The sequence below is a fragment of the Gammaproteobacteria bacterium genome (assembly GCA_013214945.1).
Lineage (GTDB): Bacteria > Pseudomonadota > Gammaproteobacteria > Enterobacterales > Psychrobiaceae > Psychrobium.
In genome coordinates this window covers 173,014-230,684 of record JABSRT010000004.1, presented here as the reverse complement: position 1 = coordinate 230,684, position 57,671 = coordinate 173,014, and the positions used below count along the sequence as shown (strand labels likewise).

The following is a 57,671-nucleotide window of genomic DNA, read 5'->3' as shown; positions in this document are numbered from 1 at the left end:
AGCTAAAGTGGTTAGCTCATTGTTGTTCAGCTTAACGCTTAAGCCACCATCAATTATCTGATAACTCACCGCATCTTTATGGCTCGCATTAATCAGCGGGGCTGATGTATCGAGCAATTGGCGCCCAAACGCTATTACTTTATTACCACGTACCGGATTATAAGCTGTGCCCTTTTCAGCACCATCGGCTTCGCTAATAGCATCGGTACCATATAGCGCATCATACAATGAGCCCCAACGAGCATTGGCGGCATTAAGTGCAAATCGTGAATTCATCACCGGCACCACTAATTGTGGTCCTGCCATTGTCGCCATTTCAGGGTCAACATTGCTGGTAGTAATTTTAAAATCATCTGCTTGAGGTAACAAATAGCCAATTTGCTCTAAAAAGGCTTTGTACGCAGTAAAATCATAGTCATTTTCTTGATGCCATTGATCTATTTGATGCTGTAATTGTTCACGCTTTGCTAATAACTGCGCATTTCGCGGCGCTAACTGCGTTACTAGTTTAGAAAAAGCCAACCAAAAATTTTTCTGGTCCAGTCCTAGTCCCGGTAATGCTTCGTGATTAACAAAATCAAATAAGCTCTGTGCGACATTGAGTTCGCCGACATTAATACGCTGCGTCATGTAAAACCTCAAAATTTATTGTGATGAATATTTAAAAATAATAGCCTGTCTTGGCTGAAAAAGCGATGAACGCCCATCGGGCAAACCATGCCAGACAAAACAAAATAAAAGCCTTAACTATCTGTTATTTAATACAAATAAAGCATTTTATATTTTCATACATTCGTTTGACCAATAATAGGCATTCACACAAAAAATGATAAAGACACTTAACATTCACCATATTTACCGACCGCGAACCTGCCGTCGCTATCACTAAAATTAAAATTTGCCGCTCAAGTAAGCTCACTGCTGAAAGATTCAGGCACAAAGTTGCCGCTTTCAGCGGGCTAAATCAGATAAAGGAATTGAAATTAGTGTAGTTAACCACGATAAGTAACGAATAAAACAATGCATAAAACAACCAGTTAAATAATGAATTAAGCATTTATTTATTACAAACTTAAAAATAGGAACAAATATTGCTTGTTATGAATAAGAATTTAATTACGTGACAATTTCTTGTCATTTGGGGTTTATTATGTGGAAAGATCAGTCTATCAAACAGCCGTCTCATTACCTATTCCACGGTATGCTGTGGCTGGCAATAGCTAGCGCCTTGATCCTGTTCGTACCAACAAATATCGGTGCGATATTAAAACTAAACTATATGGTCGACAACTATGCCCATTTTGTCGGAATATTTTTTATCGTTAGCTCAAGTTATCTGTTGATTGATATTGTTAGCTCGGGACTGAAACAACTAAGAGCCAGCAGTTTAGAGAGCCAACAAGTTGAGCAAATTGAAAATAGAATCAAAACCCTAGTCAGTGGCGAACGTGCGGTATTGCGCGAGTTCTTTTTACAGCGTAAAACCACCTTATGGTTGCCAAGTGATGAATCCGATGTCAAAAGTTTGGTCAGCTCAGGCATCTTAATGCCAATAGATTATTACAGCCAAACGCGCCAAGGCGAGCAAGGAAATAGCGAAATTGAGTTAATGATTTCCCATAACGCTCGCCCATATTTGAGTAAGCAGCGTTTAAAGTTACCTCAGGGCAAACCAAGTTATGATGATATCCATTATTTAAAATCAGCACGCCCAGCTTATTTAACCCCGGTACCACAGTTAAAACGCCATGCCTAAGCCAACGAAAAAGCCGCTAGCAGGATCCTGCTAGCGGCTTTTTCAATCGTATTCAGCTCAACTTCTCAAGCCGTATTGATTTATTATTTTGGTCTAATACTCTATGAATTGGTGCGAGTCACATCAATCTTTAGCTTTAGCTTCTGTCCCGGTTGTAAATACTTTTTATTCTGTAAAGAATTCCAACGGATCACGTCGGCTATCTTTAAGCTAAACTTTTGTGCAATCAGCCCAATTGAATCGCCACTGCGAACCTTGTAAGTGATGTTGCGCATAATGGCGCTACTGCTACTATTATTGCGCTTGCTCGCTTGCTTGGTCCAAATCACCAGTTTTTGGCCCAAACGTAATGGATCTCTAGGTGCCATGCCATTCCATTTAGCGATAGAACGATGATTTACTTTATATTTACGTCCCAAATCCCAAAAATTATCGCCAGCTTTCACCACATGGCTTAACTTGTTGCCGCTTCTGTTTTTAGCCTGTTTAGTGGCTAATCGTGCATTAGAAGTCAGTTTGTAGTCAGTTAGCTTATTGGCTGAAATCGGAATAAGTAAATACTTACCAGCGCGAATGTTACTTGATTTAATCTGGTTAACATCTTTTATCGCCGCCAACGTGGTTTGATGATTTTGTGCAATCAAACCAAGACTATCACCGGCTTTAATTTTATAACGAACCCAATTTACGCGTTGAGACTTGGCTGTTTTATTAAGTTGCTGCTTAAAATGGTGTGCTTTATCTTTAGGTATAAGCAAAACATGCGGGCCATTAGGAGCGGTTGCCCAACGATTAATACCCGGGTTTAATTTGTGTAGGTCGTTAAGCTCCATATCTAAGATTTTGGCAGCAAAGGCCAGGTCAATTTGTGACTTAGTGTCGACTAGACTGACGACAGCGTGATTGTCTATCGTTGGCCATTGCAGATTGTATTGCGCTGGATCTTTTAGAATTTGCGCTAATGCCAATAATCTTGGCACATAATCTTTAGTTTCCTTTGGTAGATCTAATGACCAAAAATCGGTTGGCTTGCCCGCTTTGCGATTCTTTTTGATTGCTCGATTAACCCGACCTTCGCCTGAGTTATATGCAGCAATCGCATGCAGCCAATTTCCTTTAAAGAATCGATTTAAATATTCCAAGTAATCTAAAGCCGCTTTGGTTGATGCTGGCACATCACGACGGCCGTCATACCACCAGTTTTGGGCCAAACCAAACCGCTTGCCGGTTCCTGGAATAATTTGCCACATGCCTGACGCACGACCATGTGAATATGCAAAGGGATCAAACGCACTTTCAACAATGGGTAACAACGCAAGCTCAAGCGGAATGCCGCGTTGTTCAAGTTGCTCAACAATCATATATAAAAAGGGTTCAGCTCGCTTAGATACTCGGTTAAAGTAACTTGGATGCTTTAAATACCACTTACGCTGAGCCGTAATTTGCTTATTACTTGGCTGGTCCATGTTCATCTGCATTGCAACGCGTAACCACAAATTATCAACTTGCTGTGGGCTTAATTTTTTACTCGTTACTCGCGTAATTTTTTGCGGCAATTCTGGTGCAACTACGATTTTCTGTTCGCTGTAATCACCGACCATTTTAGCATCATGGTGTGATTGATTAGCCATTGGCGTTGTTAACTTGGTTTGATCTTGCCCTATTGTTGAACATCCGGCAGTTATCAATATTGTACAAGCTATCAATATATTAGTTAAAAATTTTGGCAAAATAATGGCTCTATGACTAAATAATGCCGCTATTGTAGCCGAAGTTAAACGATTTTCATAAAATATGTGACTGACTAAGCGCTAAACAGCTCATTAACTACTCGTCAATAAATTCGACTTTAGACTCACGGGCTCAGACAATAGCTTGCTCGATTGTGGCAAAGAAACAGTGAAACAAGCGCCACGCTCAAGTCGATTACGTGCTTTTATTGTTCCTTTCATCGCCGCAATCAAGTTTTGAGAAATACTCAAACCAATGCCAATGCTTTGCTCTTTGGTGGTAAAAAATGGCTTAAACAGTTCACTGGCGGAATCGACATTAAAACCAGCGCCATTATCTTCAACTTTAAGATAAACAGTTTCCCCCTCATTCCAAGTGGTAATTTCAATCAATCGGATCCCTTGCGGCTGCTCGGTTAATGCATCTATCGCATTGCGAATTAAATTGATCAGCACTTGCTCTAACTGTAACTGGTCCGCCATGACCCATAATTCATTATGCTGATCGTGGTGAATCAACATTACTTGTGCGTCTTTGAGATTATAATCGACTAACTTTACGACCAAACTGAGCACTTGATTGATATCTATACTCTGCAGCGTTGGCTGGGTATTGATTAAAACATTTTGTGATCGTGCCAAAATATCTGTCGCCACGGTTGCTTGCTCGTTCAATTTTTCAATCACATTGACTAAGACACCGGGAACAACAACCGATTCTTGCAACATTTTTCCACACAATTGTGAGTAATCACGTATCTTGCGCAACGGTTGCTTTAGTTCATCAGCCAAGGTCCCTGCTATTTCCGCTAAGCCAACATTACGCTCCAGCGTTAATACCTGTTCTGATTGATCAATAATCTGTTGCTGCAATGATTCACGGCGCTGCGCCTCTCGTTGGGCTCGGTTACGCTCAAATTCAATATTTTTTTGCATGTTATTAAGTGCTTTAACCACCAGTTCTAATTCATCATTTTCAACAAAATTACGACGGTTTAAGACCAATGGCATCGCTTGATTACTATCTTTAAAATGATATAAGTGTCGACTTATTTTAAACAGATGGCGGCCAATTAAGCGATCTATCAAGAAAAACATAAAACCAATCACTAATCCGGTTTTTGTCAGGTTAAGAAAAAGCATCAGCGCGGAATATTTGAGTATATAAAGATAAGTATCGTCCATGCTGGAATAAACAGTTAAATTCCCTAATTTGATATTTTTATTTACTTTTTCAGCATAAGTCACCTTAAAGTACAATTCTTCAATTTGACTTGATTGAATTTGACCGACGTTATATTTGACGTTATCAGGCAGGCTAAGTGATACCCGTTCAATCATCGGAATATTCACCATGCCTTGCAGCAGTGAATATATTTGCGCGTCGTCAAATGTCCAGACACTTTGCGCTAAACTTTGCAACAAACTATTCTTAATAAGCTCTTGGTTTAACTTGTGTTTTTCTAGCTCGTGCTGATATCCAACTTGCACCTGAAGCAGAGTGAAAATAAGGGCGAGACACGAACTAAATAAAACAGTGTATGCAATAAAACGTCGGCCAATTAAACTATGATTACCGAAAATGCTCCCCATCAATTAAGCTCATATAAATTCTAAGTAATTCAATATACTGCATTAAGTAAATCAAACAATAGTTTTATTTATCATTAACTAAAAACTTGCGCTAAAAACAATCTCGTTATGGTGTTATTATATGGGCAGTTTTTAACATAACTTAATTTTTTAACATAACTTGGGATCTCCAGATGCAACGCTTTGTGCCCGTACTAAAAAAAGATAATGTTGATTTAGATTTAATTTCGCTACTTAATACCTTAATGGCTTCGTGCAAAGAAATTTCTTTTCGGCTTCATCAAGGTGAACTGGCCGGAATTTTAGGTTCAACCTTAGATGAAAACATTCAAGGTGAAACCCAAAAAATGTTAGATGTTATATCTAACCAGCTAATTAAAGACACCTTATTAGAGTCTGATTTAGTGCGCGCTATTGCCTCTGAAGAAGAAGACACGATTGTCGCAGGTAATGACGGCGGTCGTTATTTAGTGTGTTTCGATCCTCTGGATGGCTCGTCAAACATTGATATTAATAGTTTAGTTGGTACTATTTTTTCAATCATGGAAGTGCCAGCAGGCATGAGCGGTGCTAACGAAGAAATGTTTCTGCAACCTGGCCATCAGCAAGTAGCCGCCGGTTACGTTTTATACGGTCCGTCAACCCAGTTGGTTTTAACCACAGGTAAAGGCGTTCGCCAATACACGCTTGATAATACCATTGGTGAGTTTTTGCTGACTAACGAGCAAATGAGCATCAGTGAAGACACCCAAGAATTTGCCATTAATATGTCTAATCAGCGATTCTGGCAACCAGCGATGCAAAACTATATTGCAGACTTACTCGCTGGCGATACTGGCACGCGTGATAAAAACTTCAACATGCGTTGGATTGCCGCAATGGTTGGTGATGTCCATCGTGTGTTAACCCGTGGCGGCATATTTACTTACCCAACTGATACCAAAAACCCAGAAAAGCCATACAAATTACGTTTAATGTATGAAGCTAACCCAATGAGCTTTTTAGTGGAACAAGCTGGTGGCGTGTCATCTACTGGTTACGAGCGGATTATGGAAATAGAACCGACCCAAATTCATCAACGGGTCGCGGTTATTTTAGGTTCAAAGAATGAAGTTAATACCTGTCTTGATTATCATAAATAGTTATCACAAATAGCTGTCACACATAACAATCACGTCTAGTATCACAAAATAAGCAACACAGCAGCCATTACCAATAGCTAATTGCATTGGTAATAGCTCAATGTGTTATTCTAGTAAAACAATACACAATTCCGGCAAATTTAATGCACGGTACCAAACAAGAGGTTAAATATGCCAGTTTATGCTGTAGGCCACAAAGTTCCTGACTCAGATTCAATCGTAGGCGCTATTGCGCTTGCCTATTTAAAAACACAAATCGGTGAAGACGTAATCCCTGCACGCTTAGGTGAGTTATCGCCGGAAACTAAATTTATCTTAGATAAGTTTAATTACCCAGTGCCAGAGCTAAAGCTAAGCTATGCGGGTGAAAGCTTATATATTATCGATCATTCAGATATCGCCTTAGCGCCTGATGATATTGCTCAAGCGACCATTTTGGGGATTATCGACCATCATAAATTAGGTGATCTGACATCAGATACCCCGCTTGAGTGTTGGATCCGCCCGGTAGGTTGTAGTAATACCGTGATCAAGATGATGTATGATTTCCACAAAGTGGATATTCCAAAAGATATCGCGGGCATGATGTTATGCGCTATTTTGAGCGATACCGTTATCTTTAAATCACCAACTTGTACTACCGCAGATATTCGTTGTGTTGAAGTGTTAGCTGACATTGCTGGCATTGAAGATTTTAAAGAATTGGGCATGGATATGTTCAAAGTAAAATCGGCGGTATTAAATACTCCGATGCGTGATTTAGTGATGCGTGACTTTAAAAACTTTAATATGAACGGCACCAAAATTGGTATTGGCCAATTAGAAGTAATCGATCTGGCAATTTTCGACGAAATGAAAGCCGATCTAGAAGCCGAAATCGCTAAATTAAAACAAGAAGAAGGTCAACATAGCGTGTTGTTATTGTTAACCGACATCATGAAAGAAGGCTCAGAATTGTTAGTTGTTAGCGACAATGATTCCCTCGCTGAGCAAGCTTTTGGCCAAGCAACTGTCGCCGGTAAAGTTTGGCTTGACGGTGTGTTAAGTCGTAAAAAACAAATTGTGCCACCACTTGAAAAAGTATTCGCTTAACAGCGAATAACTGACATCATCAGCTTTTTGATGATGTCAGCCCTACTTTCATCTACTGCAACAAGCTCAATTAATATTAAAGCCCTAAGTACCCATCTGCGGCAACGACTATACTTCTGCTTTATAAACATACTTCAAGTTTCATAACCATATCTCAAGTCACCTAACCATAGCGCACGTTAATTTATCTAGCTCGTCTATACTAAATAAGATCCCAATATCAATGGAGCTTGCTAATGAAAGTGTTTCGAATTGTCATGTGGTTTACAGTATTAATTTTGTTTGCCGGCCTATTCCTGCCACAAGATTATCGGCTAATGCGCAGTCAAACTATTCTAGCAACCCCGCAAGCTGTCCATCAATTAGTCGGTGATTTAAACCAGTGGCCTCGCTGGAGTCCTTGGCTTGAACTTGAACCATCGGTTCAAGTTACCTTAGGTAGCCAACAAACAGGCGTGGGGGCTAGTCAGCATTGGACTGACGACAGTGGCGGCGGTCGCCTGAGCTTTATCGCCAGTTCGCCAAGCACTGGAATTATTTACAATCTATGGTTTGGTGAGAACAAAATGCCGGCGATATCTCATCTCAACTATATCGTGTTAAGCAGCCAGATGGTTAGGATCGAGTGGACCTTAGAAGGCGAGGTGCAATTACCAATTATTGGTTTTTATTTAGCACAAGCGATGGATTGGTTAATCGGCCCAGCATTTGAACTGGGCCTGGCTAACCTCAAGCGCGAAGTTGAAAATTAGTTAACGTTGCCCTGCCAAGATAGCGCGGGGTGACTAACGACAAAGTAAGTATTTTTAAGCGATTGCTTCGCATTATAAAGCAATGGTGCACCGTCTAATTGGGTTACTTTAGCGCCAGCACATTGTGCGATGCACTGCCCTGCAGCAGTATCCCACTCCATGGTTGGACCCAAGCGGGGATAAATATCAGCAAGTCCTTGAGCGACTAAACACAGCTTTAATGAACTGCCGGTCGGGATCACATCAACTTGCTCAAACTGACCACTAAACTGAGCCATTTCTTCACTGGGATGAGAGCGGCTGCCGACAACTCGAATTGGTAACTCAACCTGAGCATTAACATCTAAACTCAGTTTGATCTGTTCCTGTCCTGGTTCAAGTAAAAAACAACCCTGTTCGATATTGGCATAATATAGCTTTTTTAAGGCCGGTGCATAAACAACCGACATCACGGGTTTGTTAGCCTCGATCAATGCAATATTAACCGTGAACTCACCATTTTGTTTAATAAATTCTTTAGTGCCATCAAGCGGATCGACTAACCAATATTGCTGCCACGGTTGGCGTTCTTGCCATGAAATTTCAGTCGACTCTTCCGATAACACCGGAATATCAGGCGTTAACAACGCAAGGCCATCAACAATGACATTATGAGCAGCTAAGTCTGCTTGAGTTAATGGGCTATCATCGGCTTTAATCCACGTTTTAGTGCCATCATTTTGGTAATAAGCCATAATCGCGTCGCCCGCTTGGCGCGCTATTTCTAATAAAGGTTGTTGCCATGCAAGTTTCATTTTATATGCCCTTGTGCCCGTAGATAGTCCATTAATACATCGACTGATTGCGCGATGCTTAACTTATCTGTATCGATGAAGATTTCAGGATTAACCGGCGCTTGATATTCTGAACTAATACCTGTGAAGTTTTTTATTTCGCCAGAGCGAGCTTTTTGATACAAACCTTTCGGATCGCGAGACTCACAAGTCGCTAAAGATGTCGCCATATGAACTTCAATAAACTCATGCTGTTCAAGCAATTCTCGCACCACTTGGCGCTCACTTTTAAACGGTGAAATAAACGCACTTAGCACGATTAACCCGGCATCGACCATCAATTTACTTACTTCACCAACTCGGCGAATGTTTTCAACTCGGTCACTGTCGGTAAAACCAAGGTCACCACATAAACCATGGCGAACATTATCACCATCAAGCAAATAGGTATGTTGGCCCTGAGCAAATAATGCTGACTCTAATGCGCCTGCAATCGTTGACTTTCCCGAGCCACTTAAGCCGGTAAACCACAATAAACAAGGGCGCTGGCTTTTTTGTTCGCTGCGCTGTGATTTATTGACCTGATGCTGATGCCACACCACATTTGGATCATCAATGCCGTTGGTTGTTGGAGAGTTACTCATGCAATACTCACTAATAAGCTACTTTAATAAAAGGGAAAACTAACGGGATCATAATAATTACCACGGTAGAATATACAATTGATAATGGTACGCCCAGGCTTAAGTAATCACGGAACCGATAATTTCCGGCACTATAAACCATTAGGTTCGTTTGATAACCATAGGGCGAAATAAAGCTCGCGCTAGCACCAAATATTACCGCCATAATAAAAGGCCGCGGATCGACTTGATAACTCATCGCCAAACTATAGGCAATTGGAAAGGCCAAGGCTGCTGCCGCATTATTGGTGATAAGCTCAGTCAAGACTAAGGTAAACACGTAAACCGCGACAAATGCCCCGAATACGCCCCAACCATTAAACACCGTTAACAAGAAATCGCCCAGTATTTGTGCCACGCCGCTGTCGACCATGATATTAGCTAAACCAAGCGCAGCCCCAACAATCGCCACTAATTCAAAAGGGAAGCGACGTTTTAATTCTTCAAGGCTTATCACCCCAAACAACACAAAAGCCACGATCAGTACTAATAAACCCTTAGTTAACGGAACTAAATCAACCAGTGACAGGGCTAAGGTCGCTAAAAAGCCGAACACAACAGCACGCGATTGCTTGGTATCGAGTCTGGCACTAACATCAGACTCACTAACCATCACAAATTCGCGATAAATATCACTATTTTGATGAAATTTCTTGCCCGGCACCAAAATTAAGGTATCACCGGCGCGTAATTTAATTTGGCCAAAGCCGCCACTTAATTTGTCGTGGCCGCGACGTATTGCGACAACGGCGGCATCAAAACGCTCGCGAAAGCAGCTTTCCTTTAATGTTTTACCATTGATAACCGATGAGTGGCTAATGATGACTTCAACTAATGCCTGCCCTTTAAGGTGCGACTTAGCAAACCATTCTAGTCCGTCCATCTCTTGCAAAATATGCAAACTTTGAGTATCGCCAGCAAACATTAAACGGTCACCAACTTGTAACATTTCTTGTGGTGACACCGGCTTTATTAGTTGGCCATCACGTTCGATTTCAACCAAATACAGCCGCTGTAATGCCCGTAAACGATTGTCTTCAACACTTTTACCTGCCATCACCGAATCAATACTAATAACCGCTTCGAGTAAGTAAGGTAATTCAGTATCAACTTCGGCGCAGCGATCGGGCAATCTGGCACTCAATAGCACAATCACCACTAAACCACAGCCAACCACCGCCAAACCTATCAGGCTAAAGTCAAAAAAACCAATCGGCTCTAGCCCTGCATCTACCACAAAGCTGTTTACGATCAAATTAGTCGAGGTACCAATTAACGTCAGTGTACCGCCTAAAATTGCGGTATATGACAAAGGCAATAACAACTTAGAGGGGGAATGGTATTGGTTACGTTTTAACACGCCAATAAGAGAAGCGACCACGGCTGAGTTATTGGTCACCGAAGACAAAAATGCCGTTGACAAGCCCAGTTTTGTGATCACCACAGCAAAATTTTTCTGATTAAGGTGTCGCCCAATAGCTTGCAATAAATCAGTTTTTTCCATCGCCACTGCAGCCAACAATAACAAAATTAACGTTAACAACGACGGATTAGTAAAGTTTGCCATCACTTGCTTAAGACTTATCCAGTCAAGCAAGTAACTGGTGCCGATGGCAGTGGTAAATAAGATTGCTGGGCGGATCTTGTTAGAAATTAACAAGATCACCAGCACTGCCAGCATCAATATAACTCCTGCTGACATTGACAACATCTTACTGCCCCTTTCCCGCACTAATATCTAGTGCTTGCCAATGAGGAAAATGCTTACGAACCAAGCGATTAAAATCAAGTTCAAACTCACTAAATTCAGTGGTTTCGATTGCTGTCGTTGTTACAGCTTGATAAATCATGCCTGCAGCAACCGTGACGTTGGTTAAACGGTCAATCAAGATAAAACCACCCGTATCACGAACATCATCATAATGGTCAAAGCTTAACTTTTCAGCGAAATTTAGTTCAACGTTAGCAACTTCGTTTAAGTTGAGTTCAGTACATGACTCTTCGACCAAGGTATTGACATTAATTCGATGCTCGATCGCTGCAATAGTTACCTGGGTTTTCTTGCTCGCAATTTTTAAATCATATTGGCGATTTTCAACCAATGGTGTTTCGCCCATCCAAACCAGTTTGGCCTTGGCACCTTCGCTCAAATACGGCAAAGTACCAGTCACCAACAAATCGCCACGGCTAACATCAATTTCATCTTCAAGTGTCACGGTAATTGCTTGGCCAGTAATAGCCTGTGCAAGTTCACCTTCAAAAGTAACAATCGACTTTATTTTACTGCTTTTTCCTGACGGTAAAGCGGTTATCACATCGCCTGGCGCCAATGTACCAGCAGCGAGCGTGCCACAAAAACCTCTGAAATCTAAGTTAGGTCGATTAACATATTGAACGGGTAAACGTGCGCCGCCGTTAAAGACAGTATTATCTAACTTAACGTGCTCTAAGATAGACAGTAGCGGCTCACCTTCGTACCAAGGCATCTTAGTACTCGCATTAACCACATTGTCGCCCTTTAGCGCAGACAAAGGGACAAAGCTAATATTACGTGGACCAAGTTTTTCAGAAAAGCTTAAGTAATCTTCACGAATTTCGTGATATTTTTGCTCACTAAAATCGATCAAGTCCATTTTATTAACCGCTACAACAAAGTTTTTAATTCCTAATAACGAGGCAATAAAGCTATGACGACGTGTTTGAACCTGCACACCGTAGCGCGCATCAATCAGGATAACGGCCAAATCACAGTTTGAAGCACCGGTTGCCATATTACGGGTGTATTGTTCATGGCCCGGAGTATCAGCGATAATAAATTTGCGTTTGTCGGTCGAAAAATAGCGATAAGCAACATCAATGGTAATGCCTTGCTCACGTTCAGCTTGCAAGCCATCGACCAATAAGGCCAAATCAATGTCGTCACCAGTAGTGCCTACTTTTTTGCTGTCTTTTTTAATTGCCGCTAACTGATCTTCATAAATTTGGGCGCTGTCATGTAACAAACGGCCGATTAAGGTGCTTTTGCCATCATCAACACTGCCACAAGTTAACAGACGCAACATGCTTTTATGTTGCTGCTTGTTTAAATAAGCTTCGACGCCTACTTCTTTAATTTCTTGTTCTATTACTGAATTCATTATCAATTCCTAAAATATTGTTCTACGCAAACGCATTCGCTGTTCGATTTCATCGCGGGGGGATTAAAAATACCCCTGACGCTTTTTAAGCTCCATCGAACCCGATGAATCGGAATCAATTACGCGCCCTTCTCGTTCAGATGAGCGAGCCAATAACATTTCTTCAATAATTTCAGGCAAGGTACTGGCCGTTGATGTAACCGCACCGGTTAATGGATAACAGCCCAAGGTTCTAAAGCGGACCATTTCAAATTTAACTTCTTCACCTTCTTCGATTGGCATCCGGTCATCATCAACCATAATTTTAACGCCGTTACGTTCCACAACCGGGCGCTCAGCAGCTAAATACAATGGCACAATATCGATATTTTCCTGATAAATGTACTGCCAGATATCAAGCTCGGTCCAGTTTGATAACGGGAATACACGAATACTTTCGCCTTTATTAACCTGGCCATTATAGGTATGCCATAACTCGGGACGTTGATTTTTTGGATCCCAGCGGTGTAATTTATCGCGGAATGAATAAATGCGCTCTTTAGCACGAGATTTTTCTTCGTCGCGACGGGCGCCACCAAACGCAGCATCGAAACCGTATTTATTTAATGCTTGTTTTAGACCGTCGGTTTTCATGATATCGGTATGCTTGGCGCTACCATGGGTAAATGGACCGCCTCCCATATCAATACCATCTTGATTAATGTGCACTAATAAATCAAAGCCGTGCTTTTTTGCTTGCTGGTCACGAAACTCGATCATTTCACGAAACTTCCATGTTGTATCAACATGGAGTAATGGAAAAGGAATTTTGCCAGGAGCAAAGGCTTTGCGTGCTAGATGCAGCATTACTGCGCTGTCTTTACCAACGGAGTAAAGCATGACTGGGTTATCAAATTCAGCAGCGACTTCACGGATAATATGAATACTTTCCGCTTCAAGTTGCTGCAGGTGGGTAAGGGTTGCTTGACTCATTGTACTCTCTCGCTAAAATTTGACCATGAAGTTGCCACTGTCATTAAGGAACTTAGTTAACTAGATCCAATGACTATGATTGACTAAGGCCAATATACTCCCTCCTCCTTATCCCATAAAATAATAGTTAATTAATTTTTATTCCTTTTAGTTATATAAAAACATGCTCAACCATAAAACACAGTGTTAACGGATCGTAATTAGGTGATATAACTAGCAAAATAAAACCTGTTAAAACAATACAATAAACCCACACGAGTAAAAGATATACAAAAACATTTCACTTATTTTAACCAAGGTAGGTATTTCAAAAAATGCAGAACAACGGAGGTTGAATAGCGAACGATAAATCGTCCGCTAATCGAAGTACGGGGAGGAAGTAACAATCAAGCGCTATATTCGTCAGTAAAATTATCGCGGATTTCTAAAAATCGGTCAAGGTTATCTAAAAGCAAGTCAATTAACCTCGGGTCAAAGTGCTTGCCGCGCTCGGCTTTAAATAACTCAATAATTTTTTCTAGCGGCCAAGCTACTTTATAACAACGGTCACTACCTAAAGCGTCAAAAACATCGGCTATCGCGGTAATACGGCCGTAAATATGAATGTGCTCGTGAGCCAATCCACGGGGATAACCAGAGCCGTCCCATTTTTCGTGGTGCGTTAAAGCAATAGTGGCCGAGACATCAAGCAAAGCCAAACCAGAGCCATTTAGAACATTAAAGCCTTTGAGCGCATGGGTTTTCATTATTTCCCATTCGTCAGGGTCAAGCTTGGCAGGTTTATTTAATATGGCATCAGGGATCGCTATTTTACCAATGTCATGTAACGGCGATGCGATATGAATAAGGGTAACTTCGTCTTCCGGCAAGCCAATTAATTCCCCTAATAACGCAGAATAATAAGCAACACGTTTAACATGATAACCCGTTTCATTTGAACGCGATTCAACCACTTCACCGAGCCGATAAATGAGTTCTTTTTGGCTACTGTCGATGACTTCGTATAATCTTATATTTTCAGCTATCGCTGTTAAATTTTCGGTAAAAATATTTAAAATATGTTGGTCAGTTTCTGTTAAATCATGGCCTATTTTACCGTAAAAAAACACACTCAAATCGCCACTATTACAGAACAACACAAAATGTTGATCTTGGTAGGCATTACTGCCGGTACTTGTGGCCTGATTAATTAAGCTTTGCTGAATATCAGGCAAAGATTCTAACGACACTTGCTGCTGATTATTCGGTGCGCTTTGTCCACTCTTAAATAAAAACTCATTGAAACCGTCAATATCTCGAGTGAAAACCGCAGCCTCATAGCAATAAAGCTCATCGTCATTAAAATTGAGTAAATCTTCTAGCTGTTTAACTGTTAAACGGACAAATCCTTTAATTCCCTGACGCGAAGATATACCTCGAGATGCTTTAATCAGTCGCTCTAACGCTAGTTTCCCTTCGATAACCGTGATTATGTCGCGGTAAGAACGTAAATTTGAGTACAATGTGGTGTAGAGTTTGACCGACGTCAGTTCTGTTTTGTTTTTATAATCATTGATATCAAAATCACGTATAACCTGATGCTCAGGGGCTTCGCCCGGCTGGCCTGTACGCAGCACAATTCTAACTTTATGGTTTTTTAAATCTTGGCGGATAAAACTCGCCAATTCTAAACCTGCTTGATCGGTTTCCATCACGACATCAAGTAACACTAACGCAATATTGGGGTGGTCTTTTAATACTTGCTTAGCTTCTTTAGCACTGTAAGCATGCAGTAAGTTTAACCGGCGATTGTCAAATTCAAAAGATGTCAACGCCAAGGTCGTGACAGCATGAACATCTTCTTCATCGTCAACCACCAAAACATCCCACGGCTTAAGCGTTAGCTCATTAGCTGCTTCAGGCTCGTGGTCGGAAAACAGTAACATGTCATTCATAAACGTCCTTCCTCAGCTATTAAAAATTTTAGCAACTACAGGCGCTGCCGCTCGTACGTTACTAATAATGTCATCTAGCTGGCGATAGTCTAGTGCTAGTTGTTCGCTCACCGCTAAATCAATACAGTCTTCACTGCTGACCGGTGTTTTTTGCTTTAGTATAAAATCAGCAACAATAATCGCACTGTTTAATACTAAAGTTTCCATCTCATATTCAACTGCTTCCGATGGTGTATATTGGTTTTTTATTATTGTGGCTAATTTTTCAGAAATATTCCAACGCGATATTAATGCACTGCTCACTTCAACAAAAGAAAAACCCAGTTCTTTTTTTTCATATTGCCATGGCAAATGACTAGCACCAATAACCTCGAGTAAATCGACCTTGTAATAAGGCAATCGCTCTAGCACTACTAGTAATCCAATGTTGTGTAAAAGACCGGCGACAAATAAGCTACCGTCTATTTTACCACTACTGAGATAATAAATATCTTTTGCTAGCACTGCAGTCACAACGCTATGATACCAATAATCATGTAAATCAATTTTACCACCTCCGGCGTCTCTAAATATTTGAGCGGCCGAGGTTGCAATAGCAATATTATTGAGCTCATCAGTACCAATATTAGCAACTGCTTCGGCAATCGTAGTGATATCTCGCCGTTTAAAGTAAATCGCACTATTGGCTAATTTTAATACCCGGGCCGTTAATGCCGGATCGATACTAACCAGACGTGCAACTTCACCGACCGAACTCTTGCCATCGTTAACCAGTGAATTTAGCTGCAGACACAGGTCTGGCAGGCTATACAAACCATCTGCATTCTCAATAAAGTCATTAAAGTCATTTGAATCGAACATAATTTAGCTCTTTGCTTCCTTAAAATAATTAAGGTGATATTTAAAAAGTCTAGCAGAGGAATTTATATTTGCCCTGAAAAGCAAAAAACTGCGACCAGCGCAGTTTTATGTTCAAGATAGTCAAATGACACAATCAATATTGTGCAGACCTAGGTGAGCGGTCAATAAGACAAAAAACCTATTTAGATCCTTGCTTTATCAACGACAACAAAACTAAAAGTAATCAAATATCGAAATGAAGACCACACTCTCGTTTTAAACCAAAAAAACGCGTGTCTTCTTCACTCATGCCAGCTTCAAGCGGTCGTGAGGTGTGAGTATCTCCTAACGACACATAACCTTGCTCCCATAGTGGGTGGTACGGCAGATCATGCTTAGTTAAATATTGATATACTTGCTTGTTATTGAGGTCAATAATTGGCAGAAATTTGTACCTAGTGCCACGTATTTCTAATACCTCCAGTGACTGGCGGCTACCCGCCTGATCACGTCGAAGTCCTGAGTGCCATACTGACACCCCAATTTCAGTCAAGGCCCGTTGCATTGGCTCAACTTTATTGCGGCGATTATACGACTCGATCCCCTCAATACCTTTTTCCCATTCTTTACCAAAACGTGCCAATTGCCACGCGGTAGACATGCTACTTTGATAAACTTTAAGGTTAAGCCCTAATCGCTCGGTCAACTGATCAATAAACTGATAAGTTTCGTCAAACAAATAACCAGTATCGGTCAAAATAACCGGAATATCTGGCTGCTTAACCGTCAACAGATGCAACATCAAGGCCGACTGAATACCAAAACTCGATGACAATGCATGCGTGCCAGGTAAATTGTCGCTGGCCCATTGAATCCGCTCTTCAGGGCTTAAGTTAATCAAATGTTGATTAACTTGCTTTAATACCTGTTGCTGGGTTTCTTTAGGTGCATTAAGTAAAGCGGAAAAATCGACAGCCTCATCAGCAGTATGCTTGTTGCTATCGCTAGAAGTAATAGTCATGCAAATTCCTCAATAAACAATGCCAAGCAGCCTAGATTATGAGTTAAACACAATCGTAGTAGACCGCTTGGAATAAATGCTGGCGTTAAATTTCTTCGGCTAGGTACTCGTGAAAGTCTCTGGCACTGCTAATTACGGCTTTAACTTCTTTGGTACGGACCAAGAAATCACCAAAGTTTTCATCTTGCTCACGATTGGCGGCAAAGCGTTCAAAACGACCATCTAACTCATCCATAATTTCACTTTCGTTGATGTTTTCACGTACCATTTTACTAATACGGGTCCCATCAAAAGCTGCACCTAGGTACAAGTTGTAACGACCAGGGCCCTTGCCAACTAAACCAATTTCAGCCGCGTATGGACGAGCACAACCATTAGGACAACCGGTCATGCGCATTACAATTGGCTGGTCGCCAATGCCATGCTTCGTTAATAACGCGTCAACTTTGTCAGTGAACTCTGGGAAATAACGCTCGGCTTCTGCCATGCCCAATGCACAAGTTGGTAAAGATACACAAGCAATAGAGTGTTCACGCAGCGGCGTTAAACGCTCGCCTAACACACCATACTTACGCGCAATACCTTCAATTTGTGCTTTATCTTGTTCGTTAACATTAGCCACAATCATGTTTTGGTTCGAGGTCATTCTAAAGTCACCTTTATGGACTTTAGCGATTTCACGGAAACAAGTTTGCACTTCTTTGCCCGGCACATCTTTAATCCGGCCACATTCAATGTACAGCGTCAGGTGCCACTTATTATCGGTACCTTTAACCCAGCCAAAACGGTCGCCACGCGTGGTAAATTTAATTTCACGTGGTGGTTCAATAGTAACGCCAGAACGCTTAGCAACTTCTGCTCTAAACTTATCAATACCGTGCTTTTGAACAGTGTACTTAATACGTGCTAACTTACGTTCAACTCGATTACCCCAGTCACGTTGGACTGTAATTACCGCTTTAGCCACTTCAATCGTGTCATCAAGCTTAATAAAACCAAGTTCATCGGCTAAACGTGGGTAAGTTTCTTTGTCGCCATGCGTTGCGCCCATGCCGCCACCAACGGTGACATTAAACCCAATTAATTTACCGTTTTCACTGATCGCAATAAAACCAAGACAGTTAGTGTAAACATCAACGTCGTTATGTGGTGGCACTGCAACCGCAATTTTAAATTTACGTGGTAAGTAAGTTTCGCCATACATTGGCTCTTCTTCTAAGCCAGAAACTTTTTCACCGTCAAGCCAGATTTCAGCATAAGCGTTGGTTCGTGGCAGTAATTTTTCTGATAACTGCTTCGACCATTCGTAAGTTTCTTGATGTAGCTCTGACTCAACCGGGTTAGGGTTACACATCACGTTACGGTTAACATCACCACAAGCAGCAATTGAGTCAAGCGATGATAAATCAAGCGCCTGAATAAGCGGCTTAAGGTTACGCTTTAAAATACCGTGGTATTGAAACGTTTGACGCGTGGTTAAACGAATATTTTGATTCATCGTTAGCTTACCGGCTATCGCGTCGATATCTAACCATTGTGCTGGGGTACATACGCCACCCGGCACACGAGCACGTAACATGAAACTATGTAGTGGCTCAAGTTTTTGCGCCTTACGCTCGGCACGTAAATCGCGGTCATCTTGCTGATAAAAACCGTGGAACTTTGATAGTTGCGTATCGTCAGCATACAAAGCACCAGTAATATGGTTTTCTAAGCCTTCTACAATCGTACCACGCAGAAGGTTGCTGTCGGCTTTGATATATTCATTGGCTGCTAATTTTACGTCGCTCATTAGTAGACATCCTTCTGGTAACGTTTGTTATTGCGTAGATCCGCTAAGTATTCTTGTGCTTGCTCTGATGATTTAGCACCGTGTTGCTCGATAACCTCAAGCAATGCTTGGTGAACATCTTTGGCCATTTTACTGCCATCGCCACACACATAAACTGATGCGCCTTGTTCTAACCATTCGAACAGCTCAGCACCTTGTTGCTTGATTCGATCCTGAACATATATTTTATGCTCTTGATCGCGCGAGAAAGCCAGATCAATTTTGTTTAAGACACCGCGATTTTTAAAGTCTTGCAGTTCTGTTTGGTACAGGAAGTCTTCAGTAAAATGTTGATTACCAAAAAACAGCCAGTTTTTACCCGACGATTGATCGTTATCACGTTGCTGTAAAAACGCTCTAAAGGGAGCAATACCGGTCCCTGGACCAATCATGATTACACCAAGGTCGTCGCTTGGCAGGCGGAAGTTATCGTTATGCTCAACAAAAACACGAACCGCTGCGCCTTCTTCTAAACGATGAGCTAAGTAACTTGAAGCTGCGCCCTGATGTGGCTGCTCAAAAGCGTCGTATTCTACGACAGCAACAGTCAGGTGAACTTCTTCTTCGACTTCACTCATGCTTGAGGCAATCGAGTATAACCGTGGCGTTAACTTACGTAGCGCCGCAAATAACATCTCACTAGTAATGCTAGCTGGGTACTGACGAACAACATCAATCACCTGACGGTCTGCAATATATTCACGCAGCGCCGTTTTATCACCAATCAATTCAAGCAACTGCGCTTGCTCTGATGCTTTAGCGTAGTTTTCAACAAAACCAGGATGCAGCTGAGTTAATTCAAAATGCTCAATTAACGCTTTACCAAGTGACATGGTTTGCTCACCCACTGACACTTGGTGCTCTGGGGTTAAACCGACTAATTCAATCAGTTCTTTGACAAGCTCAGGATCATTATCAAACCACACACCCAAGGCATCGCCTGGCTGATAGGTTAAACCAGAGTCTTCCAGTGAAATTTCAACATGTCGAACATCACGATTAGCACCACGAGCGGTGATTTTAGCACTCGCTAGCAAGGTTGCACTCAATGGGTTTTGCTTTGAGTACTGCGATGATGCACCAATAGCAGCCACTGGCGCTGCGCCACCGGCTGTAGTAGCCGTCGCCAAGTTTTTGCTTAATAACTCAATTGCATATTCTTGCCAGGTAGCAACGTCAGCTTCATAATCAACATCGCAATCGCGACGCTCGATAATAGCTTGAGCACCTAACGCGGCTAAGCGCTGGTCGAAATCAATCGCCGTTTGGCAATAGAACTCATAACTTGTATCGCCAAGTCCCAACACGGCATACTCAAGCGACTCTAGTTTTGGCGCGCGTTTGCTGGCCAAAAAGCTATGTAATTGCTCGGCATCATCAGGCGGCTCGCCTTCACCATTGGTGCTAACGATAACCAGCATATGTGTTTCTTGCTTTAACGCTTTGGTCTTGTAATCGGCCATTGAAACCAAATTAACGGTCAAACCTTTAGCGGTTGCAGCGCTAGCAACGGCAGTTGCCACGCCTTTTGCGTTACCGGTTTGAGAACCATAAAGTACGGTTAATACCGCGCTGCTAGCTGGTGGCGCTGCCACTGCATTGCTGCCAGCACCTTGTGCTAAACCAGCAAGATAACCGCTAACCCAAGATAACTCAGTAGCCGACATATTAGCTGTAGCTTGCTGAAGTGATGTAATTTGCTGTTGCGACAGCGGACTACCTAAAGAATTTAATTGTTGTAATAGCATATATTTTACCTGACACACGATGCCCCATTGCGAATGAAACTATAATAACGAGTCAGATAGATAACACAAAAGAATAAAAAATGACTTTTTATAACTTTATCGTATAAATAAAAATCATGCGGATCCCGCGGCACACATACAGCGCACACTTAATTATCATTCGTATTTAGCGCATAAAAAAAGGAGCCATCTGGCTCCTTTTTATCGGGTTAATCAATTTAGGACATTTTCTTAAAAATGTGCTTCTAAGCCAACGAAATAACCATCAAATTGAACATCGGCATACAAATCGTCAACGTCATTGATTTCAATTGATACTTCACGATAACCGGCCGTCACTGACAAATCGATTATTAAGTTATCAACGAAGCTATAACCGACGCCAACTTCATAGTCGTGCACTGAGTTACCATCGTAAGATACGACATTGATATCGCCGTAAACAAATGCGCCCGTTAATGGCACAGCTACTTTGGCACCGACATAAGCCATTGGGATCCATAACGAGGCATCTTCGGCACTTGATTTTGTGCCATCGGTCACTTCAAAATCACCGCTTAAATATTTAGCAGTCATGCCAAAATCTAAGCCAACGATATCATTGTCGAGCAATTCCCAATACAATGTAATATCAGTATTAGTAAAATCTAGATTGGTGCTTAAATCAGCATTAATCGCATAGGTTTCACCTTCAAAAGTAAACGCCTCATCAAGCTTAGTTGTACCAGCTGATTTTAACGTGCCTGTACGTAAACGAACATTTGGGATTAGCGGCAACGGATGTTCAAACTTAGCGTATAAAGTGGTTGTCGTATTTTCGTCAAATGAGAACGTCACAAGGTCACTCGTGTTTGCAAAACCACCGTTGGTACTGTTTTGCCATGCTTGCACGCCAACTGTAGCACCTAATACATCTGCATAAACGGGTAAAGTTAATGACGCGGCCATTAGCCCAGTCAGTGCAATTTTATTATAAAACATTGATTATCCTTGAGTTAAAAGCTTGTTTAAATCGATAATAGCAGCATTGGCCCGTGAAATATAATTTGCCATCACAAGTGAGTGATTAGCAACCATGCCAAAACCACTGCCATTTAAGATCATTGGGCTCCAAATAGTTTCTTGCGTTTGCTCTAGTTCACGAATAATTTGACGCAAACTGATCAATGCATTCTTCTTTTCTAAAACCCCATTAAAATCGATTTCAATGGCTTTTAAAAAATAAACCAAGGCCCAACTCGCACCACGGGCTTGATAAAAAACATCATCAAGCTGCCACCAGTTGGTTTTAATTTGTTGATGAGAAGCTGCTCTTGTTGACTGTTGTGCCGCGCTATCACCTGCTAAGTCAGTATTAATGCGATCTTGACCGACACTGGCACTTAAGCGTTGCGATAAGCTGCCTAGGCGCTTTTCAACTTGTTGCAACCACTGGGTTAAATTGTCAGCTCGGGCATAAAACTGGGCGTCGGACGCTGGAGTAGCCAATCGCAACCGGTAAGCTTCAAGCGATTTCAAGCCTTTGTTATATTCACTTTCAGTGCTGGGTAAAATCCAGCGGCCATTATCAAAGTTAAAACTAGGCTGCGCTTTAACCAGATCTGGATCTTCTACCGACTGCGATTGCGAGCGGCTAAAGTCATTTCGTAATACCAGAGTTATATCTCGAATTTGTTGTAAAGCTCCAAATTCAAATGCTGGCATATTATCTAAAAATAGCGACGGTGGGATAATATCATTGGTTAAATATCCGCCGGGCTTTTCTAATAAAGTTCTAGCCACTTCAATAACGGCAGTAGTGGTGGCAAAACCAACGACGGGTTTAACCCCAAGCGCCTGCGCTTGACTCTCAGATACCGCCCTAACATCGACATAATCAGGCTCCTGACTCCACCAAACACCTACCAGCCAGAGCAAAAATGTAATGCCAAGAATTGATAATAATATTGTACGTTTATTTACATTTATCATATTTAGTTCCATGTCATGTCGAAAAAAACGACGTTATAACTTGCTTAGCCTAAAGAATATCTCATTAATAAAGCGTTATCATAGCAATTAATCAACTAGTTAATTAAATAGTTAAATCATATTTCGGCCCAACGCTAACCAATATACGATAAAGCCTGCTCAATCACTTTGGTATCGGCGTTAGGTTTATGCGCATTTTCGCTTAAATGACGACGCCACATTTTTGCGCCAGGTACCTTAACAAAGATCCCTAACATATGGCGGGTTATATGGTTAAGTTTGCCACCAGCGCTTAAGTGCTGTTCTACGTATTCAAGCATTTGGCTAACAACTTGCTCACGCGTAATTACCTCGCCCGCTTGCTGATAAAACAAGGCATCAACTTCGGCTAACATATAAGGGTTATGGTACGCCTCGCGCCCAATCATTACGCCGTCGACATGCTGTAACTGCTCTTGTGCCTGCGCTAAACTGGTAATGCCGCCATTAATTGAAATATCCAAATGGCTAAAATCACGCTTAAGGCGATGCACTCGCTCGTAATCAAGCGGCGGAATTTCACGGTTCTGTTTAGGGCTTAAGCCACTGAGCCAAGCCTTGCGCGCATGCACCGTAAATGAATTACAGCCCGCCTCGCTAACCGTGCCAACAAAGTCGGTCATAAATTGATAGCTGTCTAGCTCGTCAATGCCAATTCGGTGCTTTACGGTTATCGGAATATCAACCACAGCGCGCATAGCTTCAACACTTTGGGCCACCAGCTCTGGCTCGGCCATTAAACAGGCACCAAATTTACCATTTTGAACCCGGTCCGACGGACAGCCAACATTAATGTTGACTTCGTCGTAGCCATAATCTTGAGCCTTTTTAGCACAAATGGCTAAATCAGTTGGATTACTGCCCCCTAATTGCAATGCAATGGGGTGCTCTTGCTCGTTATAACGCAGGTAATCTCCCTTACCGTGAATAATCGCACCAGTGGTCACCATTTCGGTATATAACAGCTGATTTTTTGAAATTAAACGAGCCATATAACGGTAGTGGCGATCAGTCCAATCTAACATTGGCGCAATAGAAATTTTGTGTTGATACATGAAATAAAACTCGGTAACGATAACGGGTACAGCAGACGCTGCGCTTTAATGGCGCTGATTGTAATAGAAAGGCTGATTGGGCACAAAGGGAATTGGTAATTATGCGATGTAATAACAATCATAAATCAATTTGATAACATTAACGTTTCAATGATTAACCCACTTGGACAAAACTATAAACCACCAGCTGCTGGCTCAAATAGCATTCGTTTTACTTGTCACTCTTTCGCACTAAGTTTTGCATTTTGCAATTTTCAATTTTCATTTCGTGAATAGATCGCTATTTAACAATATTAAACATCCGAAAACACAGCCTAAAATAAACATACAACCTTAATTATTAAGGACATTCCCTCTGTGGTATATCAATTGCATTTATAAAAAACACACAGCGATAATTAAAGGCAATGCGATAAACACAGCAAGTACTTATCGTTATATTTAAGAGCACCGCTCTTAACCACGACAGCAGCTTAAACACCAATGCTCGTCGTTAATGGGGATAGGAATAGCCATGATATTTAAAAGAGTTTTAACCAGCATAGTGGTGACGACACTGATCCTATTTTCCGTGCCGAGTTATAGCGATCTTACGGATAACCTCAGGGTTAGTTTAGACGCTAGTGCACGTATAAATTCAAACATAGCGACCAGCAATACCAGTCGTATTTATGCGTTAGGACTAGACAGCCATAAAATATTTAGCTCTGCTCATGCAGATATCGGCTATGCGGTAGCCCAATTGTATTTCACTAAACTATCAAACCAAACACCCTACCCTTTCCTCTTTGACTCTAATGATGATCATAAATTTATTGTTCGTGAAGCACACCTCAATTACACCGCTGGCCCCAGTTGGCTGCCAAATATTCGGGTCGGTCATTTCACTTTACCCTTTGGCCTAGAGGAAAGTATCGATACCAATGGCCGATTGCTTGACTATTATCATGGCAAAAACTTAGGTACAAAATTAGATTGGGGTTTAGGCCTAAATAAAGTTTTATCCAAGCTTGAATACAATATTAGTTATACGATGGGCGGCAAAGATCAGCCAAAAATAATTAATAACTCTTATGTTTTCAGCGGGCGTATAGGTTCACTTAGTCACCTAGACTCTGTTATTGGTTTATCTTTTTTAAACGCAAAAATTGATAATATTCATAGAAAGTGGCTAGCGCTTGATTGGCAATATTATTGGCAGACCTGGGGTTTTTTGGCAGAGCTAGCCCTTGGAAAAGATGATAGCTTGCAACAAAAATGGCGCAACGAGCAATATAGTCTCTTTGAATTAAGCAAAACATCGATCAACAACCAGTTAAAAGTTTATGGACAATATATTTTTACCAACCGCGAAGGTCCCAGTAACAACCATCAATTAATCAACATCGGGATCAGTTATCAAGTTGATGCTGCATTTGAACTAAGCCTATCGAGCCGTAGACAACTCAGTTCACCAGAAACCGGCAACAAGCAAAACCTCGTTAGGCTGCAATTAAGGTATAGGTATTGATATGAAAATAATTATACTGTTTATACTGCTCTTTATTTTACAGCCACAGGCATACGGCCAAGCATACTGCTCGCTGCGCGATCCTGTTGCCCAAATAAGAGAACTGTATCCGCAAAAGACCAATCAATTATCCATTGTAAAAACAGTCGATGCCCATACTCGCAACCAAGTAAAACTCGCATTGCCTAGTAATGATCTGCACTTTAGTGAATTAGGCAGACACACCTTGTATGTGGTGATGAAAAATAGCCAAGCATTAGGCTATATACATGTCAGATCAGAACAAAGTAAATGGGGCTTAGTTGAAATAATATGGGCAATGGATAAGGACTTAAAAATAAAAGGCTTTGCTTGTCAACGCTGCCGCAGCCCTAATAGAAAAATGATTGAGAATGAACGTTTTAAAAACGTCTTCATTGGTAAAAACTTTCAAGATCTAAAAACACTGCTCAGTCATGATGGCGTCACTGCTAATAAGGTCTTGCTCGATAAAGCTAAAGACGCACCTGAACTAGCAAATGTCGTACTTAGAAGTGCACTAAAAACACTTTTAATTACCGATATATTGTGGGGAGAAGAGTTAAAAAGGTTTAATCAGTAGTGACTCCTCTGCGGGACTCTCTTTTAAACGGCGATTAAATAATGAAGATTTCTAATTGTAATCAGTTATTAGCAGTTTCAACCCTTTTATCGGCAATGATCATTTTTTCAACGCTATGGAGTCAATACCAAAAAGCAGAAGACATATCGCGTGCCCATTTTGAATCTCGACTCTTGGTGCAAACCATTGAACACATTTCAACCATGTCACAAGTTTGGTTAACCACCCAAGACCTGCTTTTTTCGGGGAAACAAACCTATTTAGCCCAGGGCATTAATGCGCAATCAGACCAGCTGATAAAAACACTGCGGACCCTTGAGGTGCAAGAAAAAAACAATAGTAGCGACAAGTTAGTACGACAGCTTATTAGTACTATCAAAGATAATGAGCTAATAATAAATTCTTTTGCACACCTGTCGATGTTAGATAATCAAACTTGGCAGGCCACTATCGCGCAGTCCGACATCTTAACGACCGATTATGTCGCTACATTTGAAAAATTATCAAACCAAGCATCACAGGAAAACACTTTTTTACATCAGACGTTATTAAGCGTTAACAGGCGTTTAACCAGCCTTACTTGGATAATAATCTCTTTGTACCTTATCCTCATTGTTTTGATTGTTACAGGGTTTAGCAAATATATTGTTAAGCCGATTGAAAACATTACCGCAGTAGCCCAACAGTCTAACGATGGCGCGAAAAGTGTCGAGTTTAGGCAGACCAATGCGCCGACAGAAATTATTGTCTTATCTGCTGCTATTCAATCTTTTACCCAGCGAATAACCATCGAAAAACAAAAAGCAGAACAAGAACGGCTTAATGTCAGCCACATCAATCAGCAGATAAATACCATAATGAATACTATTCCTTGCTCATTATTACTATTAAACAGCCAAGGGGTAATACAAGAGTGTAACCCACAAGCAAGTAAGTTGTTTTCAAGGAGAAAGGATCAAATCATTAATCAAAATATTGCTATTTTCTTGCCGGTGCTTGCGACGCTAGACGGTCAGTTTAATAGCCAAACGCTATTAACCAGCATGGAAGAGTCGTTACTGGCACCTGACTTTAAAAATCCCTACGTAGAATTCTCAGGGCAAAAGATCACGCTCAAAGAGTCCGTTAGTTATTTACTAACAATCAGCGATATCAATGAAAGAAAGCATAGCCAAAAAGCCTTATCAGCCCTTAATCAACAGCTGGTTAATGCTGAAAAGTTGGCGTCAATTGGACAATTGTCAGCTGGCATTGCCCATGAAATAAACAACCCTGTTGGCTATATTGACAGTAACCTTAATGTGCTGACCGACTATGTTAAATCTCTCACCGCATATATAAAGCTCGTTAATACCGTTGAACAAAATGGACCAGCTAAGACCTTCTATCAAGCACACGATTTAGATTATATTGTTAATGATATCGAGCCTTTAATTGCGGCATCATTGCAAGGTACAGCAAGGATCAATGTAATTATCAAAGATTTAGGTAATTATGCTCATGTTGATAGTGAAAACCCTGAGCCGATATGTATTGATAAGTTAATCAAGCAAAGCCTGACGCTGGTTGCCAATGAACTAAAATATAAAGTAAAAATTGTTACTTGTCTCAATGCAGAAGTTAACGTGATGGGTTTCCCTCAGAAATTACTCCAAGTGTTTATTAATATGCTGGTTAATGCATCTCATGCGATTAAAAATAGTGGTCAAATCTCAATTAAATCAAATATAGTCCAAGACGAAATAAATATTAGTTTTGAAGATAATGGCTCAGGGATCAGCCCAGCTGATTTAAAAAACATTTTCGATCCATTCTTTACCACTAAACCAGTCGGTAAAGGTACGGGCCTTGGGTTGCATATTGTTCGATCGATTATTGATGATCATAACGGCCGGATTGATGTTAGTTCAATTATCGGTAAAGGCAGTAAGTTCGACATTTACTTACCTATTTATAAAAACAATTAACACTTAACATTTAGCTCAAAGCCCCTTAATAATTTCCTAAAATTAATTAAAATCAATTAAACCAGCGGTTAGTGTAAACTCATATTTAACTTCGCAGCGTTAAGGTCGGTTTATGAAACAATCATCCAATTACCCAATTGGTACTTCTGGCAATCCATGGCAACAGCAACACCAAGCAACTTGGTTGAGCAACCAAAAGGTTAAACGGTCTTATCAAGCCGATGTAATAGCCAAGCTTAGTACCTTGCCAGATAATTTTGAGTTAATTCAATACGCCACGCTGGCATATCAGGAGCGGGACTATCCACTATTTGTCGTTAAAAGCGGTGACTGGCAAGCCAATAAACCGACCATATTAGTCACTGGTGGCGTCCATGGTTATGAAACAAGCGGTATTTTAGGTGCTATTAGCTTTATTAAAACGGCAGCCCCGCGATATGCTCAATACTTTAATATTGTCGTTGCGCCCTGTGTGAGTCCTTGGGGTTATGAAACGATTAATCGCTGGAACCCACAAGCAGTTGATCCAAATCGTTCATTTATTACTGACAGTCCAGCGCCAGAGGCCGCCGCGATTATGCAGTATATTGCTAGTCTTAATGTCGATCTGATTAGCCATATCGATTTGCACGAAACCACCAACACCGACAATAGTGAATTTAGGCCCGCTTTAGCCGCCAGAGATGGCAGCGAGCACGTTAATTGGAATATTCCTGACGGTTTTTATTTGGTCGGCGATACCAAAAATCCGGTCGCTGACTTTCAGCAAGCGATTATCGCGGCAGTACAAAAAGTAACTCACATTGCACCGGCCGATCACAACGGCCAGCTCATTGGAGTAGATACTAGTCAAATCGGAGTCATTAATTACGCCACCGCGGCATTAGGGCTATGTACAGGGTTTAGCAACAGCCGCTATAACACCACCACCGAAGTTTATCCCGACAGCCCGCAAGTTAATGAACAGCAATGTATTGCTGCCCAAGTCGCCGCGATTACTGGTGGTTTAAATTTCATTATTGAGCAATTAGAATTAGCTTAAATTAATCTTTTTACCTACATAGCAGGTAAATTAAATATATAACACGTTAGTGCGATTGCTAATATAACGACCTTCAATAATAACTAATCAGTTCGATAACTGCCGCCATTGTCACCAGCGAAAGCAGTGTTTGAACGGTTATAATCGATGACATTAACCGAACGTCGCCACCAAGCTGTCGGGCCAAAACAAAGGCCGATGGCGCCGTTGGCATCGCCGCAAAGATAACAACTACGCTTAACGATAATGCATCTAGCCCCATGATAACGCCAATGCCAAAGGTTATTAATGGCAGCAACAGTAACTTAAAAACCGCCGCGACCAACAATTCATTTTTACGCTGCTGCCACCCGCGCAATTCGAGGCCGACACCTACCGATAACAAGCCCATCGGCAAGGCGGCTGAGCTCAAAATTTGTAATGTTTTATCAATAAATAGTGGCACACTTAGGCCAGTGACATTGACCATTGCGCCAATAAAACAAGCAACAATTAACGGATTACTAATAATTGACTTGGCCAGTCCTTTAATTGATAAAGTATTATCATTGCCATAGATAGCAAATACCGTGATACAAATTATATTGAGTAATGGAATAGCAATTGTAATTAGCAATGCAGATAAAATTAGGCCTTCATCACCAAATAAAGAAGCACTTAAGGCTAAAAAGACATAAGTATTAAAGCGGATCCCACCTTGCATCACCGAGGTAAAAGAAGCGCCTGCCATAGCCATTTTTTTATTAATTAAGATTAAACCTAGGGCCGCGATACAAATAGCCAAGGTGCCAGTTAGCACAAAACTTGCGCCATCAATTGCATTTAACTGTGCCTGAGACAGCTTAAAGACCAATAATGAGGGCATTAAAACATAATAGGTCAGCTTGTCAGCACTGGGCCAAAAACCATCATTGGGAAATTTGTTTTTTCTAAAAAAATAACCAATAAATATCAGTAAAAATATTGGTAATAGCGCCGCTGTAATATGGTTCAATTCAATCGTCCTTTTCATCACCGCTTAACGGCTCAGTAATAAATAACATTCCAGATATTCATCTGGCTCAACACAACAAGATAAGACAACAAATAAAACCTTACCTTGCTGTAGTCACGGTTTAATGTCTGCCACTAAATTAAAGATAAATAATACTAAAAACAAGCTGTATGCGCCTTAAACAGCCGAAAAACCTAACATATTTAAGAGAAACAGTTATCAAACTCAACTTTTGATGTTAAGGTATTGGGAATTACGAAAAGACAAAAAGTGGTATCAGTGACTAATACATTACTCAATAGAGCACAAGCCCTATGCGACGTTCGAGGTGCACGTTTTACTGCAACTCGTCGTAAGGTATTAAACTTGATGCTAGAACACGCCGGGGCAATTAGCGCTTACGATTTATTAGATAGCCTTCGTGCGACAGATCCATCGGCTAAGCCCCCGACAGTATATCGGGCTTTAGACTTTCTATTAGAACAACATTTCATTCACCGTGTTGAATCTCAAAATGCATTTATTGCTTGCAACGATTTTTCTGATGATCATCAACTTCAGTTATATATTTGTGAAAAATGTCATGATGTTCAGGAAGTTCACTCTCAACAAATACTGCAATCAATTTACGATCAAGCAAGAATGAATGATTTTGAAGTAAAAAGCCAAACAGTAGAAGCTTTTGGACTTTGTCATCAATGTCGGCTCGATTGATTGCCAATAATAATTTAAAGGATTTTATTTCGATATGAACGCTGAATTTATTAACCCATTCTTAGATTCGCTAATGAATGTGCTAGAAACAATGGCATCAACCAAGTTAAAACCAGGCAAGCCAATGTTGAAAAAAGGCTCATTAGCACACGGTGATGTTTCTGGTTTAATAGGTATGGTCGGTCCAAATACTAAAGGTTCATTGTCAATTTCATTTGATGAACCTCTTGCTTTGGCTATTATGCAAGGCATGCTCGGGGAAAACCCAGGCAAGCTTAATGAAGAAGTGACCGATATGGTTGGTGAAATAACTAACATGGTAGCGGGTGGCGCGAAAAACCTGTTAGGCCAAAAAGGCTATGACTTTAACATGGCAACGCCAATTGTAGTCTCTGGTAAAGATCATAATATTACCCACCAGTTTGACGGCCCTAAGATTATGATCCCGTTCAGTGCTGAACACGGCAAAGCTGTGATTGAAATTTGTTTTGCAAAAACCCCGTAAAAATATAACGACCAAGACACCAGCTATTATTTATTGGTGTCTTTGAATTCCTTTTCTTGCCAGTTATCCATTAAATCAACCTAATATAATACATCAGCGCCACCTATAAAAAACGACGCATCAAGCGCCGTAAATAATGATCATCTATTGAATGCACATGGTACTAAATCGCGTCTTCGTTTTCTTCGCTGGTTCTAATTCTAATGACTCGCTCAATATTGGTCACAAATATTTTACCATCACCAATCTTTCCGGTATGAGCAGCGGCTAAAATAACTTCAATGCAGCGATCGAGAGCCTCATCGTCGATCACAATTTCAAGTTTAACCTTAGGTAAAAAGTCAACCATATATTCTGCACCACGGTATAACTCGGTATGACCTTTTTGACGTCCGAATCCTTTCACTTCTGATACAGTCATGCCCGTCACGTCAATCTCGGCTAATGCTTCACGAACATCATCAAGCTTAAAAGGTTTAATGATTGCTTCTACTTTTTTCATGTGTGCGCCTTAATATTTAACTCAATGAGCATAATTGTAACACTTCAACTTTCAAACACCTTACAAATTTATCTATCAATCTGTGCGAAAGTAATCGCTCAATAAAACAGCTCGCCTCTAGGGGGGCGTTCAGTTATCATACAATATGGTTGATTAAGCGCATTTAATACTTCAGTAGTTTTTTATTGGTTTTCATTAAGATATAAAGCCATGGGACATATCTTTAAGCAGTATTGATATGATTTTGTTAGAGCAACAGAGTTTATCATGAGTCGACAAATCTATTTTGCTAAAACAGCAGGAATCACGCTAATAGAGCTGTTAGTCGCCATTGCCATTATGGGCATTGCACTAGGTATTGGTATGCCTGCAATAAGTACCATGGCCAACGATAACTCATTAACGACTACTTACAATCAAACCGTCAGCTTAACAGCCTACGCACGTAGCCAAGCAAGCAAAAGAAATAGTCAACGCATTACCTTGTGTAAATCTACCGACAGCAAAAACTGTTCCGATGCCACTGCTGGTTTTAAATTGATTGTCTTTGTCGACGGTAACACCATGGGCCAGGTCGACGGCGACGATATTTTATTAAAAGAAATTCAAATCGACAATACCAGAATCAAGCTTAAATTTAACCAGTTTGATAACAATAGAATTGTATTCCTAAGCAGTGGCAAACCGCAATCAACAGGTAATATTATGATTTGTGACGCTCGAAACGCTCCAGTTCATGGCATTATTATGAACATAAGCGGCCAAGTAAGAAAAGCCTCTGCAGGAGAGAGCTCATGCGGCTAGCAAATTCCTCACCAAGATTTACCACGGGACAACTACGTTCATTGGGTTTTAGCTTACTTGAGGTGCTCATTGCTGTCTCTATTTTAGCGGTCGCAATGCTGGGCATTGCAGCCATGCAATTGATGAGTATAAAAGATAATCGTGACGCCTATTTTCGCTCGCAAGCCGTTTTATTAAGCCAAGACATGGCCGAACGTATGCGCAGTAATAAATCGCAAATATCAGCCTACAATGGTATCAATACTAACACCAGTTACAGTGACCCAGGCTGTTCGCCATGTACACCGACCCAGATTGTGAGCCTTGATAAATATGAATGGAGCAAAAAAATAAAATCCACGACTAATATGACACAATTAATCCCCAGCGCCCAAGGCACTGTAACTGAGTCGGCTGGTATTTATACCATCTCAGTTAGCTGGCAAGCTGACGCTGCCACGGCCAGCACTTATAGCATCCGACTCGCGATATAGGTTTAAAATGACAAAAAAACACCAATACCAGAATAGTATGCTGCAACAGGGATTCAGTTTAATTGAATTAATGATTGCGCTAACGCTTAGTACAGTGGTTATTGGCAGTGTCTTTTCTGCTTTTTTTAATGCTAAGCAAACCGATCGCTTAGCGCACTCTTTATCGCGTTTACAGGAAAGTGGCCGCTTTAGTCTTGATTACCTCGCCCGTGAGATACGGATGACTGGTTACCTCGGCTGCGCCACCGCAGCGGGGGTCAATCTAAATATTAATGCCGTCAACGCGCCAGCAGGCGGCTTGTTAGGTAATGAGCTAATAGGTTACGAAGCTCCAGCGACCAGTTGGTGGAGTACAACTCAATACGATATTAGTGGCACCCTTGAGATCCGTACACCAAAGCTGGGCAGTGATATTATTAATATTAAACGCGCCACGCGGATCGACGGCACATTAACCGGCAATTTAACCCAAAATAATGCCAACATAACGACTTCTGGTGATGTTACTGAGTATGTTCAAAACAATGATCTGGTATTAATCTCAGACTGTGTCAACGCCGACTTGTTTGCCGCCACCAATGTCACCATTACCAGTGGAGAAACACTGATTGTTCATGCTGTAGGAACTGATGGCAACACTGTTCCACAGCTTGCTAACATTTACGATGACCAAGCCAGCCTCTATCAATTTAGCTCAATCAGCTACTTTGTTTCTGATACTGGCCGTGACAATAGTCGTGGCGAGCCGATATATGCGCTCTATCAAGCCAATGAAACCTTTGACGCCGCCGAGTTTAACAGCCAAGAAATTGTTGAAGGGGTCGAGAGCATGCAAATTCTGTATGGCGAGCGCAGCACCAACGGTAACATTGATTTTGTTAAAGCAAGCGATGTTGGCACATGGGCTGATGTCACGACGATAAAGATAGCATTAATGCTCACCAGCAATGATAGTGTTAGGCAGTCTTACGATACCAATAGCTATGAACTGCTCGATGTGACTAGTGCTAATACCAATGCTGGCTCTACTGCCAGTGTAAACACTCACAGTGAAGACAAGCGGCTGCGTCAAATATTCACCAGCAGTACCGTGCTCAGGAATAGGTGATTCATGCTAAATAAACAACCAACAACAATCAAAAAACAACAAGGCGCTGCGCTTATCGTTTGTTTAGTGGTATTGCTCATTATTACCATTCTTGCCGCATCAGGCATCACTAGCGCTTCACTACAACAAAAAATGGCGGCCAATATTCAACAACAAAATGAAACGTTTCAAGCCACTGAAAGCGGCATAGCTCTGTTAATGAACCTTGTCACAGGCAACGCTGTTACAGCAGGCAACTCTCAGCTGCTGTCCGACGCCTTAAGTTCACCAGCAACCACCATTTCATTTAGCAACGGTTTAAGCCGCACCAGTGGCAATATTATCGATGTATCAACCAGTGTTAATTACCTGTCGAACATGACCACAGCCATTGGTAACTCTATTGATGCCGACGAAAGTTCAACCATCATTTCCGGCCACCGCTTTATTGTCACTGGTGAATCAACCATGCCATCGGGTGCAACAACCCGGATTGAACTCGGCTTACAATACGATTAACGGAGCACTACAATGACCAAATTTCGACATAAAATATGGATGTTTGCTCTGGGATTACTTCTGCCAGGATTGTCATCGCTGCCGGCAAGCGCCGACGATACCGAAGTATTATTTTCTGCTGGCACCAAACCTAACGTTTTGTTCATTCTTGATAGCTCAGGCTCAATGGTGACTCATGATGAGAGTGGGTTTTCTCGATTACAACGGATGAAAGACGCGTTGCACTCATTGATTAGCACCTCAGAAAACATGAATATTTCAATGATGCAATTTAACACGGATGGTGGCACTGTTATTTACCCGTTCAGTGATTTAAATACAACGGTGGCGGCTCACACGATTAATGGGCTATCTCGCAGTGTGATTGAGTTTACCGATGATGCCGTCGAGTCAAGCTCGGGCAGTGTCTCTTCTTTAGATAAAGAGACACTGCCCATAAAAGACGCCAAGACAATAGGTTTACGGTTTAACAACATTACTATTCCCAAAGATCATGCTATCACAGCTGCCCACCTTGTGCTGACAGCAAAAGATTACCACGAGGGCACTGCTAATGCCGAGATTACAGCACAAGACAGTGCTAATCCGGTAAAATTTGCAAGGGTTGATGATAATATTAGCGGCCGCACATCAACAACGGCATCGGTCGTATGGAATTTTTCTACTTGGAACTTAAACTCCCAATACACATCCCCTGATATAACGTCAATCATTACCGAATTAGTCACCCGTAGCGATTGGGCTAGTGGCAACAGCATGGTGATAAAGTTAAGACATACCCAAGGCACCAGAAAAGCTTATGCTCAATATGACTGGGCTGGCACCCCGCCAAAACTCGTTATCCAAACAGCCGCCATCACGATGCCAGAAAGGACCGCTGGAGAGGCAATACTTGATACAATAGATCTAATTCACCCCGCTGGCTCAACGCCAATTGTCAACGCCTTGTATGAAGGTGTTCGCTACCTTATGGGGGAAACCGTCGATATTGGCTTATCACGCGGCGATACTTCGTCTTGGTCTAAACGATTTGCCCGACTCTCCCACCCAGGTTCATATACCAATGGTGTTCCTAAGGTGGTTTCTACTTGTAATAGCTATGATCTGAACTCAAAGACCTGCTACGCAGAAGAAATCCTCAACGAGGGAGTCAATAGCCCGACCTATATTTCGCCAATCTCCGAGACCTGTCAGGCCGATAATAACTTTGTGATATTACTGACCGATGGTCAGGCAACAGGTAATAACCCAAAAGAAACTGCGATTGAGAGTTTAACGGGTGGCACCTGCTCTGGTAGTGGCGACAATAGGTGTGGCACTACGATAGCACGCTTTATTCGGACCGGTGATTTACGCACAGATATAACCTCAGCGACTAACAGCGGTAAACTTTATACTATCGGCTTTAACCACACTGATACCTGGCTTGAGAGTCTCGCCAATGATAACAACGGCGGTGGCGGTTACCACACAGCCAGTACATCAGCAGGGCTGCTAACAACTTTTAATACTATTTTCGCCAATATTCTCGATGTTAATACAACTTTTACTGCAGCGGGGATCTCGGTCAATAGTTTCAACAAACTAACTCATAATAATGAATTGTACTTTTCCTTGTTCAAACCAAGCAAACAGACTCAATGGGATGGTAATTTAAAACGTTACGAGTTAAATAACTCAGGGAAAATAGTTGATTCAGCTGGCAACTTAGCGGTCAACGATAGTACGGGATATTTCAACGCCGACTCAAGAAGCTTTTGGTCGACCCTCGATGATGGTGACGAAGTAGGGAATGGCGGTGTTGCAAGCAACCTCGAAGGCACCAGTCGAAAAGTATATACCTACCTTGGCAGCAGTCGCACACTGTCAAACACCAGTAACCTAGTAGAAACAAATAATAGCAATTTAACCAAGGCGATGTTTGGTTTAGCAGCTGACGCAACAACTGCTGAGCTAACAGAACTCATTAATTTTACCCGTGGTTTAAACACCGCTGGCACAAATAGCCGCCTGCAACTATTTGACCCGCTCCACTCCATTGCATTTACTGTCACCTATGGTAGTGACGCTTCAACCGCTGAAAATTTAGTTTTTTTTGGCGATAATCAAGGCATGCTCCATGCGATTGATAGCAGTGATGGCAAAGAGAAATGGGCTTTTATTCCACAAGAGTTATTAGGTAAGCAAGCAACATTAATGGCCAACGGCGAGCATACCACCAGCGGTCATGTTTATGGTCTAGACGGTAATATCACCGGCTCAGTTATCGATGGTAAAAAATACCTTTATGTTGGCATGCGCCGCGGCGGACGCAGTTATTATGCGTTTGATATCACCAGCCAAACTGAACCTAAGTTGGTGTGGCAAATTACCGGTGGTGACGGTAATTTTAAAGAGCTTGGCCAAAGCTGGTCAAAGCCAATCAAAACGAAAGTAAAAATCGGCAGCACCATTAAAGATGTGTTAATTTTTGCTGGGGGTTACGACGAAGCGCAAGACAACAAACTAATCCGCTCTGCTGACTCTATGGGCCGCGCTATATACATTGTCGATGCAGTAACGGGTGCCAGATTATGGTGGGCTAGTGGTAGCAGTATTAGAGACGCCAGCAATAGTTTTGCGACCGAACGACTAAGCGATATGTTGTACAGCTTTGCTTCAGACATTAAGGTTATTGACCTTGATGACGACGGTTTGGCCGATCAAATGTATGTCGGCGATACCGGCGGGCAGTTATGGCGCTTTGATATTACTAATGGCAATGGTGCATCAACACTGATTGATGGGTTAGTACTTGCTGATATCAATGGCGACACAGCGGCGACCAATCGGCGTTTTTATCATACCCCTGATCTCTCAATGTTCGACGATGAGACCTTGGCTGTTGCGATAGGATCTGGTTATCAGGCCCACCCATTAAATACCACAATTGAAGACAATTTCTATTTGATAAAAACGCCGATGGCCGTACCATCAAGCTACAATAGTCTGCAGCACAGTCCGCTCAACTTAATGAACGTAACCAGCAGTGACGACAGCAACGACGTATTCACCGCTATCGATCACAGCGTTTTAATCACCAAAAATGGTTGGTATATCGAATTAAAAGCCAATCAAGGTGAAAAGGTGTTAGCACCAAGTCGGACTGCTGAAAATGAAATTTGGTTTACGACGTTCGAACCAAAACCTCAAACCATCGCCTGTACTGTAGTGCCCGGTTTATCAAGGTTATATCGAGTTAATTATTTTGATGGCTCTCCCGCGTATGACGACACCATACCTGACTCTTCAGCTCAAGCATGCAGTGATAGTGGCGTTGATTGCTCTATAGATGACAGATCGATAGAGCTAAAAACCCCGTCGTTACCGACCGAACCCGTAATTTTAAAAATTCACGGTAAAAAGATGATCGCAGTTGGAAGAGAAATTCAGCAATTTGGAATTGTTGATGCAACCACCATTTACTGGACAGATAATTAATAAGGATTAATGATGCGACCTAACCGACAAAACGGAATCACCTTAATTGAATTGTTGATTGTTATTGCAATAATTGGCATTTTATCCACAATCGTTTATCCAAATTATAAAAGCTCGGTCGTTAAAACCAATCGTGCCCAAGCTAAAATTGCTTTAGAAGGACTGGCTGGCGCGATGGAGCGTTATTATAGTGAAAATAATAGCTATGCCGGCGCTAAATTTAGCTCCGCTGGTGGCTCAATTCCCCTTTCAACCAAGGTGCCACGAGACGGCACGAGTAAATATTACGTGTTAACCATTGTCAGTGCAGCGGCTCAAAGCTATTCATTAAAAGCTACAGCACAATCGGATTCGCCACAAGCTGGCGATGGCGATTTAACCCTAAGCCATACTGGAGCAAGGAAATGGGGCACTCAAAATAGCTGGCAAGATTAAGCCGAATAGTAATACTATTACACCTAAATAGATGATCATTTATCACGGTTAAAACTAATCAAAATGGTAAAATAAAAGTTATGTTCTAGACTGAATCTAAGATTAATATTTTGGTAAGGGATAGAACAGATGGATTTTATTTACTATTTGGTAGTGGGGTTATTACTAATCATTGCGATGAATTATGTGTTGTTGGGTGAATATTTCCAATACCATTGTAATTCAGAGTCTGTCTGCCAGCTGACCAGTAATAAAGTATCTTATAACTTACTCGATAGATAACTTACTCGATAGATAGCTTAGCTTTGGCTTGCACAGGTGTTGATTTCAGCGTTGGCCGAGTTAATAAGTAACAAGAAACGCAACAAGCGATAGCAATCATCAGTAGCTTAGCCCAGAAGAAATCAACAAAGAAAATCACCGAACTACCAATCGACAGCCACAACAACGCTATCGTGGTACATTTCACTTTTAGTGGCAAACCGCGACCACTGCGGTAATTTTGAATATACGAGCCAAACCAACGGTGATTAATCAGCCACTGGTAAAATTTATCTGAACTTTTGGCAAAACAGCTGGCAGACAGCAATAAAAAAGGCGTGGTTGGCAATAAGGGCAGGACAATACCAATAACACCTAAAATCAGTGATATCACCCCGATCGTCATCAAACTATAACGTTTAAAACTTCCCACTGCTGACACCCGCTTTGGTTAATAGCCATAAACCTAAGCTAACGATAAGCTTAACAAGTTGCAAGTCTAATTATCTTGACCTTGGCAAGCGCATTATAATCTAGATATTGGCGCATGTTTCGCAAACACCCCCCAATATCTCTGAAATTTTGTCCATTTATTTCAAACGCTCTTGCCGTGTAATCTTGACTAGCTTTCTTGAATAACGACACTCACTTTAAGTACCTGACCAAGAAATTCTACTTCGTCGCCGTTATACACTTTTTTGCGTTTACGTGTTTCAATTAAGCCGTTTAACAACACTTCGCCATTGGCGATGCGGACTTTAGCTTCGCCACCGCCTTCCACTAAATTCTCAATTTTTAGAATTTTGTACAGCTCAATCGGCTCAACATTGACTTCAACAATAACAACCTGGTCTTTAGACGCGGGTTGTGTTGTCGCTGGGCCTTTTACTTTTTTATTGCGACTTCCAATAGCCATAATTATTCACTCAAAAATTATATTGGCGCAAGCTTAACGGCTTAACGCGATAAAGTGAAATAATTGGTCAACAATTTATAAATTTCTGTGCCCTGATTAACGCTGGCCGAGGCAAAATGTAAAACCGGAATACAGTTTTCTAATGCTGGAGTCACCTCAACCACATCATCTTGGTCGTAACGATCCATGCGAAGCGTTCGCACTAACGGCTCGCCCGCTTTAACCTGTTGCCCTAAAGGCGCCAAGTATTCAACCAGACCACTTTTGTTGGCATAAACGGTGCGATAGTCTTTTAAATCACAGCCATAGCGAGTCATTTCGGTAGGCTCGAAACTGCCTTTTTTTATCACACGATGATGACTAAGGTAGCTAAGAATACTGTGACTATCTCGCTTGGCTTCCTCAAGACATAACCATTCTTGCGAACCTAACTCAAGTGTAAAGGCCTTGACCGCAACCTCGATTGCTCGACCTTGATCGCTGTACGCCTGCTGTAATTGCCACCACGGGCAAAAACAAGCTTCGTCGAGCGCACCGTCAAAATCACGCGGAATAAATAACACATGCGGGATATCAAATAATACTGCGCTATCTTTGGTGTACTCGGGGCAATAAAGGTGACGTGAAGAAATTGGCCCGGTATGTAAATCAAGCACAATATCGGCCTCGAATGCCATGCGCTGTAGCTTCGCGCACAAGAACCGCCCAGTAGTGACACCATATGGGTTGTTAAATCGTTGCTGCTCAAGATCGGCAATAATCAGTGCTCGGAACTGACTAACGATTTCACTCATGCTTAAATCTGGATTTTGCTGCGCAAACTGTTGCGGTAGTTGCGCATTAAAATGATAACCGCGGTTCCAGTTATCACCCGTAATGGGATCAAATCGACCTAAAGTAAACTCGCCACTTTTTTGATTGCTGCCAATCGGATTAGCTAACGGCACCAAGGTGATGTCACCGTAACAATCGAGCTGCTTTAATTGCTCTAACAACTGAAATATTACCGCATTACCTTGAACTTCGGCGCCGTGCATATTTGCCTGAATGTAGACACTAGGGCCATTGCCCTGCCCTTTAATCGAATAAACAGGCACGGTCATCGCCTGACCATTAGCCATGTGGGTAACTTCTACTTCAGACGAAATAATTTGTGACATTAACAAAACCTTACAATGAATAACTTAACTTATTGTTTAAAACAAAAAACCAGCTCCTAAGAGCTGGTCTGGCTTAGCATAAATACGATGAAGCCGGCTGGGACGCACGAATAATTTCAAACTGCCCCCCCTGATAAACCACTTCTGCCGGTAACGCGTGACACAAGAAAAACGGCATCGCTTCAGTGAAACCATAGGCACCACATTGCGAGAACATCAGCGTGTCATCAACCTTAACATCTTGCGGCAAATCAAGCTCACCTAACTTATCTAAACTGGTACACAGCGGGCCGTGCAAGTGAAACGGCTGTTGCTTAACTTTTGATGAACGTAACAGCTGCACCGGAAAAGGTTGTTCGGTAATTGCTGGGCGCAATAAATGATTAATGCCGCCTTCTAAAACCAGTAACTCTTGCTGGTAATTCGTTTTTCGGTCAACCACATTGGTTAGGTAATGACCATACTCACCAACCGCAAAGCGGCCAAGCTCAAGCCACAGTTCATTAACACCAGCGCTGTGTTTAATCTCGGTTAATGCTGCCACAAGTTGTGACCAGTCAAGCGATGGCTCGTCGGCACAATAAGGAATGCCAAGTCCACCACCTAAATCCAACACTTTTAGCTCAAATTTCAATTGCTGAGCCAAATCGGTTAATGGCTTAATCATTTGCTGCCATAAACGGATTAACTTTAACGGATCGAGCATATTGCCCCATTGAAAGATATGTAATCCAACCACATCAAGCTCAGGGTAGTCTGCTAAATCGATTTGAGACCATTCATCGGTGCCCAAACCAAAAGGGGTTAAGCTGTTGCCACCAAGGGGATTATTGTCACCTTCGTCGAAACGTAGCTGAACCCGCAGTAATACTTGTGGCGTAAACTCAACCGCTGCTGCCAATTGATTAAGCAATACCAGCTGATTGACGCTTTCAACCACATAAGTATTAACCCCACGCTCAAGAAAATGCGTTAACTGAGCACGTGATTTGGCAGGGCCAGTATTTAAGATCCGCTGTGCACTAACCCCTTGGGCCAATACCTGCTCTAATTCACCTAAACTTGCGACATCAAAGTTCATGCCGTTATCATCAAGCGTTTGGATAACGCGCGATAACGGATTGGCTTTAACCGCAAACCACAGCTTAATTTGTTCGTTTTTCAAACTTGCAATATGGCTAGCTAAAGCGTCAATGTCGTAGACGAAAAAAGGCGCAGCTTGCTCGCCGGCGAACGTCTGTAATTTAGTGCGAAATTCGCCAGTGACCGCTCTCATTATCTTAACGCCTGTTCCAGTTCGAGTGCCGCATCACTCTGACCATCACGGTACTTAATGATAATTGGACAAAACATTGTTAAGCCATGCTGCTTAGCCCATTCACTTTGAATTGGTCGCGTGCCAGGAATAACAATCGCATTACGTGGAATAGGCTGGCCTTTGGCTAACATCACTTCATTAACACAGTCATACACAGGAACCGAAGCCGACAAGGTGACACCCGGAGCTAATACTGCACCTTCTTTAACAACCACGCCTTCAACCAAGATACAACCAGCACTAATAAATGCATTATCTTCAACCACAACCGGGCTAGCACCAATTGGCTCTAATACGCCGCCAATTTGAACGCCGGCAGAAATATGAACATTTTTACCAATTTGAGCACATGAACCAACCAATGCATTCGAGTCAATCATGGTGCCGCTATCAACATAAGCGCCAACATTAATGTAAGCTGGCGGCATAATGATAACGCCAGGCGCAACATAGCTACCACGACGAACCGATGAGCCGCCCGGCACTAGACGCACCTTATCTTGCGGGGTAAATTGACGCGGTGCTAAATTGTGCTTATCGACAAAACCCTGATACTGACCTTCAAAGCTAATATTCTCACCCGCTTTAAAAGCTTCTAAAATTGCTTTTTTAACGTCAACATTTGCGTGCCAGTTACCTTCGCTGTCTTGCGTCGCCGCACGTAATTCACCAACTTCTAATAATTCAAAAACTTGTTGCCAATTCATTGTAATAAACCTATTTATGTTATTGCTGTGAAAACCACTGTTCAATTTTGGTGTTGGCCTCAATTAGGGCCTGATGCTGCGTTAACTCATGATGAGTTAGCGGCATCCGTAAATCAGGATGTTTAATTAGCTGCTGCTGATGCATCAGTATTTTTACTGGGATCGGATTAGCGACACTAAATAATGGCGCAATTGATGCTTGCCACAGTGCCAAATCGTCAACCATGTTGGTTGCTAAACACTGATTAACATACAGTCGGGTCGCTTGCGGCCAAGCGTTAGCACAAACTGAGACTAAACCTGCGGCACCAAGCGCTGAAAATTCGGCTAACATTGCGTCTTCGCCACTAAAAATAGCGATTGAAGGCAATGCTTGTTTAAAATCATTAAAGGTGACACCGCTGCCGCTGGCCTCTTTGACTGACCAAAAGTTAGGATGGTCAGCTAAGTTTGCTAGCGCGTCGAGTGACAAGTCGACACCGGCGCGCGAAGGCACGTTATAGATCATGCAAGGAAACTGACTGCGCTCAAGTAAAGCGCGGAACCATTGTTCTTGGCCTTTAGGGCCAGGTTTAGCGTAAAGCGGCGCGGCCAATAAATAGCTATCGATCGGCAGCTGGTTACAAAACTCAATCCACCCCAGCTGATGCTCAAGGTTATAACCACCAATAGCGACCATTAACGGCGCGTCAGGGCTGTGATTACAAGCAAAGCGGACAATCTCTTGCTGCTCGTCATTGGTTAAAGCCAGCCCTTCACCCGTACTACCAAGTAATAAAATACCATTACCGGCGGCAGCTTGTTGATCGAGCAAGTCTGCCAACGCATTATAATCAACACCGCTACTTCCATTAAATGGGGTAACGAGTGCCGTCCATAGTGGGTACTGAGATAAATCGAAACGAGGCATTACGCCGCTCCTTGATTGTTAAGGGTAAACATTTGGTCGTGTAAACGACTAACGACATCGGATGCCACGTCATCAGCAACCAAAAAACATAAATTATGCTGACTAGCACCATGACAAATTAAACGGACGTTAACATCACCTAGCGCGCTAAATAAGCGAGCGCCAACACCATCACACCGATCAATTTTATTGCCCACTAAGGCCACCAGCGCTAAGTTTTCTTCTACCGTCACTTCACAAACCTGATTCAGTTCAGCCAGTAATTCATCACTAAGTAATGCTCGGCCACTGGAATCACTACCGGTACTATCAAGCGTTAAGGCAATACTAATTTCAGAAGTGGTGACCAGATCAACACTGAGGTTATGCTTGGCTAAAAGAGTAAATACGCGCGCGAGAAAACCCGGTGCTTGCAACATTTCCATGCTGGTCACCGTGACCAACGTTTGATTACGGCGCAGCGCTATCGCACGGTAAACCGGCTTATTTTCAGTTTGATTGCGCACCATAGTGCCGCCCGCATCAGGTTCGCGTGACGAACCGACAAACACCGGAATATTTTTGCGCATCGCAGGAATAAGGGTTGATGGGTGTAAAACCTTAGCGCCAAATGTTGCTAACTCTGCCGCTTCGTTAAAGCTGATTTCAGTTAGGGCTCTGGCTTGATCGGTAATGCGGGGGTCAGTAGTAAAGATGCCGGTAACATCAGTCCAAATATTAATTTGCACCGCGTCGAGCGCTTCGCCAATTAATGCCGCCGAGTAGTCACTGCCACCGCGACCAAGCGTGGTGGTGGTGCCACTGGCATCAGCCCCAATAAAGCCTTGGGTCACAACAATGTTATTTTCTAATAATGGCTGTAACCGTTGCTGAACTAGAGGTAATATTTCGGCAACTTGGGGCAATGCTTTACCAAAGTTCGAGTCAGTTCTTAAGATGTCTCGCACATCAAAAAACATCGCTGGTGCGCCTTTGGCCAGTAATACCTGAGTAAACAAGGTTGATGACAGGCGTTCGCCGAACGACAATAATGTATCGGTTAATTGCGTACTAGGTTGCGCGGCAATCGCGTCGCTAATGTCACTCAGCTGAGCTAATAAATGATTAACTTGCTCTAAAACCTGCGAATTTAGGTTTAAATGAGCAATGATGTTCTGTTGAATTTTTTCAATGTTGTTGATAGCTTGCTGGCGCTGCTGTGGGTTTAACTGGCCAGTGCTTAATTCAACCAGCAAGTTGGTGACACCGCTAGACGCACTAACAACGACGACACAGGTTTGCGGACAGTTAATAACAATATTGGCGCACCGCTCCATCGCTTGAAAATCAGCAAGACTGGTGCCACCAAATTTGGCGACTATCGGCGAAGAAGTTGGAACATGTGTCAAGTTGGTCATAATCTCTCTCGAACGTTTAATGTTGAGAGAACTTGAGGCATTTGAATATCGGCTAGAGTCAGTGCTCTGGTCGATTACAAAGACCAGAAGCTCTCCACCTAATAGGTGACAATCTTTAAGGATTCAGCCTTAAAAACCAAAATGATGATTATTCCAAAAATCACAATCTCTCGGCGCTAGTCCCCCTCACTGTCAGTCTTCGAGATTTGGCTCTCTCATAACAGCTACCTGGCTAACGCTCCTCTTCTGGCCTTTCTCTGTCGGTAGCAGTTACACCGCACCAACAGTACTAGAAAGGACAGCGCTATTAAATCATTGGCTCGACCATGGCGTCAAGTAGTAATTTAATTTAAATTTGTTCAGTTTTAAATCGCAACACAGCGACGTTTTGCCGATAGAAAAACGCCAGCGTTAGCGTTATGCTTAAGAAAAACATATATAAATCATAAATCGGTGTCTGCTGTGCTTGTTTCAAACCTTACCCTGACCAACAAAAATCAACTGCTGTTACAGATCGACCATCTGACGTTAGCGGCCAATCAATCGATGCTTATCTGTGGCGATAATGCCAGTGGCAAGTCATTATTAGCTCAGGTAATTTCAGGTGATATAGCAACAGAGCCTGGCCAAGTTGTTACACCTGAACATATCGCTAGTGTCAGCTTTGCGCTTGAGAATAATTTGTTGTCACAAGATCGCCATAACGACGATAGCGAAGCGGTCGATGGTGGCATCGATTGGGGTCGCAGCGCCCGTGACATGATAGGTAGCAGTATCATCGTGGATCAAATAATCGAACTATTGCAAATAGCGCCATTATTGGATAAACCTTTTAAGATTTTATCAACTGGCGAAACCCGTAAAGTATTGCTTGCTCAGGCCTTAGTAAAACAACCCGATTTGTTGATTTTAGACGAGCCTTACGCGGGACTCGATATCGCCTCTCAGCAGCATTTAACCAAGGTGTTAGAACAGCTTATCAAGCAAGGCACTAGCATTATATTAATCGATTTTTATCATGACGAATTACCAAAAAATATCGAAAACATTGTGTTAATGGCACAAGGAAAAATAATCCTTAATGATCGGCGTGCTCAGGTTTTAAATTCACCCCTTTGGCAGCAAGCCAATCAACATAAAATCAACTTGCCTCATCACCTGCCCGACTGTTATAACTACCAACATTTGGCTGATGACCAGCCATTTATTGAAATAAACGATTTAAATATTTCATATGAAGACAACCAAGTCTTTAGCGGCTTAAATTGGTCTTTTAAACCCGGCCAGCATTGGCGTTTGGCTGGCCCTAATGGCTGTGGCAAGTCAACCTTGCTTGGCTTAATAAATGGTGACAATCCTAAAGCCTATGGCAAAGATATTAGCTTATTTGGCCGCAAACGAGGTAGCGGTGAAACCGTGTGGGATATTAAACGTCATTATGGTTTAGTCAGCGCTCAGTTACATCGTGATTACCGTGCTAGCTGTTCGGTATTAGGGGTAGTTATTTCTGGCTTTTTCGACAGTATTGGCTTGTATGAAACACCGAGCGAACATCAAATAGAAATCGCCAAGCAATGGCTGGCATTACTGGCGATTGAATGTCCTGACAACGCGCCGTTTTCGACCCTGTCTTATGGGGAGCAACGCTTAGTACTGATTGCCCGTGCGGTGGTAAAACTGCCGTTAATTCTCATTTTAGATGAGCCCTGTTTAGGATTAGATAATCATAACCGCGCCCAAGTCTTGGCACTGATTGATTATATTACTCGTCACAGTAACACTCATATTTTATTTGTTAGCCACGATGCTCGAGATAAGTTAAGTTGTTTAAGTCATCAGCTAACTTTTGAACCCGTTGATGATCATTATCAGATTAGCCAATCGCGCTTAACATAGCGCAACAGTGGAGTAACTCATGAGCAAGCCAGACCACAAACCGCTTCGATTATCTCAAATCATTACGAGTGTGTTTGCTGCCATGCTTGGGGTGCAAAGTGACAAAAATCGCCAGCGTGACTTCCAAGCTGGCGATCCTAAACACTACATTATTATTGGTATTGTGATCGCGATGTTACTGGTCTTTGGCCTGATTGCTCTAGTAAATTTAGTGCTGGCTAACGCCAGCTGAAATACTTAGTAACTTAGTAACTTAGTAACTTAGTAACTTAGTAACCTATTAAACGAAAAAGTAATGATCAAGCAACAAAATATTAAACAACAACATTAAGTGATAAATTGAATACCTAAACACCGCCATTGGCGAACGTTTTTCAGGTGTATATTTGAGCTGCCACGCAACATAGAAAAAGCCCCAGTTAAGCGCACTTGAACCAATAAAATATATCCAGCCAGACATTCCGGTTAAAAACGGCAATAAACCTACCGCCATTAATAATACGGTATAAAGCAAAATCATTGTTTTGGTAAATTCAATGCCGTGAGTCACCGGTAACATCGGCAAGCCAGTTTTTTTATAATCGTCACAGCGGTCAATCGCCAGTGCCCAAAAGTGCGGTGGGGTCCAAGTAAAAATGATCATTACTAATAATAAAGCGTTAGGGTCAAACTGCCCGGTCATGGCGGTCCAGCCCAATAATGGTGGCGCGGCACCGGCGATGCCGCCAATGACGATATTTTGTGGCGTCGCTCGTTTGAGCCACAAGGTATAAACCACCGCATAACCTAACATACTGGCCAAGGTCAATAATGCGGTTAATGGATTAATCAATGTCCACAATATCAGCATGCCAAGCACGGCCAAAACGGTGCCAAAAACTAATGCATGCTTGAGTGTTACTTTGCCCTGCGGAATAGGTCGGCGCTTGGTTCGCGCCATCTTGCAATCGATATTATGATCGATGCAATGATTAAATACCGCGCCAGACGACGCCAACAACCCAATACCCAAACAGCTAATAAGCACCTGAGATAATGCCGGTATTTCAGGGGTAGCCAAACACATGCCAACGACAGCTGTCAGTAACAACAACATGATTACCTTGGGTTTAGTCAGCTGATAATAGGCACGGAAAACGTCAGCTATGCTCAAACCTTGCGTCATATAATTATGAGATGGTGAATCTATCATTATGCGCTCCAAAGATAGGTATTATAAGGTCAGTTAAAGCTGGAAATTCAGCCTAACCAATTCGAGATAATTTAAGTAACTGTTTAATATCGAGCAACAAATCGTGCGCGACCACTAAGGATTGCTGTTTATTATCTGGAAACTCAAATGACATCACTAAGTTGCCTTGCGGATCAACAATAATAGCCCGTTGATCATGTGGAAATTGTTGGTCAGCACTGGTATTAATAAGCTGAACCAGTTGCTGATTAATAAAATCAGGCATAACATCATTACTTTTAATATCAACGGGCTTATTATCGGTCGCTAACACCACCGCCACACGATCTTGTAACCGCCCCAGCGCCTGCCATGTTTGCTGCAAATAGCCTAAACGTTGATAACAACGATCATCACAACCGCCATTGGCGATATATAACAATTGCCAGCGACCCGCGATTGGATTGGCTATCGTTAAGCTTTGATAACTAACCGCCTCTGTTAACAGCTGACCACCATGGGTGGTTACTTCACCGCGAAAACCACTGCTGAGCAGTAATTTAGCCAGAATAATTGGTAGGGCAAAGGCTAAAAACAGCCAAATAAGTTGTTTGCTATTACGTTTTTTGGTCGCAGACATCCAGATCTCTCCTAAAGTTTCGATAAAACAAGCCACTTAAGCCGACTAAGGTAATTGCTAAGGCAAACCATTGCATCGCATAACCTAGGTGTTTCTCAACCGACATATTGATCCATAACCACTTTTTTTTGTAACCGAGTTCAAACGAAGGATCAAGTCGTAAAATTGCCGGAAAAACCTTGGCGTTATCAATTTTAAGCTGCAGCAGTTTGGCCATTTCATTAGGTTTAATTTGACCAATAATTTGCGGCCAATTGCCATTGCTTACCGTATCAAAAGCGTAGGGGTTATCTTTAGGTTGGTGTAAATTACCGGTTACCGCTAGTTTACCGCTCCAGCGTTGTAATGGTGGTAGCTGGTCCCTAAAGCCGGTTGAAGCGACCCAACCTAAATTAACCAACACTAACTGGCGGCTAACATCGCCAGGAACCAATGGCACAATTAACAATGGCACGATAACCTGATAACCAACCCGCCCCATATGGGTTACGTTATCGAGTAAAAAGGTATATTGATGCTGCAAATAACCCGTTGCTATCACCGGTAACTGACTCAAATCTGCTGGTGTATTAGCTTGTTCAAACAACAACTCAACTGGCTGGTGAGGCAAGACTAAGCGCGCTGAAACCTGAGCTAAGTATTGACGCTTTTGCTGCGCCCTATCGAGCTGCCACAGCCCAAGTTTAATTAAAACTACCGCTACCACGGCGATAAAAACAACTGAAACAATAGTGATTGCCTTAACATTTTTTATCATATAGCCTCAATAATAGTGGCAAATAAATCAGCAAAAATACTTTAAGGTGAGCACAAGATGAGCATTATAAAAATTTTCATTATTGCACTCTTTCTGGTTGTTTTTGTCAGCCTGTTTCAGGCGGTCAGGATCATGAGCAATCCAAGTTCAACCAAAAAAATGAGCCAGTTTCTCGGTCGTCGATTATTAATCTCGGTCGTAATATTCATGCTTATCTTACTGGCATTAGGTTTAGGATTTATTAGCCCTAACCCACGTCCTTATTAATATCAATTCCGATAATTAACTGATCATTCTTAACGGTTAAAACTAATTTAACGGAATTGGTATAAAAACGAATCATCACAAAATATAAACAAAGAAAAACAAGCCTAACCAAACCACATCGACAAAATGCCAATACCAACAGCTCGCTTGAAATGCAAAATGGTTCTCTGGACTAAAATGCCCTTTCAATACTCGCAGTAACATCACCAGCAGCATGATAGTACCAATAGTGACATGCATGCCGTGAAAGCCCGTTAAGATGAAAAAGGTATTACCATAAACTCCCGCGCTTAATGTCAGCCCCATGTGTCGATAGGCCTCAACATATTCTTGCACTTGAAAAAACAAAAAACTGGTGCCAAGCAATACCGTAATAAATAACATCAGCTTAAGCTGCTTACGATTGCCTTGCTCTAAACCGATGTGGGCAAAGTGTAAAGTAACCGACGAGGTCAATAAAATAATGGTATTAAGTAACGGCAAACCTTGCCAGCCCATTGCTTGGGTGGTGTCGCCTGCGGGTGTGACAATTAATGGCCAAATAGCTTCAAACTCCGGCCACAATACCAGTCCAGTCATTACATTGTTTGAGCCACCGGCGAGCCAAAAGGTCGAAATGTTGCGGACATAAAATAATGCGCCAAAAAAAGCGACAAAAAACATCACTTCTGAAAAAATAAACCAACTCATGCCCTGTCGAAAAGATCGGTCCATTTGAGCGCTATAGAGCCCGGCTTGCGACTCGTTAATAACATCATTAAACCAGCCAAACATCATCGCGACAATCACGCCAATTCCCACGGTTAAAATCCAACTGCCACTTGATGACTCACTGCCCATTTGCTGGACCATCGTGCCGGCACCAACAGCGATTAACAGCAGGCCGATCGCCCCTATAATTGGCCAATAACTTTGGGTTGGCACATAATAAACTGTTGTTTTTTCGGTCATGTTAGGCTCCTCTTATTCTTGCTACGGCTACATAGCAGCATGTTCTGGATGCTCGGCGTGTTCTGTGTGCTCAGCGTATTCGACATTGCTTGGTGTTGCTTGAGCGCTTGGCAGTTGGGTTACATCAAATAATGCATAGGACAATGTCAGCGTATGGATGTCTTTAGGAATGTCTGGCGAAATAAAAAAAACCAAACCCATTTCTGTTCGCTGTCCTGCTTTAAGCGGTTGTTGTGTGAAACAAAAACATTCGGTTTTATTAAGATAACTTGCAGCAAGACCCGGCGATACTGATGGCACAGCCTGTCCGACAATAGTTCGGTTTGATAAGTTATGTGCATTGAATTTAACCACCTTATTTTCGCCAGGATGAACGTCAACATAATTGATCGCAGGTGAAAAATCCCACGCCATGCCAGGGGGCACCGACGTCATAAATTGCAACCGCACAGTCCGTGTTTTATCAATCTTCATACTTTGTGCTGGCGCCTTAGTAATATTACGACCATTAAGACCTGTTATTTGGCAAAACACATCGTAAAGCGGTACCAAAGCAAAACCAAAACCAAACATCAATACAATCGCCGTGCTCAATTTTACAATGAGCCGCTGATTCTTTTTCTCTAATAATTGGCTCATCTTACTTAATTTCCGGTGGCGTAGTATGGCTATGGTACGGCGCTGGTGATGGCATGTCCCACTCTAAACCTTCTGCGCCTTCCCATGGTTTCGCTGGCGCTTTTTCACCACCGCGAACACATTTAACTAATACTGCAAGGAAGATTAATTGTGATAATCCAAAGGCAAAACCTCCTAGGCTAACCAGTTGATTAAAATCGGCAAACTGTAATGCGTAATCGGGAACCCGGCGCGGCATGCCTGCAAGTCCTAGAAAATGCATTGGGAAAAACAACACATTCACCGAGATTAATGAACACCAAAAATGAATCTTTCCCAAGCGTTCGTCATACATATGACCGGTCCATTTGGGCAGCCAATAATAAGCCGCCGCCATGATTGAAAATATAGCGCCCGTCACTAACACATAATGAAAATGAGCGACCACAAAATAAGTATCATGGTATTGAAAATCAGCAGGTGTAATCGCCAGCATCAGCCCGGAGAAACCCCCAATGGTAAATAACACAATAAACGCAATTGCGAATAGCATTGGGGTCTCAAATGTCAATGAACCACGCCACATCGTCGCGACCCAATTAAAAACCTTAACCCCGGTCGGTACTGAAATTAACATGGTGCAGTACATGAAAAACAGTTCGGCTGCGACTGGCATGCCCGTGGTAAACATGTGATGCGCCCAAACGGTAAATGACAAAATAGCGATTGATGAAGTTGCATAAACCATTGACGAATAACCAAAGAGTTTCTTGCGAGAAAATGTCGGAATAATCGCTGAAATAATGCCAAAAGAAGGCAAAATCATAATATAAACTTCGGGGTGACCAAAAAACCAAAATATGTGCTGAAATAATACCGGATCACCACCACCGGCGGCAGCGAAAAAGCTGGTACCAAAATATTTATCGGTTAAGACCATTGTTACGGTTGCCGCAAGCACCGGCATTACCGCAATTAATAAAAAGGCGGTAATTAACCAAGTCCAAACAAATAGTGGCATCTTCATATATGTCATGCCCGGTGCACGCATATTAATGATAGTGACCACGACATTTATCGCGCCTAATATCGAAGATATACCCATAATATGAATAGCAAAAACAAACAGTGCTGTACTGTCGGGTGAATAGGTCGTCGACAGCGGCGCGTAAAAAGTCCAGCCAAAGTTAGGACCACCGCCCTCCATAAATAACGATGATAATAGGATCGTAAAGGCCATCGGTAAAATCCAGAAGCTCCAGTTGTTCATTCTTGGCAATGCCATGTCAGGCGCGCCAATCATCATGGGGATTAACCAGTTAGCCAAACCTGTAAAGGCTGGCATCACCGCACCAAACACCATAATCAAACCGTGAACAGTGGTCATTTGATTAAAAAAGTTAGGTTCAACAATTTGTAAGCCAGGCTGATAGAGCTCGGCTCTAATCACCATAGCCATAGCGCCGCCAACCAAAAACATTAAAAAACTAAAACATAAATACAGCGTGCCAATATCTTTGTGATTAGTGGTCAGGATCCAGCGCATAATACCTTTTGCTGGTTGATGATGGCTTGAGCTATGTTGATCGCTATTGTGTTCACTATTGCCTTCACTATTGTCTTGCAATGTAATATCTTCCATTACTTAGTTCCCTCAACTGTCAATTCAAGGTCGGTCACTGTCACAACATCACCGGTATTATTATCCCATGCATTACGCTCATAAGTAATAACTGCCGCTAGCTCTGTTGGAGTGAGCTGATTGGCAAAGCCCATCATCGCAGTGCCTGACTTGCCATTAGCGACAATATCAACGTGAGTTTTGACATCGCCCAATACCACTGCACTGCCTTTAAGCGCCGGAAAGGCTCCCGGCATACCAGTGCCTGCCACTTGATGACAAGCAGCGCAACGCGTTAAATAAACAGACTCTCCCAAGTCGACATTTTCCTCACTTGTTACGGCACTGACTTTTTCAGCAACGACTGTTTCGATTGTTTCAGCCTTATGTTCAGCATGATGTTCGTGCTGCATATTCTCCGCAGGTACCGCCAGTACTTTTGGCTCTATTGTGGTAACTGATTTGCTAGTGATATCACTGGCCTGAACTACATCCCCGGTATTATTGCCCCATGCATTACGCTCATAGGTTATAACTGCAGCCAGTTCTTTCAAGCTAAGTTGCTTGGCAAAAGCTTGCATCGCAGTGCCAGTTTGACCATCGCGGACAATCGCAATGTGTTGATCGACATCACCTAAAGCAATGCTACTGCCTTTAATCGCAGGGAAAGCGCCGGGGATCCCCTCGCCACCCACTTGGTGACAAGCAGCACATCGGCTGTTGTACACCTGCTCTCCGAGTATCATTGATTGTTCAAGATCTACTGTCGCTGTTAATGATTGCTGTTCGGCTAGTTGCTGTGATTTTACCTGTGCCAACTGCTTATTAAGCCACGCTTGATAATCGGGTTCGGACAAAACCTCTACCACAATCGGCATAAAACCATGGTCTTTGCCACATAATTCAGCACATTGACCGCGGTAAATTCCTGGTTCGTCAATTTTAGTCCAGGCGCCATTGATAAAGCCGGGGTTAGCGTCTTGCTTAACCGAAAAAGCAGGCACCCACCATGAATGAATCACATCGTCTGAAGTCATTAAAAAGCTGATTTTTTGATTTACTGGCAGGACCAAGGGCCGATCAACCTCAAGTAAATAATGCTCTCCTTTAGCCACCTTGTTATGTATTTGGTCACTCGGGGTCGATAACAGACTAAAAAAACCAAAATCATGATCAAAATACTGATAATGCCACTTCCATTGTGAGCCAGTAATTTTAATCGTGATGCCGGGATTGGAGTCGTCTTCCATCTCAATTAAGGTTGATGTGGCCGGAACAGCCATCGCGATCAGAATAAAAAAAGGAATGATGGTCCAAAGTAATTCAACTTTAGTACTTTCGTGAAATTGTGCCGCTTTAGCGCCTTTAGACTTGCGGTGGTAGATAATGGCGTAAAACATTACCCCGAACACCACCACCCCAATCGCAGCACAGATGTACAAAATAGTCATGTGAAGACTATAAACATTGCGGCTAATTTCAGTGACGCCTTCGGTCATATTGTAAGATGACTGACCAAAAACCACTGGTGCTAGCAGTGACATTGTTAATACAGCAATAGATAATAGTTTCTTTTGCACACAAACCCCCTCAAGCTAATTGTTGCCACAATTGCAGAGAAGAGTTGCCCGCGATACTAATTGATTAGGATACGTGACGTAGGTGTCAATAACTGAAAAACAGAACACAGCGGTACTGTTGGCTAGTTAAAAATAGTCAATCAAGCATTCTTCCTTGCTCAATTTCCTTCACCACAAGAGATCACAAACGTAATAAAATTAGTAAAATAACTCATGTTCTGCAAAAAAAAACGGACTTGATTGAACTGCTGGCTAATTCGTAAAGCGACTAGACTCGGTCAAAAATATCGAGCCATACGCCTAAAGCCATATCTCAGTATAGAGCCTAAATCAAAAAAACATCAAGCTTAATAACAAAGCTTTATTGATCAAATAACACACAAGAATGAGCATAAACACTTAAAAATAGTAAAACAAAACTTGATTTAAGCCATAAATTAGACGATAAATTATATAGAAGGGTGTCGACTGATACCAATAAGTAACACTCCAATGCACTTCCTCAGAGTCTGTAGCTCAGAACCGATGATACAGAGACTATGTTCTAGAATTATGCTGCAAGTGGTTGAGAAATTGCCTGATATTTAACTCGTTTAACATAAAGGTGGCATTATGGTTTTATCGCATATCTGGGGAATATATACCCATCCAAAAAAAGAATGGCAAGCAATTGCCGATCGTCATGAATCTCTTTCTAATTCATTAACTCATACTTTGTTTATTGCATTTATTCCGGCTGTTTGCAGCTATATATCTTCAGTTTACATCGGCTGGAGCATTGGCGCTGGCGACACTATTTATCTGACATCAGACAGTGCATTAGCGATGGCAATACTGATGTATTGCGGCCTAGTCGGCGGTGTTATAGCACTAGGCCTAATGGCACATTGGATGGCCCATGAATTTGGCGCCGACCCCAGTCATGTTCAAGCTATCGAAGTGTCAGCCTATACTGCAACGCCGCTGTATATGGTGGGGTTTGCCGCTCTAATTCCTGAACTTTGGTTTGTCGTTTGTGTTGGATTAATTGGGCTCAGTTATGCCGTTTATATGTTATATACTGGCGTGCCGATTGTGATGGGCATAGACGAAGATCGCGGCTTTATTTACGCCAGCTCGCTGGTCACAGTTGGCCTGGTGTTTTTAGTCAGCATGTTAGGCTTAACTGTATTTATGTGGAGCTCTGGCGTTGGCCCTGCTTTTGTAAATTAACCTGCACCACAGCACCGAGTATTGTGTCAGAGTATTTAGATGCTCGGTGTTAGATATCAGCACTTAATGTCAGAACTGATACTATTGGCTCTGCTGTACTTAAGTGCTGCTAATTGAACATCAATACGCCGTAAATCCATCGCTACTTCGGTAATAGCTCCCCGGTAATTGCTCCTACATTACTCTAATTACGCCCGTCCAAGGTCTATATTCATTGCCCTAATATCTTACATCCATGTACTAACATGCTGCTCAAGCTTATACCAATACTTTCAATGAATTGTGAAGCTAGCTACCTTTAAGGTGAACATAGCCGACACTATTAGTTAGGAGCAGCACTTGGGGTTAATTCGAAATTAATTATCACTAATAAGCCAACCAATAAAGCACCACCAATGTTATGCGCCACCGCATTAAGTAATGGTAAATTAAAATAAACATTACTCAGTCCTAGGCTAACTTGTGCCAAGACCATCAACGTTAACATCAGCGCTAATTTGATTAGCCCTTTGTAATACAAACTACCAATTAAGATCAATGCAAAAACAATCACCAGCAACGCGCCTAAGCGATGAGCCAAATGAATCGCCACTCGCGCCCCACCATCAAGCTGGCCTCCTAGGTAGTTTGGACCGATTTCCTGCAACCAATTAAACCCTCGCCAGAAGTCTTGGTCACTAAGTTGAACGGTCGAACACCAAGCTAATTGCGGACATGCCAACGCGGCATAATTTGAGCTAGTCCAGCCGCCAAGCATCACTTGAATTATCACCATTACTAAAACTACGCCCGCGAGAATACGCAGCCAAGCTTGAGCTGTTTTTGTTTTTTCTTGCTCGCTTTGAATACTTAGACCACAGACAATACTTACCACAGATAAACGAAAGTACAGTAATAACAGTAAACTAAAGGTAGTAAAACCACCCAACAAATGCAAAGTGACCACCTGAGGCCACAATTTCAGCGTCACTGTCCACATCCCAAACATTCCTTGCAACACCACCAAGCATAAAAGACCTAAGCAATGACGATAGGGAAAAATTTGGAGCGAGCGATTAGCGACTAATTGCTCTGGCAGCTTGCGGAGCTTAAATGCAAAGTACGCGATAACAAGACACAGGAATCCGAGGCCAGTAGCAAGATAACGATGAATCATCTCAGGCCAAGTTTTATCAAGATTAACCGGATTATCAGGAAAAGCACTATTAGCATCGGCTATTTCAATACTCGACAGCGGCGCCCACAAGTGGCCATAACAGGTTGGCCAATCAGGACAGCCTAAACCGGCATGCACTAGTCGCGTATACGCCCCAAGTGCAATCACTAACAAGGAAAACACCGTAGCAATTAAAGTCAGCCTTTTGATCAGCAACAAACGCCTGCGGAACATCTCTTTGCCTTATCATTATTGTAATTTAATCAATACCGTACCAAACTAAATAAACCAATAGCAAGACAAGAGATCAATTATGCGATGCTTAATTTTAAGTCTATGGATTATCCTTGTTAGTCATCAGGTCAATTCGCAATCACTGACTAACGTCGCTGCGCCACAAATTCAATTGGCGACAAAGTATCGCAACAACA

At 42.2% G+C, this 57,671-nt stretch carries 53 protein-coding genes and 1 pseudogene (2 of these 54 only partly in view); 21 read left to right on the top strand and 33 right to left on the bottom strand.

What is annotated here, in order from left to right; genetic code table 11:
- Positions 1 to 630, bottom strand: the beginning of a protein-coding gene (locus tag HRU23_04265) for a malate synthase G (protein NRA53334.1). Its footprint begins 1,533 nt before the window's first position; 630 of the gene's 2,163 nt are visible here — the first part of the coding sequence; its start codon is at positions 628 to 630; its stop codon lies off the left edge, out of view.
- 520 nt (positions 631 to 1,150) lie between these two features.
- Between HRU23_04265 and HRU23_04260 the strand changes: the two genes are divergently transcribed.
- The gene (locus HRU23_04260; GenBank protein NRA53333.1) at positions 1,151 to 1,756 is read left to right on the top strand and encodes a super-infection exclusion protein B; all 606 of its coding nucleotides are present in this window, start codon (positions 1,151 to 1,153) and stop codon (positions 1,754 to 1,756) included.
- 101 nt (positions 1,757 to 1,857) lie between these two features.
- Here the strand turns inward: HRU23_04260 and HRU23_04255 are convergent, their stop codons facing one another.
- A complete protein-coding gene (locus tag HRU23_04255; GenBank protein ID NRA53332.1) occupies positions 1,858 to 3,387 on the bottom strand; it encodes a LysM peptidoglycan-binding domain-containing protein in 1,530 nt (509 codons plus the stop codon).
- 192 nt (positions 3,388 to 3,579) lie between these two features.
- Entirely contained in the window at positions 3,580 to 5,079 is a 1,500-nt protein-coding gene (locus HRU23_04250; protein NRA53331.1) for a GHKL domain-containing protein, read from the bottom strand.
- 173 nt (positions 5,080 to 5,252) lie between these two features.
- Here HRU23_04250 and HRU23_04245 point away from each other — a divergent pair, with 173 nt between their 5' ends.
- From HRU23_04245 to HRU23_04235, 3 genes are all read left to right on the top strand, one after another.
- Positions 5,253 to 6,221: a class 1 fructose-bisphosphatase gene (locus HRU23_04245; protein ID NRA53330.1), complete on the top strand. Its 969-nt coding sequence runs from the start codon at positions 5,253 to 5,255 to the stop codon at positions 6,219 to 6,221.
- A gap of 171 nt (positions 6,222 to 6,392) precedes the next feature.
- Positions 6,393 to 7,313, top strand: coding sequence for a manganese-dependent inorganic pyrophosphatase (locus tag HRU23_04240; GenBank protein ID NRA53329.1), 921 nt, complete (start codon positions 6,393 to 6,395; stop codon positions 7,311 to 7,313).
- A 236-nt stretch (positions 7,314 to 7,549) separates the two neighbouring features.
- Entirely contained in the window at positions 7,550 to 8,065 is a 516-nt protein-coding gene (locus tag HRU23_04235) for an SRPBCC family protein (GenBank protein ID NRA53328.1), read from the top strand.
- On the opposite strand, the gene cysQ is transcribed toward HRU23_04235, so the two are convergent.
- From cysQ to dusA, 13 genes are all read right to left on the bottom strand, one after another.
- The gene (cysQ, locus tag HRU23_04230) at positions 8,062 to 8,859 is read right to left on the bottom strand and encodes a 3'(2'),5'-bisphosphate nucleotidase CysQ (GenBank protein NRA53327.1); all 798 of its coding nucleotides are present in this window, start codon (positions 8,857 to 8,859) and stop codon (positions 8,062 to 8,064) included. The two genes, HRU23_04235 and cysQ, sit on opposite strands and share 4 nt — an antisense overlap.
- A complete protein-coding gene (gene cysC / locus HRU23_04225) occupies positions 8,856 to 9,482 on the bottom strand; it encodes an adenylyl-sulfate kinase (GenBank protein ID NRA53326.1) in 627 nt (208 codons plus the stop codon). Before cysC ends, cysQ begins: the two co-directional genes overlap by 4 nt.
- Before the next feature lie 10 nt (positions 9,483 to 9,492).
- Positions 9,493 to 11,202 (bottom strand): SLC13 family permease, encoded by a 1,710-nt coding sequence (locus HRU23_04220; GenBank protein NRA53325.1) that lies wholly within the window; start codon positions 11,200 to 11,202, stop codon positions 9,493 to 9,495.
- Between the two features lie 31 nt (positions 11,203 to 11,233).
- Positions 11,234 to 12,658 carry a sulfate adenylyltransferase subunit CysN gene (gene cysN / locus HRU23_04215; protein NRA53324.1) on the bottom strand — a complete coding sequence of 475 codons (1,425 nt, stop codon included), beginning with the start codon at positions 12,656 to 12,658 and terminating at the stop codon, positions 11,234 to 11,236.
- A 63-nt stretch (positions 12,659 to 12,721) separates the two neighbouring features.
- Positions 12,722 to 13,630 (bottom strand): sulfate adenylyltransferase subunit CysD, encoded by a 909-nt coding sequence (gene cysD, locus HRU23_04210; GenBank protein ID NRA53323.1) that lies wholly within the window; start codon positions 13,628 to 13,630, stop codon positions 12,722 to 12,724.
- 386 nt (positions 13,631 to 14,016) lie between these two features.
- Positions 14,017 to 15,555, bottom strand: coding sequence for a DUF3369 domain-containing protein (locus tag HRU23_04205; GenBank protein ID NRA53322.1), 1,539 nt, complete (start codon positions 15,553 to 15,555; stop codon positions 14,017 to 14,019).
- A 21-nt stretch (positions 15,556 to 15,576) separates the two neighbouring features.
- Positions 15,577 to 16,425: an HDOD domain-containing protein gene (locus tag HRU23_04200; GenBank protein NRA53321.1), complete on the bottom strand. Its 849-nt coding sequence runs from the start codon at positions 16,423 to 16,425 to the stop codon at positions 15,577 to 15,579.
- Positions 16,426 to 16,648: 223 nt separating this feature from the next.
- Positions 16,649 to 17,425 (bottom strand): phosphoadenylyl-sulfate reductase, encoded by a 777-nt coding sequence (locus HRU23_04195; GenBank protein ID NRA53320.1) that lies wholly within the window; start codon positions 17,423 to 17,425, stop codon positions 16,649 to 16,651.
- 85 nt (positions 17,426 to 17,510) lie between these two features.
- Positions 17,511 to 19,217, bottom strand: a complete 1,707-nt coding sequence (cysI, locus tag HRU23_04190; protein ID NRA53319.1) for an assimilatory sulfite reductase (NADPH) hemoprotein subunit — start codon at positions 19,215 to 19,217, stop codon at positions 17,511 to 17,513.
- Positions 19,217 to 21,004, bottom strand: a complete 1,788-nt coding sequence (locus HRU23_04185; protein ID NRA53318.1) for an assimilatory sulfite reductase (NADPH) flavoprotein subunit — start codon at positions 21,002 to 21,004, stop codon at positions 19,217 to 19,219. Before HRU23_04185 ends, cysI begins: the two co-directional genes overlap by 1 nt.
- 231 nt (positions 21,005 to 21,235) lie before the next feature.
- A complete protein-coding gene (locus tag HRU23_04180; protein NRA53317.1) occupies positions 21,236 to 21,985 on the bottom strand; it encodes a TIGR04219 family outer membrane beta-barrel protein in 750 nt (249 codons plus the stop codon).
- 3 nt (positions 21,986 to 21,988) lie between these two features.
- On the bottom strand, positions 21,989 to 22,975 hold the full coding sequence (locus HRU23_04175; GenBank protein NRA53316.1) for a DUF2333 family protein: 987 nt from the start codon (positions 22,973 to 22,975) through the stop codon (positions 21,989 to 21,991).
- Between the two features lie 134 nt (positions 22,976 to 23,109).
- Positions 23,110 to 24,069, bottom strand: a complete 960-nt coding sequence (dusA, locus tag HRU23_04170; protein NRA53315.1) for a tRNA dihydrouridine(20/20a) synthase DusA — start codon at positions 24,067 to 24,069, stop codon at positions 23,110 to 23,112.
- Positions 24,070 to 24,583: 514 nt separating this feature from the next.
- Here dusA and HRU23_04165 point away from each other — a divergent pair.
- The 4 genes from HRU23_04165 to HRU23_04150 all read left to right on the top strand — a co-directional run bounded on the left by HRU23_04165 (position 24,584) and on the right by HRU23_04150 (position 29,189).
- Positions 24,584 to 25,579: a hypothetical protein gene (locus HRU23_04165; protein NRA53314.1), complete on the top strand. Its 996-nt coding sequence runs from the start codon at positions 24,584 to 24,586 to the stop codon at positions 25,577 to 25,579.
- 1 nt (position 25,580) lies between these two features.
- On the top strand, positions 25,581 to 26,180 hold the full coding sequence (locus HRU23_04160) for a hypothetical protein (GenBank protein NRA53313.1): 600 nt from the start codon (positions 25,581 to 25,583) through the stop codon (positions 26,178 to 26,180).
- Between the two features lie 41 nt (positions 26,181 to 26,221).
- Entirely contained in the window at positions 26,222 to 28,147 is a 1,926-nt protein-coding gene (locus tag HRU23_04155) for a PAS domain-containing protein (GenBank protein NRA53312.1), read from the top strand.
- Positions 28,148 to 28,259: 112 nt separating this feature from the next.
- Positions 28,260 to 29,189, top strand: a complete 930-nt coding sequence (locus HRU23_04150) for a M14 family metallocarboxypeptidase (protein NRA53311.1) — start codon at positions 28,260 to 28,262, stop codon at positions 29,187 to 29,189.
- A 73-nt stretch (positions 29,190 to 29,262) separates the two neighbouring features.
- Here HRU23_04150 and HRU23_04145 read toward each other — a convergent pair whose 3' ends face one another.
- Positions 29,263 to 30,183 (bottom strand): AEC family transporter, encoded by a 921-nt coding sequence (locus HRU23_04145; protein NRA53310.1) that lies wholly within the window; start codon positions 30,181 to 30,183, stop codon positions 29,263 to 29,265.
- 270 nt (positions 30,184 to 30,453) lie between these two features.
- Between HRU23_04145 and HRU23_04140 the strand changes: the two genes are divergently transcribed.
- Complete coding sequence (locus HRU23_04140) at positions 30,454 to 30,897, top strand: transcriptional repressor (protein ID NRA53309.1); 444 nt, start codon at positions 30,454 to 30,456, stop codon at positions 30,895 to 30,897.
- A 34-nt stretch (positions 30,898 to 30,931) separates the two neighbouring features.
- Positions 30,932 to 31,402 carry a chemotaxis protein CheX gene (locus HRU23_04135; GenBank protein NRA53308.1) on the top strand — a complete coding sequence of 157 codons (471 nt, stop codon included), beginning with the start codon at positions 30,932 to 30,934 and terminating at the stop codon, positions 31,400 to 31,402.
- Between the two features lie 163 nt (positions 31,403 to 31,565).
- Here HRU23_04135 and HRU23_04130 read toward each other — a convergent pair whose 3' ends face one another.
- Positions 31,566 to 31,904, bottom strand: coding sequence for a P-II family nitrogen regulator (locus HRU23_04130; GenBank protein NRA53307.1), 339 nt, complete (start codon positions 31,902 to 31,904; stop codon positions 31,566 to 31,568).
- A 267-nt stretch (positions 31,905 to 32,171) separates the two neighbouring features.
- On the opposite strand from HRU23_04130, the gene HRU23_04125 reads away from it, so the two are divergent.
- From HRU23_04125 to HRU23_04100, 6 genes are read left to right on the top strand one after another with little or no spacing between them, the layout of a single operon-like run.
- Positions 32,172 to 32,708, top strand: a complete 537-nt coding sequence (locus HRU23_04125; GenBank protein ID NRA53306.1) for a type II transport protein GspH — start codon at positions 32,172 to 32,174, stop codon at positions 32,706 to 32,708.
- Entirely contained in the window at positions 32,699 to 33,181 is a 483-nt protein-coding gene (pilV, locus tag HRU23_04120) for a type IV pilus modification protein PilV (protein NRA53305.1), read from the top strand. The genes HRU23_04125 and pilV overlap by 10 nt, the downstream gene beginning before the upstream one ends.
- A gap of 7 nt (positions 33,182 to 33,188) precedes the next feature.
- Positions 33,189 to 34,289 (top strand): PilW family protein, encoded by a 1,101-nt coding sequence (locus tag HRU23_04115; protein NRA53304.1) that lies wholly within the window; start codon positions 33,189 to 33,191, stop codon positions 34,287 to 34,289.
- A 3-nt stretch (positions 34,290 to 34,292) separates the two neighbouring features.
- A complete protein-coding gene (locus tag HRU23_04110) occupies positions 34,293 to 34,787 on the top strand; it encodes a hypothetical protein (GenBank protein ID NRA53303.1) in 495 nt (164 codons plus the stop codon).
- 12 nt (positions 34,788 to 34,799) lie between these two features.
- Positions 34,800 to 38,267, top strand: coding sequence for a VWA domain-containing protein (locus tag HRU23_04105; protein NRA53302.1), 3,468 nt, complete (start codon positions 34,800 to 34,802; stop codon positions 38,265 to 38,267).
- A 12-nt stretch (positions 38,268 to 38,279) separates the two neighbouring features.
- A complete protein-coding gene (locus HRU23_04100) occupies positions 38,280 to 38,702 on the top strand; it encodes a type IV pilin protein (protein NRA53301.1) in 423 nt (140 codons plus the stop codon).
- 283 nt (positions 38,703 to 38,985) lie between these two features.
- On the opposite strand, the gene HRU23_04095 is transcribed toward HRU23_04100, so the two are convergent.
- The 7 genes from HRU23_04095 to lysC all read right to left on the bottom strand — a co-directional run bounded on the left by HRU23_04095 (position 38,986) and on the right by lysC (position 45,371).
- Positions 38,986 to 39,369 (bottom strand): YbaN family protein, encoded by a 384-nt coding sequence (locus HRU23_04095; protein ID NRA53300.1) that lies wholly within the window; start codon positions 39,367 to 39,369, stop codon positions 38,986 to 38,988.
- 216 nt (positions 39,370 to 39,585) lie between these two features.
- Entirely contained in the window at positions 39,586 to 39,879 is a 294-nt protein-coding gene (locus HRU23_04090; GenBank protein NRA53299.1) for an RNA-binding S4 domain-containing protein, read from the bottom strand.
- A gap of 41 nt (positions 39,880 to 39,920) precedes the next feature.
- On the bottom strand, positions 39,921 to 41,039 hold the full coding sequence (locus HRU23_04085; GenBank protein NRA53298.1) for a succinylglutamate desuccinylase/aspartoacylase family protein: 1,119 nt from the start codon (positions 41,037 to 41,039) through the stop codon (positions 39,921 to 39,923).
- Between the two features lie 73 nt (positions 41,040 to 41,112).
- On the bottom strand, positions 41,113 to 42,315 hold the full coding sequence (locus HRU23_04080; protein ID NRA53297.1) for a PLP-dependent decarboxylase: 1,203 nt from the start codon (positions 42,313 to 42,315) through the stop codon (positions 41,113 to 41,115).
- Positions 42,315 to 43,064 carry a 2,3,4,5-tetrahydropyridine-2,6-dicarboxylate N-succinyltransferase gene (locus HRU23_04075; GenBank protein NRA53296.1) on the bottom strand — a complete coding sequence of 250 codons (750 nt, stop codon included), beginning with the start codon at positions 43,062 to 43,064 and terminating at the stop codon, positions 42,315 to 42,317. The genes HRU23_04080 and HRU23_04075 overlap by 1 nt, the downstream gene beginning before the upstream one ends.
- Before the next feature lie 19 nt (positions 43,065 to 43,083).
- On the bottom strand, positions 43,084 to 43,974 hold the full coding sequence (locus HRU23_04070; GenBank protein NRA53295.1) for a 4-hydroxy-tetrahydrodipicolinate synthase: 891 nt from the start codon (positions 43,972 to 43,974) through the stop codon (positions 43,084 to 43,086).
- Positions 43,974 to 45,371, bottom strand: a complete 1,398-nt coding sequence (gene lysC / locus HRU23_04065) for a lysine-sensitive aspartokinase 3 (protein NRA53294.1) — start codon at positions 45,369 to 45,371, stop codon at positions 43,974 to 43,976. Before lysC ends, HRU23_04070 begins: the two co-directional genes overlap by 1 nt.
- 462 nt (positions 45,372 to 45,833) lie before the next feature.
- Between lysC and modF the strand changes: the two genes are divergently transcribed.
- Complete coding sequence (gene modF, locus HRU23_04060) at positions 45,834 to 47,267, top strand: molybdate ABC transporter ATP-binding protein ModF (protein NRA53293.1); 1,434 nt, start codon at positions 45,834 to 45,836, stop codon at positions 47,265 to 47,267.
- Positions 47,268 to 47,286: 19 nt separating this feature from the next.
- Positions 47,287 to 47,499, top strand: coding sequence for a DUF2970 domain-containing protein (locus HRU23_04055; protein NRA53292.1), 213 nt, complete (start codon positions 47,287 to 47,289; stop codon positions 47,497 to 47,499).
- Positions 47,500 to 47,547: 48 nt separating this feature from the next.
- On the opposite strand, the gene HRU23_04050 is transcribed toward HRU23_04055, so the two are convergent.
- Genes HRU23_04050 through HRU23_04040 form a run of 3 tightly spaced genes read right to left on the bottom strand, consistent with a single transcriptional unit; the run spans position 47,548 to position 49,835 of the window.
- Positions 47,548 to 48,459, bottom strand: a complete 912-nt coding sequence (locus tag HRU23_04050; GenBank protein NRA53291.1) for a protoheme IX farnesyltransferase — start codon at positions 48,457 to 48,459, stop codon at positions 47,548 to 47,550.
- Between the two features lie 52 nt (positions 48,460 to 48,511).
- Complete coding sequence (locus HRU23_04045) at positions 48,512 to 49,078, bottom strand: hypothetical protein (protein ID NRA53290.1); 567 nt, start codon at positions 49,076 to 49,078, stop codon at positions 48,512 to 48,514.
- Positions 49,056 to 49,835, bottom strand: a complete 780-nt coding sequence (locus HRU23_04040; GenBank protein ID NRA53289.1) for an SURF1 family protein — start codon at positions 49,833 to 49,835, stop codon at positions 49,056 to 49,058. Before HRU23_04040 ends, HRU23_04045 begins: the two co-directional genes overlap by 23 nt.
- A 57-nt stretch (positions 49,836 to 49,892) precedes the next feature.
- Between HRU23_04040 and HRU23_04035 the strand changes: the two genes are divergently transcribed.
- Positions 49,893 to 50,102 carry a DUF2909 domain-containing protein gene (locus HRU23_04035; protein NRA53288.1) on the top strand — a complete coding sequence of 70 codons (210 nt, stop codon included), beginning with the start codon at positions 49,893 to 49,895 and terminating at the stop codon, positions 50,100 to 50,102.
- A gap of 75 nt (positions 50,103 to 50,177) precedes the next feature.
- Here HRU23_04035 and HRU23_04030 read toward each other — a convergent pair whose 3' ends face one another.
- The 4 genes and pseudogenes from HRU23_04030 to coxB all read right to left on the bottom strand — a co-directional run bounded on the left by HRU23_04030 (position 50,178) and on the right by coxB (position 54,836).
- Positions 50,178 to 51,053 carry a cytochrome c oxidase subunit 3 gene (locus HRU23_04030; GenBank protein ID NRA53287.1) on the bottom strand — a complete coding sequence of 292 codons (876 nt, stop codon included), beginning with the start codon at positions 51,051 to 51,053 and terminating at the stop codon, positions 50,178 to 50,180.
- Positions 51,050 to 51,692, bottom strand: a pseudogene (locus HRU23_04025) (cytochrome c oxidase assembly protein). Before HRU23_04025 ends, HRU23_04030 begins: the two are co-directional and overlap by 4 nt.
- A gap of 1 nt (position 51,693) precedes the next feature.
- Entirely contained in the window at positions 51,694 to 53,313 is a 1,620-nt protein-coding gene (gene ctaD, locus HRU23_04020; protein ID NRA53286.1) for a cytochrome c oxidase subunit I, read from the bottom strand.
- Entirely contained in the window at positions 53,313 to 54,836 is a 1,524-nt protein-coding gene (gene coxB, locus HRU23_04015; GenBank protein ID NRA53285.1) for a cytochrome c oxidase subunit II, read from the bottom strand. Before coxB ends, ctaD begins: the two co-directional genes overlap by 1 nt.
- Before the next feature lie 648 nt (positions 54,837 to 55,484).
- On the opposite strand from coxB, the gene HRU23_04010 reads away from it, so the two are divergent.
- Positions 55,485 to 56,084 (top strand): YIP1 family protein, encoded by a 600-nt coding sequence (locus HRU23_04010; protein ID NRA53284.1) that lies wholly within the window; start codon positions 55,485 to 55,487, stop codon positions 56,082 to 56,084.
- Positions 56,085 to 56,406: 322 nt separating this feature from the next.
- Here HRU23_04010 and HRU23_04005 read toward each other — a convergent pair whose 3' ends face one another.
- Positions 56,407 to 57,474 carry a COX15/CtaA family protein gene (locus HRU23_04005; protein NRA53283.1) on the bottom strand — a complete coding sequence of 356 codons (1,068 nt, stop codon included), beginning with the start codon at positions 57,472 to 57,474 and terminating at the stop codon, positions 56,407 to 56,409.
- Between the two features lie 79 nt (positions 57,475 to 57,553).
- Between HRU23_04005 and HRU23_04000 the strand changes: the two genes are divergently transcribed.
- Positions 57,554 to 57,671: the beginning of a DNA ligase gene (locus HRU23_04000; protein NRA53282.1), read on the top strand. Its footprint extends 731 nt past the window's final position; only the first 118 of its 849 coding nucleotides appear in the window; the start codon lies at positions 57,554 to 57,556; the stop codon falls past the right edge of the window.

Excerpts from the sequence above, each read along its gene's own strand:
- HRU23_04260 (NRA53333.1), top strand. The coding sequence starts at position 1,151 with ATGTGGAAAGATCAGTCTATCAAACAGCCGTCTCATTACCTATTCCAC.
- HRU23_04255 (NRA53332.1), bottom strand. The coding sequence starts at position 3,387 with ATGGCTAATCAATCACACCATGATGCTAAAATGGTCGGTGATTACAGC.
- HRU23_04250 (NRA53331.1), bottom strand. The coding sequence starts at position 5,079 with ATGGGGAGCATTTTCGGTAATCATAGTTTAATTGGCCGACGTTTTATT.
- HRU23_04245 (NRA53330.1), top strand. The coding sequence starts at position 5,253 with ATGCAACGCTTTGTGCCCGTACTAAAAAAAGATAATGTTGATTTAGAT.
- HRU23_04240 (NRA53329.1), top strand. The coding sequence starts at position 6,393 with ATGCCAGTTTATGCTGTAGGCCACAAAGTTCCTGACTCAGATTCAATC.
- HRU23_04235 (NRA53328.1), top strand. The coding sequence starts at position 7,550 with ATGAAAGTGTTTCGAATTGTCATGTGGTTTACAGTATTAATTTTGTTT.
- cysQ (NRA53327.1), bottom strand. The coding sequence starts at position 8,859 with ATGAAACTTGCATGGCAACAACCTTTATTAGAAATAGCGCGCCAAGCG.
- cysC (NRA53326.1), bottom strand. The coding sequence starts at position 9,482 with ATGAGTAACTCTCCAACAACCAACGGCATTGATGATCCAAATGTGGTG.
- HRU23_04220 (NRA53325.1), bottom strand. The coding sequence starts at position 11,202 with ATGCTGGCAGTGCTGGTGATCTTGTTAATTTCTAACAAGATCCGCCCA.
- cysN (NRA53324.1), bottom strand. The coding sequence starts at position 12,658 with ATGAATTCAGTAATAGAACAAGAAATTAAAGAAGTAGGCGTCGAAGCT.
- cysD (NRA53323.1), bottom strand. The coding sequence starts at position 13,630 with ATGAGTCAAGCAACCCTTACCCACCTGCAGCAACTTGAAGCGGAAAGT.
- HRU23_04205 (NRA53322.1), bottom strand. The coding sequence starts at position 15,555 with ATGTTACTGTTTTCCGACCACGAGCCTGAAGCAGCTAATGAGCTAACG.
- HRU23_04200 (NRA53321.1), bottom strand. The coding sequence starts at position 16,425 with ATGTTCGATTCAAATGACTTTAATGACTTTATTGAGAATGCAGATGGT.
- HRU23_04195 (NRA53320.1), bottom strand. The coding sequence starts at position 17,425 with ATGACTATTACTTCTAGCGATAGCAACAAGCATACTGCTGATGAGGCT.
- cysI (NRA53319.1), bottom strand. The coding sequence starts at position 19,217 with ATGAGCGACGTAAAATTAGCAGCCAATGAATATATCAAAGCCGACAGC.
- HRU23_04185 (NRA53318.1), bottom strand. The coding sequence starts at position 21,004 with ATGCTATTACAACAATTAAATTCTTTAGGTAGTCCGCTGTCGCAACAG.
- HRU23_04180 (NRA53317.1), bottom strand. The coding sequence starts at position 21,985 with ATGTTTTATAATAAAATTGCACTGACTGGGCTAATGGCCGCGTCATTA.
- HRU23_04175 (NRA53316.1), bottom strand. The coding sequence starts at position 22,975 with ATGATAAATGTAAATAAACGTACAATATTATTATCAATTCTTGGCATT.
- dusA (NRA53315.1), bottom strand. The coding sequence starts at position 24,069 with ATGTATCAACACAAAATTTCTATTGCGCCAATGTTAGATTGGACTGAT.
- HRU23_04165 (NRA53314.1), top strand. The coding sequence starts at position 24,584 with ATGATATTTAAAAGAGTTTTAACCAGCATAGTGGTGACGACACTGATC.
- HRU23_04160 (NRA53313.1), top strand. The coding sequence starts at position 25,581 with ATGAAAATAATTATACTGTTTATACTGCTCTTTATTTTACAGCCACAG.
- HRU23_04155 (NRA53312.1), top strand. The coding sequence starts at position 26,222 with ATGAAGATTTCTAATTGTAATCAGTTATTAGCAGTTTCAACCCTTTTA.
- HRU23_04150 (NRA53311.1), top strand. The coding sequence starts at position 28,260 with ATGAAACAATCATCCAATTACCCAATTGGTACTTCTGGCAATCCATGG.
- HRU23_04135 (NRA53308.1), top strand. The coding sequence starts at position 30,932 with ATGAACGCTGAATTTATTAACCCATTCTTAGATTCGCTAATGAATGTG.
- HRU23_04130 (NRA53307.1), bottom strand. The coding sequence starts at position 31,904 with ATGAAAAAAGTAGAAGCAATCATTAAACCTTTTAAGCTTGATGATGTT.
- HRU23_04125 (NRA53306.1), top strand. The coding sequence starts at position 32,172 with ATGAGTCGACAAATCTATTTTGCTAAAACAGCAGGAATCACGCTAATA.
- pilV (NRA53305.1), top strand. The coding sequence starts at position 32,699 with ATGCGGCTAGCAAATTCCTCACCAAGATTTACCACGGGACAACTACGT.
- HRU23_04115 (NRA53304.1), top strand. The coding sequence starts at position 33,189 with ATGACAAAAAAACACCAATACCAGAATAGTATGCTGCAACAGGGATTC.
- HRU23_04110 (NRA53303.1), top strand. The coding sequence starts at position 34,293 with ATGCTAAATAAACAACCAACAACAATCAAAAAACAACAAGGCGCTGCG.
- HRU23_04105 (NRA53302.1), top strand. The coding sequence starts at position 34,800 with ATGACCAAATTTCGACATAAAATATGGATGTTTGCTCTGGGATTACTT.
- HRU23_04100 (NRA53301.1), top strand. The coding sequence starts at position 38,280 with ATGCGACCTAACCGACAAAACGGAATCACCTTAATTGAATTGTTGATT.
- HRU23_04095 (NRA53300.1), bottom strand. The coding sequence starts at position 39,369 with ATGACGATCGGGGTGATATCACTGATTTTAGGTGTTATTGGTATTGTC.
- HRU23_04090 (NRA53299.1), bottom strand. The coding sequence starts at position 39,879 with ATGGCTATTGGAAGTCGCAATAAAAAAGTAAAAGGCCCAGCGACAACA.
- HRU23_04085 (NRA53298.1), bottom strand. The coding sequence starts at position 41,039 with ATGTCACAAATTATTTCGTCTGAAGTAGAAGTTACCCACATGGCTAAT.
- HRU23_04080 (NRA53297.1), bottom strand. The coding sequence starts at position 42,315 with ATGAGAGCGGTCACTGGCGAATTTCGCACTAAATTACAGACGTTCGCC.
- HRU23_04075 (NRA53296.1), bottom strand. The coding sequence starts at position 43,064 with ATGAATTGGCAACAAGTTTTTGAATTATTAGAAGTTGGTGAATTACGT.
- HRU23_04070 (NRA53295.1), bottom strand. The coding sequence starts at position 43,974 with ATGCCTCGTTTCGATTTATCTCAGTACCCACTATGGACGGCACTCGTT.
- lysC (NRA53294.1), bottom strand. The coding sequence starts at position 45,371 with ATGACCAACTTGACACATGTTCCAACTTCTTCGCCGATAGTCGCCAAA.
- HRU23_04055 (NRA53292.1), top strand. The coding sequence starts at position 47,287 with ATGAGCAAGCCAGACCACAAACCGCTTCGATTATCTCAAATCATTACG.
- HRU23_04050 (NRA53291.1), bottom strand. The coding sequence starts at position 48,459 with ATGATAGATTCACCATCTCATAATTATATGACGCAAGGTTTGAGCATA.
- HRU23_04045 (NRA53290.1), bottom strand. The coding sequence starts at position 49,078 with ATGTCTGCGACCAAAAAACGTAATAGCAAACAACTTATTTGGCTGTTT.
- HRU23_04040 (NRA53289.1), bottom strand. The coding sequence starts at position 49,835 with ATGATAAAAAATGTTAAGGCAATCACTATTGTTTCAGTTGTTTTTATC.
- HRU23_04035 (NRA53288.1), top strand. The coding sequence starts at position 49,893 with ATGAGCATTATAAAAATTTTCATTATTGCACTCTTTCTGGTTGTTTTT.
- HRU23_04030 (NRA53287.1), bottom strand. The coding sequence starts at position 51,053 with ATGACCGAAAAAACAACAGTTTATTATGTGCCAACCCAAAGTTATTGG.
- ctaD (NRA53286.1), bottom strand. The coding sequence starts at position 53,313 with ATGGAAGATATTACATTGCAAGACAATAGTGAAGGCAATAGTGAACAC.
- coxB (NRA53285.1), bottom strand. The coding sequence starts at position 54,836 with ATGTCACTGCTAGCACCAGTGGTTTTTGGTCAGTCATCTTACAATATG.
- HRU23_04010 (NRA53284.1), top strand. The coding sequence starts at position 55,485 with ATGGTTTTATCGCATATCTGGGGAATATATACCCATCCAAAAAAAGAA.
- HRU23_04005 (NRA53283.1), bottom strand. The coding sequence starts at position 57,474 with ATGTTCCGCAGGCGTTTGTTGCTGATCAAAAGGCTGACTTTAATTGCT.